The 57,671-nt window shown below is 72.0% G+C and carries 42 protein-coding genes and 1 pseudogene (1 of these 43 running past the window's edge); 15 read left to right on the forward strand and 28 right to left on the reverse strand.

What is annotated here, in order from left to right; all coding sequences use genetic code 11:
• From ispG to H0H10_RS33970, 4 genes are all read right to left on the reverse strand, one after another.
• Nucleotides 1-1,028: flavodoxin-dependent (E)-4-hydroxy-3-methylbut-2-enyl-diphosphate synthase (ispG, locus tag H0H10_RS33955; protein ID WP_188185032.1), on the reverse strand; the 1,028-nt coding region annotated here is incomplete at its 3' end.
• 215 nt (nt 1,029-1,243) lie between these two features.
• Complete coding sequence (locus tag H0H10_RS33960; RefSeq protein WP_507227376.1) at nt 1,244-2,548, reverse strand: site-2 protease family protein; 1,305 nt, start codon at nt 2,546-2,548, stop codon at nt 1,244-1,246.
• The gene (gene dxr / locus H0H10_RS33965) at nt 2,545-3,801 is read right to left on the reverse strand and encodes a 1-deoxy-D-xylulose-5-phosphate reductoisomerase (protein ID WP_188185033.1); all 1,257 of its coding nucleotides are present in this window, start codon (nt 3,799-3,801) and stop codon (nt 2,545-2,547) included. The genes H0H10_RS33960 and dxr overlap by 4 nt, the downstream gene beginning before the upstream one ends.
• 188 nt (nt 3,802-3,989) lie before the next feature.
• Nucleotides 3,990-5,939, reverse strand: coding sequence for an acyl-CoA dehydrogenase family protein (locus H0H10_RS33970; protein ID WP_188185034.1), 1,950 nt, complete (start codon nt 5,937-5,939; stop codon nt 3,990-3,992).
• A gap of 321 nt (nt 5,940-6,260) precedes the next feature.
• Between H0H10_RS33970 and H0H10_RS33975 the strand changes: the two genes are divergently transcribed.
• Together H0H10_RS33975 and H0H10_RS33980 are read left to right on the forward strand one after the other, a co-directional pair.
• A complete protein-coding gene (locus H0H10_RS33975) occupies nt 6,261-7,274 on the forward strand; it encodes a LacI family DNA-binding transcriptional regulator (RefSeq protein WP_188185035.1) in 1,014 nt (337 codons plus the stop codon).
• A gap of 207 nt (nt 7,275-7,481) precedes the next feature.
• Nucleotides 7,482-9,524 (forward strand): glycoside hydrolase family 31 protein, encoded by a 2,043-nt coding sequence (locus H0H10_RS33980; protein WP_188185036.1) that lies wholly within the window; start codon nt 7,482-7,484, stop codon nt 9,522-9,524.
• Between the two features lie 53 nt (nt 9,525-9,577).
• Here H0H10_RS33980 and H0H10_RS33985 read toward each other — a convergent pair whose 3' ends face one another.
• The 7 genes from H0H10_RS33985 to H0H10_RS34015 form a co-directional block, all read right to left on the reverse strand.
• On the reverse strand, nt 9,578-10,291 hold the full coding sequence (locus tag H0H10_RS33985; RefSeq protein WP_188185037.1) for a glycoside hydrolase family 12 protein: 714 nt from the start codon (nt 10,289-10,291) through the stop codon (nt 9,578-9,580).
• Between the two features lie 38 nt (nt 10,292-10,329).
• A complete protein-coding gene (locus H0H10_RS33990) occupies nt 10,330-12,534 on the reverse strand; it encodes a glycosyl hydrolase family 95 catalytic domain-containing protein (RefSeq protein WP_188185038.1) in 2,205 nt (734 codons plus the stop codon).
• Complete coding sequence (locus tag H0H10_RS33995; protein ID WP_188185039.1) at nt 12,531-14,498, reverse strand: beta-galactosidase; 1,968 nt, start codon at nt 14,496-14,498, stop codon at nt 12,531-12,533. The genes H0H10_RS33990 and H0H10_RS33995 overlap by 4 nt, the downstream gene beginning before the upstream one ends.
• A complete protein-coding gene (locus tag H0H10_RS34000) occupies nt 14,498-16,696 on the reverse strand; it encodes a sialidase family protein (RefSeq protein ID WP_188185040.1) in 2,199 nt (732 codons plus the stop codon). The genes H0H10_RS33995 and H0H10_RS34000 overlap by 1 nt, the downstream gene beginning before the upstream one ends.
• Before the next feature lie 136 nt (nt 16,697-16,832).
• A complete protein-coding gene (locus H0H10_RS34005) occupies nt 16,833-17,768 on the reverse strand; it encodes a carbohydrate ABC transporter permease (protein ID WP_188185041.1) in 936 nt (311 codons plus the stop codon).
• Nucleotides 17,765-18,799 carry an ABC transporter permease gene (locus H0H10_RS34010; RefSeq protein ID WP_188185042.1) on the reverse strand — a complete coding sequence of 345 codons (1,035 nt, stop codon included), beginning with the start codon at nt 18,797-18,799 and terminating at the stop codon, nt 17,765-17,767. The genes H0H10_RS34005 and H0H10_RS34010 overlap by 4 nt, the downstream gene beginning before the upstream one ends.
• A gap of 26 nt (nt 18,800-18,825) precedes the next feature.
• Complete coding sequence (locus H0H10_RS34015; RefSeq protein ID WP_188185043.1) at nt 18,826-20,511, reverse strand: extracellular solute-binding protein; 1,686 nt, start codon at nt 20,509-20,511, stop codon at nt 18,826-18,828.
• A gap of 365 nt (nt 20,512-20,876) precedes the next feature.
• Here H0H10_RS34015 and H0H10_RS34020 point away from each other — a divergent pair, with 365 nt between their 5' ends.
• Nucleotides 20,877-23,726: a glycoside hydrolase family 3 C-terminal domain-containing protein gene (locus H0H10_RS34020; protein ID WP_188185044.1), complete on the forward strand. Its 2,850-nt coding sequence runs from the start codon at nt 20,877-20,879 to the stop codon at nt 23,724-23,726.
• Between the two features lie 40 nt (nt 23,727-23,766).
• Here H0H10_RS34020 and H0H10_RS34025 read toward each other — a convergent pair whose 3' ends face one another.
• A complete protein-coding gene (locus H0H10_RS34025) occupies nt 23,767-24,156 on the reverse strand; it encodes a RidA family protein (protein WP_188185045.1) in 390 nt (129 codons plus the stop codon).
• 73 nt (nt 24,157-24,229) lie between these two features.
• Here H0H10_RS34025 and H0H10_RS34030 point away from each other — a divergent pair, with 73 nt between their 5' ends.
• On the forward strand, nt 24,230-25,141 hold the full coding sequence (locus H0H10_RS34030; RefSeq protein ID WP_188185046.1) for a LysR family transcriptional regulator: 912 nt from the start codon (nt 24,230-24,232) through the stop codon (nt 25,139-25,141).
• Between the two features lie 84 nt (nt 25,142-25,225).
• Here H0H10_RS34030 and H0H10_RS34035 read toward each other — a convergent pair whose 3' ends face one another.
• The 3 genes from H0H10_RS34035 to H0H10_RS34045 all read right to left on the reverse strand — a co-directional run bounded on the left by H0H10_RS34035 (nt 25,226) and on the right by H0H10_RS34045 (nt 31,228).
• Nucleotides 25,226-26,671 carry an aldehyde dehydrogenase family protein gene (locus H0H10_RS34035; protein WP_188185047.1) on the reverse strand — a complete coding sequence of 482 codons (1,446 nt, stop codon included), beginning with the start codon at nt 26,669-26,671 and terminating at the stop codon, nt 25,226-25,228.
• A 191-nt stretch (nt 26,672-26,862) separates the two neighbouring features.
• Nucleotides 26,863-28,530, reverse strand: coding sequence for a PucR family transcriptional regulator (locus H0H10_RS34040; protein WP_188185048.1), 1,668 nt, complete (start codon nt 28,528-28,530; stop codon nt 26,863-26,865).
• A gap of 241 nt (nt 28,531-28,771) precedes the next feature.
• Nucleotides 28,772-31,228, reverse strand: coding sequence for a type IV secretory system conjugative DNA transfer family protein (locus H0H10_RS34045; RefSeq protein WP_188185049.1), 2,457 nt, complete (start codon nt 31,226-31,228; stop codon nt 28,772-28,774).
• Nucleotides 31,229-31,466: 238 nt separating this feature from the next.
• On the opposite strand from H0H10_RS34045, the gene gabT reads away from it, so the two are divergent.
• Together gabT and H0H10_RS34055 are read left to right on the forward strand one after the other, a co-directional pair.
• Entirely contained in the window at nt 31,467-32,801 is a 1,335-nt protein-coding gene (gabT, locus tag H0H10_RS34050) for a 4-aminobutyrate--2-oxoglutarate transaminase (protein ID WP_188185050.1), read from the forward strand.
• Between the two features lie 392 nt (nt 32,802-33,193).
• On the forward strand, nt 33,194-33,832 hold the full coding sequence (locus H0H10_RS34055) for a phosphatase PAP2 family protein (RefSeq protein ID WP_188185051.1): 639 nt from the start codon (nt 33,194-33,196) through the stop codon (nt 33,830-33,832).
• On the opposite strand, the gene H0H10_RS34060 is transcribed toward H0H10_RS34055, so the two are convergent.
• From H0H10_RS34060 to H0H10_RS34095, 8 genes are all read right to left on the reverse strand, one after another.
• Nucleotides 33,771-35,579 carry a chitinase gene (locus H0H10_RS34060; RefSeq protein WP_188185052.1) on the reverse strand — a complete coding sequence of 603 codons (1,809 nt, stop codon included), beginning with the start codon at nt 35,577-35,579 and terminating at the stop codon, nt 33,771-33,773. The genes H0H10_RS34055 and H0H10_RS34060 overlap by 62 nt on opposite strands.
• 87 nt (nt 35,580-35,666) lie before the next feature.
• On the reverse strand, nt 35,667-36,122 hold the full coding sequence (locus tag H0H10_RS34065) for a hypothetical protein (RefSeq protein WP_188185053.1): 456 nt from the start codon (nt 36,120-36,122) through the stop codon (nt 35,667-35,669).
• A 129-nt stretch (nt 36,123-36,251) separates the two neighbouring features.
• Nucleotides 36,252-37,679, reverse strand: coding sequence for an NAD(P)/FAD-dependent oxidoreductase (locus H0H10_RS34070; protein WP_188185054.1), 1,428 nt, complete (start codon nt 37,677-37,679; stop codon nt 36,252-36,254).
• Between the two features lie 36 nt (nt 37,680-37,715).
• Nucleotides 37,716-38,516, reverse strand: coding sequence for an ABC transporter permease (locus H0H10_RS34075; RefSeq protein WP_188185055.1), 801 nt, complete (start codon nt 38,514-38,516; stop codon nt 37,716-37,718).
• A complete protein-coding gene (locus H0H10_RS34080) occupies nt 38,517-39,446 on the reverse strand; it encodes an ABC transporter permease (protein WP_188185056.1) in 930 nt (309 codons plus the stop codon).
• Nucleotides 39,446-40,603, reverse strand: coding sequence for an ABC transporter ATP-binding protein (locus tag H0H10_RS34085; RefSeq protein WP_188185057.1), 1,158 nt, complete (start codon nt 40,601-40,603; stop codon nt 39,446-39,448). Before H0H10_RS34085 ends, H0H10_RS34080 begins: the two co-directional genes overlap by 1 nt.
• A 5-nt stretch (nt 40,604-40,608) precedes the next feature.
• Nucleotides 40,609-41,856, reverse strand: coding sequence for a polyamine ABC transporter substrate-binding protein (locus H0H10_RS34090; RefSeq protein WP_188185058.1), 1,248 nt, complete (start codon nt 41,854-41,856; stop codon nt 40,609-40,611).
• A 55-nt stretch (nt 41,857-41,911) separates the two neighbouring features.
• Nucleotides 41,912-43,447 carry a gamma-aminobutyraldehyde dehydrogenase gene (locus H0H10_RS34095; RefSeq protein ID WP_188185059.1) on the reverse strand — a complete coding sequence of 512 codons (1,536 nt, stop codon included), beginning with the start codon at nt 43,445-43,447 and terminating at the stop codon, nt 41,912-41,914.
• A gap of 201 nt (nt 43,448-43,648) precedes the next feature.
• Here H0H10_RS34095 and ybiA point away from each other — a divergent pair, with 201 nt between their 5' ends.
• Complete coding sequence (gene ybiA, locus H0H10_RS34100; RefSeq protein WP_188185060.1) at nt 43,649-44,239, forward strand: riboflavin biosynthesis intermediates N-glycosidase; 591 nt, start codon at nt 43,649-43,651, stop codon at nt 44,237-44,239.
• 22 nt (nt 44,240-44,261) lie between these two features.
• On the opposite strand, the gene H0H10_RS40830 is transcribed toward ybiA, so the two are convergent.
• Nucleotides 44,262-45,218 (reverse strand): DUF4190 domain-containing protein, encoded by a 957-nt coding sequence (locus H0H10_RS40830; RefSeq protein ID WP_306420992.1) that lies wholly within the window; start codon nt 45,216-45,218, stop codon nt 44,262-44,264.
• A 14-nt stretch (nt 45,219-45,232) separates the two neighbouring features.
• Between H0H10_RS40830 and H0H10_RS34110 the strand changes: the two are divergent.
• Nucleotides 45,233-46,433: pseudogene (locus tag H0H10_RS34110) on the forward strand (adenosine deaminase).
• Between the two features lie 24 nt (nt 46,434-46,457).
• On the forward strand, nt 46,458-47,213 hold the full coding sequence (locus H0H10_RS34115) for a glycerophosphodiester phosphodiesterase (RefSeq protein WP_188185062.1): 756 nt from the start codon (nt 46,458-46,460) through the stop codon (nt 47,211-47,213).
• Nucleotides 47,214-47,325: 112 nt separating this feature from the next.
• Here the strand turns inward: H0H10_RS34115 and H0H10_RS34120 are convergent, their stop codons facing one another.
• Nucleotides 47,326-48,516, reverse strand: coding sequence for a polyamine ABC transporter substrate-binding protein (locus H0H10_RS34120; RefSeq protein ID WP_188185063.1), 1,191 nt, complete (start codon nt 48,514-48,516; stop codon nt 47,326-47,328).
• 160 nt (nt 48,517-48,676) lie between these two features.
• The gene (locus tag H0H10_RS34125; protein ID WP_188185064.1) at nt 48,677-50,116 is read right to left on the reverse strand and encodes a gamma-aminobutyraldehyde dehydrogenase; all 1,440 of its coding nucleotides are present in this window, start codon (nt 50,114-50,116) and stop codon (nt 48,677-48,679) included.
• A gap of 165 nt (nt 50,117-50,281) precedes the next feature.
• On the opposite strand from H0H10_RS34125, the gene H0H10_RS34130 reads away from it, so the two are divergent.
• From H0H10_RS34130 to H0H10_RS34155, 6 genes are all read left to right on the forward strand, one after another.
• Nucleotides 50,282-50,797 carry an Lrp/AsnC family transcriptional regulator gene (locus H0H10_RS34130; protein WP_188185065.1) on the forward strand — a complete coding sequence of 172 codons (516 nt, stop codon included), beginning with the start codon at nt 50,282-50,284 and terminating at the stop codon, nt 50,795-50,797.
• Nucleotides 50,798-50,799: 2 nt separating this feature from the next.
• Nucleotides 50,800-52,173, forward strand: a complete 1,374-nt coding sequence (locus H0H10_RS34135) for an aspartate aminotransferase family protein (RefSeq protein ID WP_188185066.1) — start codon at nt 50,800-50,802, stop codon at nt 52,171-52,173.
• A 224-nt stretch (nt 52,174-52,397) separates the two neighbouring features.
• The gene (locus H0H10_RS34140) at nt 52,398-53,147 is read left to right on the forward strand and encodes an ABC transporter ATP-binding protein (RefSeq protein WP_188185067.1); all 750 of its coding nucleotides are present in this window, start codon (nt 52,398-52,400) and stop codon (nt 53,145-53,147) included.
• Nucleotides 53,129-54,493, forward strand: a complete 1,365-nt coding sequence (locus H0H10_RS34145) for a hypothetical protein (RefSeq protein WP_188185068.1) — start codon at nt 53,129-53,131, stop codon at nt 54,491-54,493. Before H0H10_RS34140 ends, H0H10_RS34145 begins: the two co-directional genes overlap by 19 nt.
• 119 nt (nt 54,494-54,612) lie before the next feature.
• Nucleotides 54,613-55,020, forward strand: a complete 408-nt coding sequence (locus H0H10_RS34150) for a VOC family protein (RefSeq protein WP_188185069.1) — start codon at nt 54,613-54,615, stop codon at nt 55,018-55,020.
• A gap of 226 nt (nt 55,021-55,246) precedes the next feature.
• Complete coding sequence (locus H0H10_RS34155) at nt 55,247-55,972, forward strand: LAETG motif-containing sortase-dependent surface protein (RefSeq protein WP_188185070.1); 726 nt, start codon at nt 55,247-55,249, stop codon at nt 55,970-55,972.
• A gap of 70 nt (nt 55,973-56,042) precedes the next feature.
• On the opposite strand, the gene H0H10_RS34160 is transcribed toward H0H10_RS34155, so the two are convergent.
• Both H0H10_RS34160 and H0H10_RS34165 read right to left on the reverse strand, forming a co-directional pair.
• On the reverse strand, nt 56,043-56,840 hold the full coding sequence (locus tag H0H10_RS34160; protein ID WP_188185071.1) for a maleylpyruvate isomerase family mycothiol-dependent enzyme: 798 nt from the start codon (nt 56,838-56,840) through the stop codon (nt 56,043-56,045).
• A 25-nt stretch (nt 56,841-56,865) separates the two neighbouring features.
• On the reverse strand, nt 56,866-57,671 hold the 3' portion of the coding sequence (locus H0H10_RS34165) for an ABC transporter ATP-binding protein (RefSeq protein ID WP_188185072.1). The gene runs 214 nt beyond the window's last position; only the last 806 of its 1,020 coding nucleotides appear in the window; the start codon falls outside the window, past its right edge; the stop codon is at nt 56,866-56,868.

Consider the following 57,671-nt stretch of genomic DNA (forward strand, 5'->3'; position numbering starts at 1 on the left):
CCCTTGACGAAGATCTGGCCCTTGCCGTTGCCGGAGGCGACGCCGAGGTCGGCTTCGCGGGCCTCGCCGGGGCCGTTGACGACGCAGCCCATGACGGCGACGCGCAGCGGGACGTCCATGCCGGTCAGGCCGGCGGTGACCTCTTCGGCGAGCGTGTACACGTCGACCTGGGCGCGGCCGCAGGACGGGCAGGAGACGATCTCCAGGCCGCGCTGGCGCAGGTTCAGCGACTCCAGGATCTGGATGCCGACCTTGACCTCCTCGACCGGCGGGGCCGACAGGGAGACGCGGATGGTGTCGCCGATGCCCTGCGAGAGCAGCGCGCCGAAGGCGACCGCCGACTTGATGGTGCCCTGGAACGCCGGGCCGGCCTCGGTCACCCCGAGGTGCAGCGGGTAGTCGCACTGCTCGGCGAGCTGCCGGTACGCCTCGATCATCACGACCGGGTCGTTGTGCTTCACCGAGATCTTGATGTCCCGGAAGTCGTGCTCCTCGAAGAGGGACGCCTCCCACAGCGCGCTCTCCACCAGCGCCTCCGGGGTGGCCTTGCCGTACTTCTGCAGCAGCCGCCGGTCCAGCGAGCCCGCGTTCACCCCGATGCGGATCGGCGTGCCGTGGTCCTTCGCCGCCCTGGCGATCTCCTTGACCTGGTCGTCGAACTTCTTGATGTTGCCCGGGTTCACCCGGACCGCCGCGCAGCCCGCCTCGATCGCGGCGAAGACGTACTTCGGCTGGAAGTGGATGTCCGCGATCACCGGGATCTGCGACTTCTTCGCGATCACCGCGAGCGCGTCGGCGTCGTCCTGCGTCGGACACGCCACCCGCACGATCTGGCAGCCCGACGCCGTCAGCTCCGCGATCTGCTGCAGCGTCGCACCGATGTCGGACGTACGGGTCGTGGTCATCGACTGCACGGACACGGGGGCGTCTCCGCCCACCGCCACGGACCCGACCTGGATCTGCCGGCTCCGCCGGCGCTCGGCGAGCTTGGTCGGAACGGACGGCATGCCGAGAGAAATCGCAGTCATCTGCTGTGCAACCCCAAGTCGTGGATCAGGTCCGGCCCCGTCAGCAGCGGGCTCCGGCCTCCGAGATTACGGCACCCACATGAACGCCAGGTACAGGGCTGGGCGATATGCATCCTTTGGCGTCCGCCTGCTCCGGAAAGGCGTGAAGCCCGGCCCGGAGGGACATGCTCCCCGGATCGGGCTTCGCCTCAAGGCGGCGGCCGCGGGCGCTCCGGTCAGCTGATCCGTACCGGATTGACGACGTCCGCCACCAGGACGAGCAGCGTGAAGCAGACGAAGATGCCCGCCACCACGTAGGCCACCGGCATCAGCTTCGCCACGTCGAACGGGCCCGGGTCCGGGCGGCGCAGCACCCTCGCCACGTTCCGGCGCAGCGACTCCCACAGCGCGCCCGCGATGTGGCCGCCGTCGAGCGGCAGCAGCGGGAGCATGTTGAACAGGAAGAGGGAGAGGTTGAAGCCGGCGACCAGCATGACGAACATTGCCAGCTGCTGGGTGGGCGGGATGTCCAGGGTGGCGATCTCACCGCCGACGCGGGCGGCGCCGACCACGCCCATCGGGGAGTCCGCCTCGCGCGGTCCGTCGCCGAAGGCCGCGTCCCACAGGGCCGGGATCTTGCCGGGCAGGGCGGCGAGGGAGTCGACGGCGTCGCCGATCCGGTCGCCCATCCACGTCACGGACTGGCCGAAGTCCTGTTTCACGACGCCGGTGGCGGCGCTGAAGCCGAGGAAGCCGGCGGTGACGTACTCGCCCTCGACGATCTGCCCGTTCGCGTCCTTCTTGGCGACCTGGTTGGTGGCGATCTCGGCGTGGAGCGTGACCTCGCGGCCGTCCCGCTCGACGACGATCGGCACCTCCTCGCCGGGGTTGGCTCGGATCAGGTCGGACAGGCGGTCCCATTCGTCGGTCCGCACGCCGTCGAAGGAGACGATCTTGTCGCCCGCCTTCAGACCGGCCGCGGCGGCCGGGGACGCCGGGTCGTTCTTCGTGCACTCGTCGCGGTTCTCGCTCTGCGAGATGACGCACTGGGAGACGGAGCTCACGGTGGTCGTCTGCTGGGAGATGCCGAAGCCCATCAGGACGGTGAGGAACAGCACCACCGCCAGGACGAGGTTCATGAACGGGCCCGCGAACATCACGATGACCCGTTTCCAGGGCTTGCGCGTGTAGAACAGGCGCTTCTCGTCACCGGGCTGCAGTTCCTCGAAGGCCGCCGAGCGCGCGTCCTCGATCATGCCGCGCCAGGGCGAGGTGGAGCGGGCCTCCATCCGGCCGTCGGCGCCGGGCGGGAACATGCCGATCATGCGGATGTAGCCGCCGAACGGGATGGCCTTGATCCCGTACTCGGTCTCGCCCTTCTTCCGCGAGAAGATCGTCGGCCCGAAGCCGACCATGTACTGCGGCACGCGGATGCCGAAGAGCTTGGCCGTGGACAGGTGCCCCAGCTCGTGCCAGGCGATCGAGAACAGCAGGCCGATCGCGAAGACGACTATGCCGAGGATGAACATCAGGGTCGTCATGCACGGGCCTCCGCCGTCTGTGCCGCCAGTTGCCGGGCCCGCGTCCGGGCCCAGGTCTCCGCTTCGAGGACGTCCGCGACGGTGAGCGAGGTTCCCGTACGGGGGGTGCCGTGCTCCTCGACCACCCGCGTGACGGTCTCCATGATCCCGAGATACGGCAGCGCGCCGGCGCGGAACGCCTCGACGCACTCCTCGTTGGCGGCATTGAACACCGCCGGGGCCGTGCCCGCGAGCTCTCCGACGTGCCGGGCCAGGTTCACCGAGGGGAACGCCTCGTTGTCGAGCGGGAAGAACTCCCAGGTGGACGCCTTGCTCCAGTCGAACGTGGGCGCGGCGTCGGGGACCCGCTCGGGCCAGCCGAGACCGATGGCGATGGGTCCCCGCATGTCGGGGGGCGTCGCCTGCGCCAGGGTCGATCCGTCCGTGAACTCCACCATCGAGTGAACATACGACTGGGGGTGCACGACGACCTCGATGCGGTCGAAGGGAATGTCGTAGAGGAGGTGGGCCTCGATCACCTCCAGGCCCTTGTTGACGAGGGTCGCGGAGTTGATCGTGATCACCGGGCCCATGGCCCAGGTCGGGTGGGCGAGGGCGTCCTCGACGGTGACGCTCGCGAGCTGTTCCTTCGTGCGCCCGCGGAACGGGCCGCCGGAGGCGGTGACGACCAGCTTGCGCACGTCGGCGCGGGTGCCGGCGGCGAGGGCCTGGAAGAGGGCGGCGTGCTCGGAGTCGACCGGGATGATCTGCCCTGGCTTGGCGAGGGCCTTGACCAGCGGGCCGCCGACGATGAGCGACTCCTTGTTGGCGAGCGCGAGGGTGCGGCCCGCCTCCAGGGCGGCCAGGGTCGGGGCCAGTCCGATGGAGCCGGTGATGCCGTTGAGGACGGTGTGGCAGTCGGAGGCGGCGAGCTGCGTGGCCGCGTCCGGTCCGGCCAGGATCTCGGGGAGCGGCTTCCCCGTGCCGTAAAGGGCCCGCAGGGCCTCCCGCAGGGCCGGTACGACGTCCTCACGGGCCACCGCGACGGTCCGCACCCTCAGCCGGTGCGCCTGCTCGGCGAGGAGGGCGACCCGGCCGCCGTTGGCCGACAGGCCGGTGACCCGGAAGCGGTCCGGGTTGCGCAGCACGAGGTCGATGGCCTGGGTGCCGATCGACCCGGTGGAGCCGAGGATCACCACGTCCTTCGGGCCGTCTCCCGCCACGGGGTCGTAGACGAGGTGCGGATCGGCGAGGGGGGCAGGGCTGTCGCTCATCCCCCCATTGTGGCCGCACGGGGAGCCGGGGAGGACAGGGGCGTCGTTCTCACGGACGGTGAGTCGTCGCGGACGGTGAGTCGTCGGCGCCGCCGGTGTGAAGGGCGCCCGCGCCCCCCGGCGGGCGCGGGCCGGTCTGCCGGTCGCCGCGACCGCCGGGGTGCCGGGTCCCGGCCTGTGGCCGGTCGTCACCTGATCGGGCGGTGCACGTTCTCCCGCCGGGAGGGGCCGGGGGTCGCGTCCGCGATCCAGGGGCCGTCGCCGGAGGGGTCGACGACGCCCTGCTCCAGCCACTCGTACGTGCCCGCCAGGACGCCCTTGACGACCTTGCGGTCGAGGTCGTCGGTGTTGGTCCACAGGCGGCCGAGGAGTTCCTCGACGCGGATGCGGGCCTGGCGGCAGAAGGCGTCGGCGAGCTGGTATGCCTCGCGGCCGTGGTCGCCCCTGGCGCGCAGGTGCTCGGCGCGGACACAGGCGGCGCTCATCGCGAACAGCTCCGCGCCGATGTCGACGATCCGGCCCAGGAAGCCCTGCTTGGTCTCCATCCGGCCCTGCCAGCGGGACATGGCGTAGAAGGTGGAGCGGGCGAGCTTGCGGGCGGTGCGTTCGACGTAGCGCAGGTGCCCGGAGAGGTCCACGTGGCCCGTCGGGTGGAATTCGCCGTAGGAGCGGGGGAGCTGACCGGGGCCGGCGACGAGTTTCGGCAGCCACTTGGCGTAGAAGACGCCGGCCTGGGCGCCCGCCCTCGCCTTGTCGGAGAGGGACTTGTCGGGGTCGATCAGGTCGCCGGCGACCGAGAGGTGGGCGTCGACGGCCTCGCGCGCGATCAGCAGGTGCATGATCTCGGTGGAGCCCTCGAAGATCCGGTTGATGCGCAGGTCGCGCAGGATCTGCTCGGCGGGCACCGCGCGCTCGCCGCGGGCCGCCAGCGACGCCGCCGTCTCGAAGCCGCGGCCGCCGCGGATCTGGACCAGGTGGTCGGCCATCAGCCAGGCCATCTCGGAGCCGTAGAGCTTGGCGAGGGCGGCCTCGATGCGGATGTCGTTGCGGTCCTCGTCGGCCATCTGGGAGGACAGGTCGAGCACGGCCTCCAGGGCGAAGGTCGTCGCCGCGATGAACGCGATCTTCGAGCCGACGGCCTCGTGCAGGCCGACCGGCTTGCCCCACTGCTCACGCGCCGCCGACCACTCGCGGGCGATCTTCAGGCTCCACTTGCCGGCGCCCACGCACATGGCGGGCAGCGACAGCCGGCCGGTGTTGAGGGTGGTCAGGGCGATCTTGAGGCCGGCGCCCTCGGGGCCGATGCGGTTCGCGGCGGGGACGCGGACCCGGTGGAAGCGGGTGACGCCGTTCTCCAGTCCGCGCAGGCCCATGAAGGCGTTGCGGTTCTCGACCGTGATGCCCTCGGAGGCGGCCTCCACCACGAACGCCGTGATGCCGCCCTTGTGGCCCTCGGACTTCGGCACCCGTGCCATCACGACGAGCAGGTCGGCGACGACGCCGTTGGTGGTCCACAGCTTGACGCCGTCGAGGACGTAGTCGTCGCCGTCGGGGACGGCGGTGGTCGCCAGGCGGGCCGGGTCGGAGCCGACGTCCGGCTCGGTCAGCAGGAAGGCCGAGATGTCCGTGCGGGCGCAGCGCGGCAGGAACGTGTCCTTCTGCTCCTGGGTGCCGAACAGCTTGAGCGGCTGGGGCACGCCGATCGACTGGTGGGCGGAGAGCAGCGCGCCGATCGCGGGGCTGGCGGATCCGACCAGGGCGAGGGCCTTGTTGTAATAGACCTGGGTGAGGCCGAGGCCGCCGTACTTGGTGTCGATCTTCATGCCGAAGGCGCCCAGCTCCTTCAGCCCGGTGATGACCGCGTCGGGGATCCGCGCGTCGCGTTCGATGACGGTCCCGTCGATCTTCGTCTCGCAGAAGTCGCGCAGCTTGGCCAGGAACTCCTCGCCGCGCTGGACGTGCTCGTCGGCCGGGAGCGGATGCGGGTGGATGAGGTCGAGGCGGAAGCGGCCGAGGAACAGCTCCTTGGCGAAGCTGGGCTTGCGCCAGTCCTGTTCCCGGGCCGCCTCCGCCACCTGGCGGGCCTCACGTTCGGTGACGGTGGGTCGGGAGGAGGAGGGGGTGGGTGATGCGGACATGAGGCTCACCTCGCCGCGGCTAGGGATCGGGGGAACGCCCGGAAGATCGACAAGTACGAAGTTGCGGGCGTACGTTACTAGTCGGTGCTACTCGATCGTATGTACCCGATTCGGGGCGACCCCACCACCCTTCGTGCGGCCGTTCGGCCCATCGACGGGGCGGTGGGAGGGGGCGACTGCGCTCAGGCGATCAGAAAGCTGTCGAAGCGCTTCGACAGCCTATGGACACCCACTCGCGCTGGAGCTACTGTCGAACCACCCTCACCCACCTTTGTCCACCATGCGCATTGTCGAAGCGCTTCACAGAGCTTGGAGAGCTGGATGGTCACCCTCGCCGAGGTCGCCCAGCACGCCGGAGTCTCGGCGAGCACGGTGAGCTATGTCCTCAGCGGCAAGCGGTCCATCTCCACCACCACCCGCCGGCGGGTCGAGGAGAGCATCCGGAAGCTCGGCTACCACCCGAACGCGGGCGCCCGGGCCCTGGCCAGCAGCAGGTCGAACATCATCGCGCTGATGATCCCGCTGCGCACGGACATGTACGTGCCGGTGATGATGGAGATCGCCATCGCGGTCGCGACCACCGCACGCACCCACGGGTACGACGTCCTGCTGCTCACCGGGGAGGAGGGCCCCGACGCGGTGCGCCGCGTCACCGGCAGCGGGCTGGCCGACGCGATGATCGTGATGGACGTCGAGCTCGACGACGAGCGGCTGCCGCTGCTGCGGGAGACGGACCGGCCGTCCGTACTGATCGGACTGCCCGCCGACACCACCGGCCTGACCTGCGTCGACCTCGACTTCAAGGCCACCGGCGCGCTGTGCGTGGAGCACCTGGCGACGCTCGGGCACCGGGACATCGCGGTCATCGGCGAGGCACCGGCGGTCTACGAGCGGCACACCGGCTTCGCCGAGCGCACCCTCGACGGGCTGCGCACCCGGTCGCGGGAGCTGGGGCTGCGGCTGCTGCACCGCCCGTGCGAGGGCGGGTACGACGCCATGGCCGCGACCCTCGCCCGCATCCTCGACGAGCGTCCGGACACCACGGGGTTCGTCGTCCAGAACGAGGCGGCGGTCGAGCCGCTGCTCGCCCTGCTGCGCCAGCAGGGCCGGGCGGTGCCCGAGGACGTGTCGGTGGTCGCGGTCTGTCCCGAGCAGGTCGCCACCCAGGCGTCCGTGCGGCTGACGTCCGTCGCCGTGCCCGCGCAGGAGATGGGCCGGCACGCCGTCGAGCAGCTGGTCGCCAAGCTCGACGGCCGCGGGAGCGACGAGGTCGTGCTGCTCGCGCCCGAACTGACCGTCCGGGCCAGCTCGGGGCCGGCGCCCGTGCAGTCGTAGGCCCCTCGCAACCGCACCACCCGTCCCGTCCGCCTCCCGGCTGCCTCCCGGCCGTTCGCTGCCGCCCGCCCGCCGCCCGTCCTCCCGCTGCCCGACCGTTCGCTTCTCCGCCCGTTCACTCCTACGTCGCCCGTCGCCCCGGCGCACCGGAACCCGCTCGGCCGGCGCCAGGGCACCTCCATGTCCGGACCCCTCAGGAGCCGCCTCGTGAACACGCCTGCCGAAGCACCGCCCAAGGTCAGCCTCGCCCAGTCCTCCCCCACCGTCGGCACCTTCCGGGAGCGCAACGGCGCGCTGGAGTGGAGCGGCCGTCAGGAGACCGTCCGCGTCGAGCCGTGGGGACCGGACGCGGTCCGGGTCCGGGCCCGGCTCGGCGGTCCCGTCCTGGAGGACCTGCCGGGGGCCCTCCTCCCCTACGCCCCGCCCACCGAGAGCACCGTCAGGATCGAGGCCGACCGGGGCTCGCTGACCGTCGGCGCGCTGACCGTCGAGGTCGGCCCCGAGGGCCTGGTCCGCTTCGTGCGGACGGCGGACGGCGGGGAACTGCTGGCCGAGGAACGCGCCCACTTCTGGTGGCCCGGCCCGCGCCTGTACACGGCGGTCGGCAACGGGTACCACCGGCTGGAGCAGCGGTTCGCCGCCTACGACGACGAGAAGCTGTACGGCCTGGGCCAGCACCAGCACGGACGGCTGGACCAGAAGGGCCTGGTCGTGGACCTGGTCCAGCGCAACGCCGAGGTGAGCATCCCGGTCCTGACCTCCAGCCGCGGCTACACCCTGCTGTGGAACAACCCGGCGATCGGGCGCGTCGAGCTCGCGCTGGGCGGCACCCGCTGGGTCGCCGACTCGGCCCGCCAGATCGACTACTGGATCACCGCCGGCACCCCGGCCGACGCCCAGCGCCGCTACAGCGCGGTCACCGGCCGTACGCCGATGCTGCCCGCGTGGGCGGCGGGCTTCTGGCAGTGCAAGCTGCGCTACCGCACCCAGGACGAACTGCTCGCCGTGGCCCGGGAGTACAAGCGCCGGGGCCTGCCCATCGACGCCATCGTGTGCGACTTCTTCCACTGGACCCACCTGGGCGAGTGGAAGTTCGACCCGAAGGAGTGGCCGGACCCGGCGGCGATGGTGCGCGAGCTGGAGGAGATGGGCATCAAGCTGGTGGTGTCCGTGTGGCCGTCGGTGTCCCCGCTGTCCGAGAACCACCCGGTGATGGAGCAGCGCGGCTACTTCATCGGCACCCAGTACGGCCCGATGGCGCACGCCGACTGGCCGGACAAGGAGGTGGCGACGACGGTCCAGGTGGCCTTCTACGACGCCACCAACCCCGAGGCGCGCGAGTTCGTGTGGTCGCGGGTGAAGGAGAACTACCTCGACCCGTACGGCATCACGGCGTTCTGGCTGGACGCCTGCGAGCCGGAGCTGAAGCCCGGCTTCCCGGAGAACCTGCGCTACTGGGCGGGCCCGGGCCTGGAGGTCGGCAACATGTACCCGGCCGAGAACTCCCGCGCCTTCCACGAGGGCCTGAAGGCCGCCGGCGAGGACGAGGTGATCACCCTCAACCGCTCGGCGTGGGCGGGCAGTCAGCGCCACGGCGCCGCCCTGTGGTCCGGTGACATCGGCACCGACTTCCCGACCCTGCGCCGGCAGATCGCGGCCGGCCTCAACACCGCCCTGTCCGGCATCCCCTGGTGGAACACGGACATCGGCGGCTTCCACGGCGGCGACCCGGACGACCCGGCGTACCGGGAGGTCATGGTCCGCTGGTTCCAGTTCGGGGCCCTGTCCCCGCTGATGCGCCTGCACGGCTTCCGCGACCCGGGCATGCCGCTGGGCCCGGACATGACCGGCGGCCCGAACGAGGTGTGGTCGTACGGCGAGGAGGCCGGCGCGATCATGGAGCGGTACCTGCGGCTGCGCGAGCGGCTGAAGCCGTACGTGCTGGACGTCATGCGCGAGGCCCACGAGGAGGGGCTGCCGGTGATGCGGCCGCTGTTCCTGGAGTTCCCCGGGGACCGGGCGGCCTGGTCGGTGGACGACGCCTACCTCTTCGGGCGGGACCTGCTGGTCGCCCCGGTGCTGTCGGCGGGCGCCACGACGCGCACGGCGTACCTCCCGGCGGGTGCGCGCTGGACGGACGCGTGGACGGGTGAGGCGTACGAGGGCGGTGCGGCCGTCACGGTCGACGCGCCGCTGGACCGCATCCCGCTGTTCCTGCGGGACGGGGCGAGGCTGCCGGTCGCGGAGTGAGCGAGGGGGCCGGTCCCGGGCGGGACCGGCCCCCTGCCGTGCGGGGCGGCGGCTCAGCCGCCGCTGACCGTCAGGTTGTCGGTGCGGAAGTCCAGACCGCCCGACGACGAGGTGATCTCGAAGCCGAACTGCACGTCGCCGATGGTCTCGTTGCCGATCCAGCCCTTCGTGTCCTTGATCCACTTCAGGACCGGCAGGATGTTCACCGTGCCGGAGGTGGAGTCGGACGTGCGCAGGAACGAGTAGACCTCGTTGGCGCCGTTGTTCCCCTTGTAGACGTCCCAGGTGTGACCGCCGAGGGTGACCCGGCCCTGCGAGGTGCCGAGCGGGCCGACCGCGCCGTTGTGGTTGACCCAGAGCATGATCTCGTGGTCGTAGTCCGTGTCCCAGATGTCGTACGAGGTGTTGTACGCGCCGGACGACGGGACCGTGACGGCGTAGCTGCTGGTGAGCGAGGTGAGGGAGGTGATCGGCTTGTTGATCACCTTCTTGGCGTTCGGGTACGACTTGATGCCGCCGGTGTTCGGGTGGTCCGCCCAGACGCCCCAGTTCGTGCCGGAGTTGGCCCAGACGCACTGGCTGCCGGCGCCCGAGCCCCAGATGTTGTTGTAGAGCGTGTAGCCGTTCAGGGACGTGTTGCCCCACTGGTCGCAGGAGTTCCAGACGGCGGCCTGGGCCGGGGCGGAGGCGAGGCCGACGGTGGCGCCGAGCGCGAGGGCCGGGGCCAGCAGGGCCTTGGACAGCTTGCTCAGGGTTCGTGGTGCCATGGCTTTCCTTCCATGGGTGGGGGGAATTGCGGGGGGGACTACCGCGTCGTGAAGCCGATGACGCGGTCCTCCCCGGCGACGAGGTCGAGCCACTCGGCGCCGGAGGGGGTCCGGAGTTCCACGCGGTGGCTGCGGCTCGGGCGCACGACGGCCTTCGCGTCGGCGCCCGCCGTCCACGTGAGGTCGATCTCCGCCCCGAACCGGGTGCGGACGCCCCGGAGTTCGCCACGGGGGCAGGTGTCCGGGAGCGCGGGCAGCAGCACCAGCCGGCCGGGGGTGGACTGCACGAGCATCTCGATGAGCACCGCCGGGAGGGCGTGCGCGGCGTCGGCGTTGTAGACGTCGCGGCGGGGGTAGTGCGCGCTCATCAGGGAGGCGTGGAAGTAGTCGCCGTCGAGGACCCGGGCCAGGGCGTGGGCGACCCGGGTGCCGTCCCGGAGCCGGGCCGCGACCAGGGCGTGGTGGAGGTGGCCGTGCGCGGAGTCGTTCTCGGCGCCGCGCAGTTGAAGGGCACGGTGGGCGGCCGCGGCGAGGGCGGGGGTGTCGTAGGGGTTGATCTCGTCGAGCGGCCAGACGCCGTAGAGGTGGCTGAGGTGGCGGTGGTCGTAGGTGTCGTCGAGGCCCGGCCACGCCCATTCGGCGAGGGCGCCGTCGGCGTTGATCCGGTGGGGCGGGAGGCGGTCGGCGAGGGCGCGCCAGCGGTCGGCGTGGCCGGGGTGGTGGTCGGCGGCGGTCAGCAGGGCGTGGCGGGCGGCGGAGAGGTCCATGGCCGCGTCGACCGTCCCCCAGCTCGCGTTGGCGGGCCGGTTCTCGGGCGAGTAGGAGGGGACTATGGCCAGCCGGCCGTGCTCGTCGGTGCGGGTGAGGAAGTCCTCGTAGAACAGGGCGGCTTCGGCGAGGGCGGCGGCCGTGCGGGGGTCGCTCTCGCCGCGTGTCTCGTCGTGGTCGACGAGCGGCTTGAGCAGCCAGTCGGCGCCCGCGGTCCACAGGTGGAGGGGGTACTCGCGGCTGAAGTGGTACGTGTGCCCGCACTCGCCGTCGGTGTGCGAGGGCGCCACGATCCCGCGGGTGCCGAAGATCGCGCGGGCGTTGTCCCGCCAGTCCGGGAGCTGGCGGTGGACCAGGGCCGCGTGGGCCTCGGTGACCTCGGGTAGGGCGGCCGCCGCGGCCGAGGCGGTCTGGAGGTTGAGGTTGGCGTTGGTGGTGAACGCCCCGGACCAGGCGGTGTTCCAGTCGCCGGTCCACAGGCCGGTCAGCCGGGGCGGGAACAGGCCGCTGGCCGACAGCAGGTGGTAGCGGCCGGCGGCGAACAGCCGCTCCAGGAGGGCGGCGCTGCGGGGTCGTGCGAGCAGGGCCGAGCCCGGCAGCGCGCGTTCGGCGGGGTCGGCGGCGAGGTCGAGGGTGACGCGCCGGTAGGCGGTGCGGTGGAGGGCGAGGTGGCGGTCGATGAGGCCGTCGTACGACGTCCCGGCGGGCAGGCCGCGCAGTGCCCTGCCCTCGGCGGTCACGTCCAGTTCGCCGGTGTGACGGCGCACCCGGGTCAGGAGCAGCACTTCCGTGGCGCCCTCGACGTGTACGCCCGGCGGTACGAGTCTCGTGGTGCCGCCGGTGACGGCGACCAGGGTGACGCCCGTGTACCCGAGGTCGGTGCCCGGGTAGCGGACGCGCAGGCCGAGCAGGGCGCCCTCGGGGGTGAGGACGGTTCCGTGGCCGACGCCCAGCGCGGCCGGGGCGCCGGGGAGGCGGTGGTCCAGGGCGAGGTCGAGGGTGAGGCCGGGCGCGGTGACGCGCTGGACGATCACGTCGTCGGCGCGGGAGACGAAGACACGGCTGGTCCAGGTGCCGTGGACGGCCGTGGCCTCGCCGGTGGCGAAGTCGACGCAGCGGCGGTAGGGGTGGGGCGCCGCGTCGCCGGACGGCCGGGTCAGGCGCAGCTGGAAGGCGGGGTGGAAGGGCCGCACCCACTGCAGCGGGCGGCCGTCGGTGAAGCCCTCGGCGGCGGTGGTGTCGCCGGCGAGCAGGCGGTCCTGGAGCGCGCGGAGGCCGGCGGCGAGCCGGGGTGGTCTGCGGTGCTCGTCGTCGCCGTTCGGGCGGACGAGGGCGTGGTGGGTGACGACGACCCGGTCGGTCTCCGGGTCGCCGAACACGAGGGCGCCGTGGTGGCCGTTGCCGGTCAGGAAGGCGTCCTCCCAGCGGGCGGCCGGCTCCGGCTCCCAGGTTCCGTGCACGGGTGCGCCGGTCATGGGGCGAGCACCGCCACGCCGTGGCGGCCGAGGGTGACGCGGTCGGTGACGGTCGCTTCGGTGAGCAGGTCGCGGTGGGTGCCGGGGACGCCGACGGTGACCGGGTCGCGCCCGTGGTTGAGCAGGAACAGCAGGTCACCGCGGCGTACGGCCTCGACCCCGGCGGGAAGCCCGGCCAGCGCCGGGCGGACGCCCGCGTCGGCGCAGATCCGGGCGAGGAGGTCGCGCAGCGCGTCCGGCTCGGGGAGCGTCGAGACGTACCAGGCGCGCCCCTTGCGCAGGACGGCGGGCAGTCCGTCCAGTTCGCCGCCCTTGTACGGGACCGTCTCGTCGGCGGTGCCGTCGGGCTCGATCTCCTCCGACCACAGGGTGCCCCGGAAGCCGTCGCACACTGCCGTCTCGTCCGTCTCCAGCGGCCACCACTCGTGCAGTGTGCGGATGCCGAACAGCTGCCGCAGCCGGGCGTCGATGCCGCCGGGCCTGATCCGGTCGTCCTCGTCGGCGACGCCGGTCAGGAAGCCGCAGACGAGGGTGCCGCCGCGGCGGACGTGGGCGAGGAGGTTGTCGATCGCCGCGTCCGTGAGCGCGTAGAGCTGGGGCACGACGACCACCCGGTACGGGGTCAGGTCGTGCTCGGGGTGGGCGAAGTCGGTGGTGAGGTGGGCTTCCCACAGTGCCCGGTGCCAGGCGTGCAGGACGTCGGGGTAGTCGAAGCGGGTGGAGGGGCGGCCGTCCTGGTCGCCGGCCCACCAGGAGTGCCAGTCGTGCAGGACGGCGATGCCGGCGCCGACGTGGGTGCCCGCCGTGTGCGGGCCGATCTTCGCGAGGTCGGCGCCGAGCTGCCTGACCTCCTGGTGGGTCCGGCCCTGCTCACCGGCGTGGCCGACCATGGCCGAGTGGAACTTCTCCGCGCCCTGCCGGGACTGGCGCCACTGGAAGTAGCAGACGGCGTCCGCTCCGCGGGCCACGGCCTGGAGGGACCACAGGCGGTTGAGTCCGCGTGGCTTGGGGTGGTTCGCGCCGCGCCAGTTGACGGCGCCGGCCGCCTGTTCCATGAGCATCCACGGGCCGCGGGCCTGCGAGCGGGTCATGTCCTGGACGAGGGCGCCGTGCTGGGCGCCGAGCGGGTCGCGCGGGTCGGGGTAGAGGTCGACGGAGACGACGTCCTCCTCCTCGGCCCAGCGCCAGGCGTCCTGGCCGGACCACAGCGGCATGAAGTTGGTGGTGACCGGCAGGTCGGGGGTGTGGCGGCGGACGATGTCGCGCTCGGCGGTGTAGCACTCCAGGAGCATGTCGGAGGTGAAGCGCCGGAAGTCCAGGACCTGGGTGGGGTTCTTCAGGTAATGGGCGTGGCGGGGCGGCATGACCTCGTCCCAGTCGCCGTAGCCCTGGCTCCAGAAGGCGGTGCCCCAGGCGGTGTTGAGGGCGTCGAGGGTGCCGTACCGGTTCCCCAGCCAGCGTCGGAACCGGGCGGCGGCCTCGTCGCCGTAGTCGTAGGTGCAGTACTCGTTGTTGATGTGCCACATGGTGAGGGCGGGGTGGCCGGCGTAGCGGGCGGCCAGGTCCTCGGTGATGGCGGCGGCGTGGCGGCGGTAGGTGGCGCTGGAGTGCGAGAAGTGCTGCCGGCCGCCCCACCACTCGGTGCGGCCGTCCTGGTCGACGGGCAGCGTGTCGGGGTGCAGGTGCCCCAGCCACGGCGGCGGGGAGGCGGTGGGGGTGGCGAGGACGACGCCGATGCCGTGCTCGTGCACCAGGTCCATCAGCCGGTCCAGCCAGGCGAAGTCCCGCTGCCCCGGCCGGGGTTCGAGCTTCGCCCACGAGAACACGCCGACGGTGACGGAGTTGACGCCGGCGGCCCTCATCAGCCGGACGTCCTCGTGCCAGGTCTCCTCGGGCCACTGCTCGGGGTTGTAGTCGCCGCCGTAGAGGATGCGGCCGCGGGTGGCGTCGCCGAGCCGGGGCATCAGACGGGCTCCCCGTACTGGATGCCGCGCCCGTTGGTGGCTATGTAGACACGGCCGTGGACGCGCGGGTCGCCGGTGATGGTCTCGCCGATCCAGCCCCACTGGTGCCGGTCGTCGTTGATCCGCACCCAGCTCTCCGCCTCGTCGTCGGAGCGGTGGACGGCCGTGATGTCTTCCGTCGAGCCGACCATGTAGATCGCCGGGTAGCCGGCGCCGTCGGCGGCCTTGCCGAAGCCGAGGGTGTACGAGGCCCGGCAGCTGGTGATCTTCGTGAAGGTGGCCCCGCCGTCGGTGGACCGGTAGAGCCCGTTCCACTTCACGCTCAGCCACAGGTCACCCGAGCGTCCGGGGGCCGCGACCAGCTCGAACTGGCCGTCACCGGAGGGCAGTCCGGTCGCACGGACGGTGAAGGAACGGCCGCTGTCGGTGCTGGCGTACACACTTCCCGTATCGGTGTCGTATGCGTAGAGGCGCGTCGGGTCGGCCGGGTCGGCGACCGGCGTGGCGCCCTTCGGGAAGGAGGCGATCTCGGACCAGCTGGCGCCGTTGTCCGCGGAGCGGTAGGCGGGGTATTTCGTGCCGTCCCAGTGCACGAAGACCCACAGCAGCACACTGCCGTCGGCGTTGGTCGCGATCGGCCCCGGTGCGCTCTTGGCGATGTCGGGCTGGGCCTCGAAGGGCGCCCAGGTCCGCCCGCCGTCGTTGGAGTAGGCGCCGTTGCCGTGGTCGCCCCAGCCCGCGCGGACGACGTACGACGGCTTGGCCACGGCCTGCGCGAGTCCCGTCGCCGTCCCGAACAGGGGGTTCGTCGCCATGCCGCGCGACGGAGACGCCGTGAGCCGCTCGTGGTACATCACGCCGATGTCCCCGAGTCCGCTGATCAGGTGCGCCTCTCCGACCGGGGGCGAGATCAGCTGGCGCACGGACGTCTCCTCCAGGCCACGGATCTGCGGGGCCCAGTTCTTCAGGTCCCGGGTGCCGTAGAGGGTGGCGCCGGTGCCGTAGACGACGTGGCGGGAGTCGAACGGGTCGAGGGCGAGGGCCTGGATCCACCAGCCGAACTTCGGCTCGTCCTCGCCCCACTTGAGGTAGGGGGTCTCGGAGACGTCGAAGACGGCGGACTCCCTCAGGGACGTCCATCTGCGTCCGCCGTCGGTGGTCCGGTACAGGGTGTCGACGGCCGCCCAGCGGTTGTTGGTGGAGACGACGACGGTGCCGGGCCGGCGGGCGTCGGCCGCGACACCGCCGTAGCCGAAGGTGTCGTCTCCGCCGGGCCGCGCGGGGGTGACGTCCGTCCAGGTGCCGGTCGTGGTGGCCAGCTTGTGCACGCTGCCCGCCGACTGCCCGTTGGGTCCCGGTGCGTCGGCGTAGGTCACGTACAGCTCGCGGGTGCCGCGGTCGTACGCGGCGCGGACCGGCACCTTGGCGGAGGCGCCGGAGGGCTGCCCCGGCACGGCCTGCCAGGTGGTGCCGTCGGTCGTGCGGTAGAGGTTCGGGGCGGTGCCGCCGCCGGCGTCGCCCCACCCGGCGTACAGGGCACGCCCTGCCGCGACGAGCAGCGTGACGCCCTGGCCGGAGGCCGAGGGGGAGGGCGGGAAGCCGTCGGCCACCGCCCATGTGGCCCCCCTGTCCGTCGACTTGAGCAGACCGTCGTGCCGCGTGCCCAGCCACAGGGTGTCGCCGTCCCGCGGGTCGACGAGCAGCCGTTCTCCCGTGCCGCGCCCGTCCTCGTTGGCGCCGAGCTTCACGGTGAGGTCGGTGCGGCGGAAGGTCGCTCCGCGGTCCTCGGAGTACAGGACCGCGCCGTTGCCCGCCCAGGACTGGGCGTAGGTGCCGCAGGCCAGGTACAGCCGGTCCGGGTGGGCGGGGTCGACGGCCACGGCCTCGACGCCGAGGAGGTTCCAGTCGTCCCAGCCGAGGTGGTCCAGGAGCGGGGTCCAGCGGGCGGCGCGGTCGTCCCAGCGGTAGGCACCGCCGATGTCGGTGCGGGCGTAGGCGAGGCCGCGCACGGACGGGTGGAACAGGACGCCGGTGACGAAGCCGGTGCCGCCGATGACGACGTTGCGCCAGCGGTAGGGGGTTTCCCGGGCGTTCTCGCCGGCTCGCGCCCGCGCGGGGGCGAGCGGGGCGGCGGCCAGCGCGGCGCCGGCGGCCGCCCCGGCGAGAACGGCACGTCTGCTCAAGGGGGACGCGTTCATGACATACCTCTGCAAGGACGGGGGGAAGTGGAGGGACTCGGGGGCGGGGACCGTGCCGGCATGCGGCTGCACCGCGTGGGCGCGGCCGGCCGCGACGGCGCCGCGCCCGGACATCACGCGGCGCCCCGCGAGGGCGTCAGCCCTTCACCGCCCCCGTGAGCATGCCCTTCTTGAAGTGCCGCTGGACGAAGGGCGACAGCACGGCGACGGGCAGCAGGGCCATGACCATGACGGCCATCTGCACGGCGAGACCGGACAGTTCACCGGTCTTGATCGCCTGGCCGAGGCCGACCGGCGCCTCCTGCTTCTGCACGAGCTGGATCATGACGTTCTGCAGCGGCATCATGTCCTGGTCGTTCAGGTACAGGGAGGCGTTGAACCAGGCGCTCCAGTACCCGACGGCATAGAACAGCGTGATCACCGCGAGGACCGCGCGCGAGAGCGGCATGACGATCTGCCACAGGATGCGGAAGTCCCCGGCGCCGTCGATGCGGGCGCTGTCGATGAGTTCCTGGCTGATGCCCATGAAGAAGCCGCGCAGCACCAGGATGTTGAAGACGCTGATCGCGCTCGGCAGGATCAGGGCGAGATAGCTGTCCGTCAGGCCCAGCGACTGCACCAGCAGGTAGGTGGGGATGAGGCCGGCGCTGAAGAACATGGTGGCCAGCAGGATCATCAGGATCCAGCGGTGGCCGAGGGAGCCGGTCCGGGACAGCCCGTAGGCGCACAGCACCGACACCGCCATGGAGAACAGCGTGCCGACGAGGGTGATGACGACGCTGATGATCGCGGCGCGGGTGACCTGGCCGCCGCTGAGCAGCTCCTGGTAGGCGACGAAGGTGATGTCCTGGGGGACGATCACCAGTCCGCCGGCCTCGTCGATGGCCTTGCGCGAGGACAGGCTGGTGACGACGACGATCCACAGCGGGAACAGGATCCCGAGGCAGGCCAGCGTCAGGACGAGCCCCTTGCCGGCCAGTCCGGCCCGGCTGGGTCTCTCCTCCCACACCGGTCGGGGCGGGGCCGCCCAGCGGCCGGGTGCGCGCGTCGGCTTGTCGGTCACGGCGGTCACTTCTTGTACACCCCCTGCTCGCCCATGAGGTGGGCCACCTTGTTCGCGGCCAGGACCAGGCCGAGACTGACGACGCCCTTGACGAGGCCCGCGGCCGCCGCGTAGCCGAAGTCCTGGTTGCGCACGCCGTTCCACCACACGAAGGTGTCCAGCACCTCCGCGGCCCCCGGTCCGACGGCGTCGCGTTGGAGGAGGATCTGTTCGAAGCCGACGGTGAGGGCGTCACCGACCCGCAGCACCAGCAGCAGGGCGATCACGGGGCGCAGCGCGGGCAGGGTGACGTGCCACATGCGGCGCCAGCGGCCGGCGCCGTCCATCGCGGCGGCCTCGTACAGGTCGGGGCTGACCGAGGCCAGCGCGGCGAGGAAGACGATGATCCCCCAGCCCGCGTCCTTCCACACGCTCTGCGCGGTGATCAGGAACTTGAAGGTCTCCGGGTCGGTCATGATGTCGAGCCCGTCGTAGCCGTGCGCGCGCAGCAGCTGGGACAGGATTCCGGCGCCGCCGAAGAGCTGCTGGAAGACGGCGATGACCAGCACCCAGGAGAAGAAGTGCGGCAGGTAGAGGACGGCCTGGGCGACCGCCCGCACCCGGGGCCTGACCACGCTGTTGATGAGCAGCGCGAGCAGGATCGGGATCGGGAAGTACAGCACGAGCTGGAGGAAGAACAGCACCAGCGTGTTCCGCACCGCGTTCCAGAAGGCGGAGTCCTCCAGGATCCGCTGGAAGTTCTCCAGGCCCACCCAGGGGCTGTGCAGGATGGAGACGATCCCGTTCTCGCTGATGTAGGGGTCGTACTCCTGGAAGGCGACGACGTTGCCGAGGATCGGTACGTAGTTGAAGAGCAGGACCAGCAGGACGGCCGGCAGCGTCATCAGCAGCAGTACGCGGTCGCGCCGGAACCTCAGCCCGAGGCTCAGTTTCCCGGAGGGCGGTCTCTTCCCGGACCCGGTGGCGTCGCCGGGCGCCACCGGGGTCTTCCTCGTCTGTTCGGCCTCGGCCCTGCTCCGAGGCACCGTGCTGTGGGACACGGCCGTTCTCCTTGCCTCGGTGCCGGTCAGCTCGCCGCGGAGCCGTTCTCGTCGAGCAGCTTCTTGTACCAGTCGCGCAGCTTGTCGCCGCCCTTGCTCCGCCAGTCGGAGACGGCCTGCTGCATGTCGCCGATCTTCTTGCGGCCGCGGACGATGTCGTCCTCCAGCTGTTCGAAGTCGTTGGAGAGGTTGGTGTAGCGGGCGGGTTCGGTGATCTGCATGCCGTAGAACGCCGACTTCTTCGTGAAGGCGCCCATCCGCTGCTGCCACTCGACCTGGCCCCGGGCGACCTCGGGGTAGTCGGGGTGGGCGATGGTCGCGGCGGGGCTCGCGATCATCACGTAGGCGTTCATCACGTCGATGTTGCCCTGGTCGGTCTTGGTGGGGACCCCGTCCTTGACGGTGTAGTGGGTGCCCTCGACGCCGTAGTTGGTGGCCATGTACTCCTTGGTGCCGTACGGCGCGGCGGTGACGTTGGCGACGGCCAGCACGTCGCGGATCACGGACTCGGAGGCCTTCTTGTTGACGAAGGCGAAGATGCCCGCCGGGTTCTGCGCCCACAGCGTGGGGTCGCCGCCGTCGTGGCCGAAGATGTCCATTCCCCAGATCTTGAACCCGGGGTTCTGGGTGGCCTGTTCCGCGGTGCGGCTCCACCACTGCGACATGTCCTGGTTGTAGATGAGGAACTCACCGGCGGCGAACTTGGGCCCGGGGTCGGTGGCGTTGCTCTTGCCCAGGTTGGCGTCGGGGTGCACGACACCGGCGGCGAACAGTTTGCGCGTCCACTCCAGGGCCTCGAGGTACTCCTCGGTCTCGATGCGGCAGACCAGCTTGCCGTCGACCTGATTCCAGCCCAGCGACTTCTCGTTGCCGGAGAGCACGCCGAAGGCGTTGAACGCGGTCCACTTCATGTCCAGGCAGGCCCAGCGCTTGGCCTTGGCGTTGGTGGCCTCCTTGGCCAGCGCCATGAACTCGTCGCAGGACCGGGGGACTTCGTAGCCCTCCTTCTCGAAGACGTCCTGGCGGTAGAGGGGCACGATGCCGGTCACGTACGAGGACGGCATCGGCAGGCCGCGCAGTTTGCCGCCGAAGATGGAGCGCTGCCAGGCGTCGGTGGGGATCGCCGCGAGGTTGGGGTACTCCTTGACGGCGTCACCGGAGAGGTACGGGCCGAGGTCGGCGAACTTGCCGATGATGGCGCTGGGGATCTTGCCGGTCATGTTCCAGCCGGGGACGACCACGACGTCGGGCACCTCGCTGGAGGCGAGGACCGCGCCGAGCTTCTGGTCGTAGGTGTTGCCGTCCTGGTTCTGCCAGACCACGTCGACGCCGATGAGGTCGTTCATCGCCTTGTAGTAGGCGTTGTCCGCCTTCGGCGGGGAGCCCCAGAACGGCGACATGACGGTGACCCTGCCGCCCTTGCCGAGCTTCTCGGGCACCGAGGTCTTCAGCCCGGCGAGGTCCAGCTTGCCGGTGAAGCCGACCGCGGAGCCGTTCTTGCTGGGGATGTCGGGCGTGACGACGTTGCTGGCCACGTACGCCGGCAGCAGCTTCTTGGCGTCCTTGCCGGACGTGGTGCCGTCCCGCGAGCCCCCGTCGGATCCGCCGCAGGCGGTGAGCAGCGGCATCCCTCCCGCCACCGCTGCGGCGGCGACCGCCGAGGAGGCGAGGAAGTTTCTCCGGCTGGGACCGGAGGCGGCGTTCGGCGTCATTGCGTCAACCCTTCATGGCGCACCGGGACACCCGGCGGTGGCCGTCGGCTGCGGTGTCTTCAGTGGAACTGGCTGAGCTGAAGCGGTCGTCGGAGGAATGCGTGACTCCGGTTGGCAGTCCCCATAGTCGAAGCGCTTCGATGTTGCTGCGAGGTTAAGTGAACACCTGAAGGCGCACAAGACTCGCCTCCAGATTCCTCGGAGGTATTTCGGGCACCGCAGCCGCTTGATCGGCTCATGTGAGGCTTGGGATTTGCTGAGAGACCGAATGTGGGCCAGGGAAGCGTCTTGACACCCACCCCGAGGCGCACTGAGCATCGAAGCGCTTCGAAAGAGCCTGCCGCTCCATCGCAAAGGGACCCCACGTGACCGCACCCACGCCGCCGCCCACGCCGCCTTTCCGCGATCCGCATCTGCCGTTCGCGAAGCGCATCGACGATCTGATGTCGCGGCTCACGCTCGACGAGAAGACCGGCTTCCTGCACCAGTTCACGCCCGCCGTCGAACGACTCGGCATCGCCGCCTTCCGCACCGGTCAGGAGGCGCTGCACGGGGTGGCCTGGATGGGCCCGGCGACGGTGTTCCCGCAGGCCGTCGGCCTCGGTGCCACCTGGAACGACGACCTCGTGCGCCGGATCGGCGAGGCGGTGTCCAAGGAGGCCCGCGCGATGCGCGCCCGCGACGACCGCGTCGGCCTCAACGTCTGGTCCCCGACCGTGAACCTGCTGCGCCACCCGCTGTGGGGCCGCAACGAGGAGGGCTACTCCGAGGACCCGAGGCTCACCTCGGCCATCGCCACCGCCTACACCCGCGGCCTGCGCGGCGACCACCCGACGTACTGGCGCACCGCTCCGGTCCTCAAGCACTGGCTCGCCCACAACAACGAGACCGACCGGGACACCACCTCGTCGTCCGTGCGCCCGCGCGTCCTCAACGAGTACGACCTGCGCGCCTTCCGCGCGACGGTCGAGGCGGGCGCGGTGGCCGGGGTGATGCCGGCCTACAACCTCGTCAACGGCCGCCCCAACCACGTCTCCCCCTATCTCCGGGAGCACCTGCGCACCTGGACGGACGAGGACCTGCTGGTCTGCTCGGACGCCGGAGCGCCCTCCAACCTGGTCGACTCCGAGCACTACTTCGACACCCACGAGGAGGCGACCGCGGCGGCACTGCGGGCCGGCGTGGACAGCTTCACCGACCACGGCACCGACTCCTCGAAGATCACCGCACGCGTGCGCGGCGCCCTCGACCGGGGCCTGCTGACCGAGGCCGACCTCGACGCGGCGGTACGCCGGCAGCTCTCCGTCCGCTTCCGCCTCGGCGAGTTCGACCCGGAGCACGATCCGTACGCGGACACCGCCGACTTCGACACGCCGGAGCACCGCGCGCTGGCGCGGGAGGCGGCCGAGCAGGCGGTCGTCCTGCTCAGGAACGACGGCGTGCTGCCGCTGGCCCCCGGCGCCCGGGTCGCCGTCGTCGGCCTGCTCGCCGACGAGTGCAAGCTCGACTGGTACAGCGGCACGCTCATCCACCGCTCCACCCCGCTGGAGGGCCTGTACGAGCGGTTCGGCGCCGAGCAGGTGCGGTTCGCGGAGGGCGTGGACCGGGTCCTGCTGAAGACCGGCACCGGGACGTTTCTGCACGTGCCGCCGGCCGACGACGACGCCCCCGGCGAGGCACGCGGCGCCGAAGGCGCCCTCGACCCCGCCCTGCTCGCCGGCCGTACCGATCTCCCCCCGCTCACCACCGACACCGCCGGCACCGAACTCGCCCTCGTCGACTGGGGCGAGGACGTCCTCACCCTGCGCGCCCCCGACGGGCGCTACCTCTCGGTCGCGGAGGACGGCTACGTCCGCGCCTCGGCCGACCAGCCCGGAGGCTGGGTGGTGCAGGAGACGTTCCGCCTGGAACCCCACGGAAACGGTCACCTCCTCCGGCACCTGGGGACGGGTCGTCCCGTCCGTGTCGCCGCCGACGGCGTGAAGGTTGCCGCCTCGGACGACGAGGACCCGGAGGTCTTCGAACTGGTCGTCACCGAGCGCGGCGAGGACGCGGTGACGCGGGCCGCGGCCGGCGCCGACGTGGTCGTGGTGGTGGCGGGCAACGACCCGCACATCAACGGCCGGGAGACGCAGGACCGTACGACGCTGCGGCTGCCCGACCACCAGGGGCGGCTGCTGCGCGCCGCCCGCGCCGCCAACCCGCACACGGTGCTGGCGCTGGTCTCCGCGTATCCGTACGCGGTGGACACGGAAACGCTCCCGGCGGTGCTGTGGACCGCGCACGGCGGCCAGGCGGCCGGCACCGCGCTGGCCCGGGTCCTCGCCGGTGACGTCTCGCCCGCCGGGCGGCTGCCGCAGACCTGGTACGCCTCCGACGCCGACCTGCCCGGCCTGCTCGACTACGACGTGATCGGCGGCCGTCAGACCTATCTGTACTTCGAGGGCACGCCGCTGTTCCCGTTCGGGCACGGCCTGTCGTACGCGTCCTTCGCGTACGCGGACCTCGCCGCCCGGGTCGGGCAGGAGGCGGTGCGCGTCTCGTTCACCGTCACCAACACCGGCGATGTCACCGCCGACGAGGTCGCGCAGCTCTACGCCCGCGCCGAGGACCCGTCCGTGCCGCGCCCGCGCCGCGAACTGCTGGCACACCGCCGGCTGACCCTCGCGCCGGGCGAGAGGGCGGAGGTCGACTTCGAACTCCCCCTGTCCGACTTCGCGTTCTGGGACGTGGCGCACGGCCGGTGGCGGCTGGAGCCGGGACCGTACGCGCTGCTGGCCGGGGCGTCCAGCGAGGACGTCCGGCTGAGCACGACGATCACGCTCGACGGGGAGCCGGCCGCCCCGCGCCCGGTGGGCGAACACGGCCTGGACGCGGCCGCCTTCGACGAGCAGAGCGGCACCGAGATCGTCGACCGCGCGAAGACCGCGGGCGACGCGGTGACGCCGGCGGCGGGCCGGACCGGCGAACTGCTCTACCGCGGCTGCGACTTCGGCCCCGGCGTCACCTGGGTGAGCGTGGAGGTGGCGGGCGAGGGCACCGTGGAGGTCTCCGTCGACGGCGGTGCGACGGCGGTGCTGTCGACGCGGACGCCCACCCCGGGACCGTACGCCTACACGACCCTGACCGCCGGCTTCACCGCCGAGGGGGTGCGGGACGTCCGGGTGAGGCTGCGCGGAGCCCTGCGGCTCGCGCACATCGGCTTCTCCGGCTGACGATCCGCACGGCGGCCTGCTCCTGGGCGGCGGCCCGCTCCTAGGCGGCGGGCCGCCGTGCGTACGCCTCGATCTCGATCTTCATGCGGGGGTCGGCCAGGCCGCACACGAGCATCGTGGCGGCCGGCCGGACCTCGCCGAAGGCGCGGCGCAGGACCGGCCAGCACGGCTCGAAGTCGGCCCGGTCGGGCAGCAGGTAGCGCACCCGGACCACATCGGCGAAGGTGCAGTCCGCCTCGGCCAGCGCGGCCCCGATGTTGCGCAGGCACTGCTCGGCCTGCTCCACGACGTCGTCGGAGATGGTCATGGTGGCGTAGTCGAATCCGGTCGTCCCGGAGACGTGCACCCAGTCGCCGTCGATCACGGCGCGGGCGTAGCCGATCTGTTCCTCGAACGTGGAACCGCTGAGGACCGGGCGTCGCTCTGTCATGCGCCGAACGCTAAGCGACCGGGCGTTGATACGTCTAATACTGCTTAGGGCATGGGGTGATACCTCTAGGCGTATGGACCGCCCCGAACTTCCCCTTCCGCAGCTGCACGCCTTCGTCGTGCTCGCCGAGGAGCTGCACTTCGGCCGCGCCGCCACCCGTCTGGGCATCGCCCAGCCGCCACTGAGCCAGCAGATCCGCCGCCTGGAGGACAAGGTCGGCCACGCGCTGTTCAGCCGGGAACCAGGACGCGTCGCCCTCACACCCGCCGGACGGGAACTGCTCCCCGCGGCCCGGCACGCCCTGGCCGGCCTCGCGGAGGGCCTGGCCGCGGCCCGGGAGGCCGGCAGCGGCAGGACCGGCCGCCTGCGGATCGGCTTCGCCGCCTCCCTCGCCCTGACCGTCCTGCCCGGCCTGCTGCGGACCTTCCGGGAGCACCATCCGGCCGTTCGGCTGGACATCCGCGAGATGACCACCACACCGCAGCTGGCCGCCCTGCACGACAGGACCATCGACATCGGCCTGCTGCGCGAGCCGCCCGCCACCGAGACGGAACTCGGCTTCGAGACGGTCCTGTCCGAGCCCTTCGTGGCCGTCCTGCCGTCCGCGCACCCCCTCGCCGCACAACGGACCGTCCGCGTCGAGCAGTTGGCGGACTCCCCCTTCGTGCTCCTCCCCCGGGCCGTCGGCCCGGGACTGCACGACCGGATCACCGGCCTGTGCACCGCGGCGGGCTTCACGCCGCAGGTGGTCCAGCACGCCGTGGAATGGCAGACCGTCTGCGCCCTCGTGGAGACCGGACTGGGCGTGTCACTGGCCCCGGAGAGCACCCGCCGCATCCGGCTCGAAGGCGTCGCCTTCCGCGGGATCGAGCCCGGCACCGCGCGCACCCGGGTCGCCGTCGCCTGGCGCAAGAAGGACCCGAACCCCCTGGTCGCACGGCTCCTGTCGGCTCTCGGCCAGGATCCGCCGGACAGGCCCCGGTGACCTCGGACGCCGGAGCGCGTACACGGGCCGGCGGCCCGAACCCCCGCACAGTGGGTTCGGGCCGCCGGCCGTTTCGGGGGTGGGTCAGAGGGCGAGGCCCGTCAGGACCAGCACCCGCTCGTAGGTGTAGTCGTCCATCGCGAACTTCACGCCCTCGCGGCCCACACCGGACTGCTTGGCGCCGCCGTACGGCATCTGGTCGGCGCGGTAGGAGGGCACGTCGCCGATGACCACGCCGCCGACCTCCAGGGCCCGGTGGGCGCGGAAGGCGGTCTGGAGGTCGTGGGTGAAGACGCCGGCCTGGAGGCCGTACTTGGAGTCGTTCACGGCGGCGAACGCCTCGGCCTCGCCGTCCACCTTCTGCACGCTGAGGACGGGCCCGAAGACCTCCTCGCAGGCGAGGGTGACATCGGCCGGCAGGTCGGTCAGGACGGTCGGCGCGTACGAGGCGCCGTCCCGCTTGCCGCCGGTGAGCAGCGTGGCGCCGGCGTCGACGGCCTCCTGCACCCACGCCTCCACGCGCTTGGCGGCGTCCTCGCTGACCAGCGGGCCGACGTCGGTCGCGTCGTCGTTCGGGTCGCCGGTGACCTGGGCTTCGACGGCGGCGACGATGCGCGGCAGCAGCCGGTCGTACACGGCGGCGTCGGCGATCACGCGCTGCACGGAGATGCAGGACTGGCCGCCCTGGTAGTTGGAGAAGGTGGCGATGCGGTTCGCGGCCCAGTCCAGGTCCTCGTCGCTCGCCCAGTCGCCGAGGACGACGGCCGCGCCGTTGCCGCCCAGCTCCAGGGTGCAGTGCTTGCGCGGCACCGAGTCCATGATCGCGTAGCCGACCTTCTCGGAACCGGTGAAGGAGATGACCGGCAGCCGCTCGTCCTGGACGAGGGCCGGCATGCGGTCGTTGGTGACCGGCAGGATGCTCCAGGAGCCGGCGGGCAGCTCGGTCTCGGCGAGCAGGTCGCCGAGGATCAGGCCGGACAGCGGGGTCGCCGGGGCCGGCTTGAGGATGATCGGCGCGCCGGCCGCGATCGCCGGGGCGATCTTGTGGGCGCACAGGTTCAGCGGGAAGTTGAACGGCGCGATGCCGAGGACGACGCCCTTGGGGAAGCGGCGGGTCAGGGCGAGGCGCCCCTGGCCGCCGGCGTCGGTGTCCAGGCGCTGGGCCTCGCCGCCGTTGAAGCGGCGGGCCTCCTCGGCCGCGAAGCGGAAGACGGACACCGCGCGCCCGACCTCGCCGCGGGCCCACTTGATCGGCTTGCCGTTCTCGGCGGAGATCAGCCGGGCGATCTCCTCGGTGCGCTCGACCAGGCGCCGGCTGACGTGGTCCAGGGCGGCGGCGCGCACATGGGCGGGGGTGGCGGCGAACTCGTCCCGTACGGCGTACGCGGCGGCCACGGCCTCCTCGACCTGGGCCTCGGTCGGGACGCTGACGGAGCCGACGACCCGGCCGTCCCACGGGGAGGTGACGTCGAAGCTGTCCTCGCCGGTGACCTGGCGGCCGGCGAGCCAGAAGGCGTGGGTGGAAGTCATAGTCGAGTCCCGGCCCTTCCGCGTTGGGGGTGTGTACGTGGGTTGCGCTGTCCACGGTAGGGCGGGTGCGGGCGGGTGGCGTTTGTCCGGGGCGTAGTGGTGTGGGTCGGGGGTTCGACGGAATGGCGGGGTGCCGGCGGTATCGGGTGCGAGGGGTGGCCGCCCCCGCGAGCGCCGGACAGGCCGGCCGGCTACTCCGGAGACGTCGCCTTCAGAGCCAGCCACAGCTCCATCCGGACGTCCGGGTCGTCCAGGGAGCGGCCGAGGATCTCCTCCACCCGGCGCATCCGGTACCGCAGGGTGTGCCGGTGCACTCCGAGGTCGGCCGCCGCCGCGTCCCACTGGCCGTGCCGGGACAGCCAGGCGCGCAGGGAGGCCACCAGGTCGCCCCGCCCGGTCGCGTCGTGCTCGCGCAGCGCCCGCAGCAGCCCGTCGGCGAAGGCACGCACCGCGTCGTCGGCGAGCAGCGGCAGCATCGACCCGGCGGCCAGCTGCTCGTGCTCCACGCAGACGCGTCCGCGCCGCCGCGCCACCGACAGCGCCTGTTCGGCCTGCTTGTAGGCGGCCGACGCGGCTATCGGCCCGGACGGCGCCGACAGCCCGACGACCAGCCCGTCCTCGTCACCGCCCGGCACGGGCTCCGGTACGGCCGCGGGACGTGCCGTCTCCAGCGCCGTCGCGTACTCGGTGCACGCGGCGACGGCCGCGCCCCCGTCCGCGGCGAGCACGACCAGCCGCTCCCCCTCGGGCACGACCAGCACCGCCTCGCCCGCGCGGGCGGCCGCCGACTCCACGACCTCGGCGAGCGCCCCCAGCGGGTCGCCGCCCGCCTCGGCGGCGGCCAGCGCGGCGGCCGACGGCTTGACGGCGGGCGGGCGCGGCGGCTGCCCGGCGTGCACGCGCGCGGCGGACGCGGACGCCGACTCGGCGACGATCATCCGGAAGGGCGCGTCCAGCAGGTCGCCGTACAGGTCCCCGGCGACCGCGCGCGCGTGGTCCGGCTCCCCGGCCAGCAGCATGCGCAGCACGGCCGCGCCGAGGCGCTGCTCGGCCTCGTGCAGGGACCGGGAGCGTTCGGTGGTGAGGGTCAGCAGGGCGATGGCCGAGTGCACCGCGTACCGTTCGGCGGTGCCCAGTGCCGCCGCCGTGCCGACGGCGAGCGCCGAGCGGGCCCTGCGGGACGTGCCGAGGGAGTGCAGCTCCACCCGGTCCTCGTAGTCCGGGCCGCCCACCACCGAGGAGGCCGGCGCGGGCCGCTCGCGCAGCCGCTGCACATCGGCCGTGAGCCGGGCGGCCCTGCGGCCCGCCCACTCCGGAGCCGTGGCGACGACGGCGCCGGAGGCGTCGTAGAGCGCCGCCCATCCGTCGACCTGGGAGGCCAGCGCGGCCAGCAGCCCCTCCGGTCCGTGTGCCAGCGCCTGCCGGGTCAGTTCCCGCTGGGCCGCGAACCCGGCGGTGACCGCCCGGTACTGGTCGGCGGCGATCGCGGCGGAGACGGCCTTGCTGATGGCGAGGAAGGGCGTGCGGCGCGGCACCTCAAGCAGCGGCAGGCCCTCCTTGCGGGCGGCGTCGACGAGCGCCTCGGGGATGTCCTCGTAGTTGACGCCGACGGCGAACCCGAGCCCGACCACCCCGGCGTCGACCAGCCGCTTCACGTACCGGCGCATCGCCTCGGGGTCCTCCGCGTCCAGCTTGAGCGCGGTGATCAGGAGCAGTTCCCCGCCCTCCATGTACGGGACGGGGTCGGCGAGCTCGCTGACGTGCGCCCAGCGGACGGGCACGTCGAGGTGGTCCTCGCCCGCGCGCACGGTCAGTTTGAGCGCGGAGTGGTGGACGAGCGAGGCGAGCGTGGGGGGCATGGGGCCTTCAGGTCTGCGTCAGGAGGCGAGCGGAACAACGAGTCGGGCGGGGTCGGTGTGATCTCTGTGAACCTCTGGCGATCATTCGACGATCCTTTGGCCGCCGCGTATGAACGACCTGTGTCGATTCTGCCTCACCGTATGGTCGTCCGGCGCCCGTATCCCGTGCTCGGCGACTGATCGATCCCGCGGAACACCGGCAGCGGCGGCTCATCCCCGCGGACACGCCCGCGGCGGCGGCTCATCCCCGCAGATCCACCAGCAGCGGCGGCGCGTGCTCCCCCTTCACCGTGGTCAGCGACAGCACCGCGTGCCCCGGCGGCACCGCGTGCGCCAGCTCGGACGCCGACCACCGCTCCCGCTCGACCTGCTTGGTCGTCACGGCGTCCGTGGTGACCGCCTTGCCGGTCACCAGCCTGCGCAGGGCGTGGATGGCCCGGGTCATCGGCTGGTCGGCGAAGACGGTGTGCTTGGCCACCTCCTTGGTCTCCACCCACTCGGTGCCCCAGGCGGCGGCGAACCGGCTGCCGTCCCACGTCGTGACCCCGGCGAGCGCCATGCGGCAGCCGACGGCCCCGAGCAGCGGGCCGTGCAGCGCCTCCGGAACGTCCGTGATCGAGCGGAGCGCGAGGACGACTCCCGCGTTCTGCGAGCGCAGCCGCTGAATGCGGCGCACCGACTCGGTGGTGACCGTGCCGGTGGCGTCGTCGAGAACCAGGCAGGCGAAGTGAGAACGCCGTCCCTCCCCTGCCACGGTGTGGAACTGGGCCAGGACCAGCCGGGTGATCAGCCGGGACGCCTCCTCGTGGCCGCGCTCGGGCAGGTCGATCCGCACCCGCAGCGGATGGTGGGCCACGGCACGCAGGGAGAAGGGCCGGCTGCCGGTGCCACCGGCACCGAAGAACTCGGCGAAGGCCGGCCGGTCGAGGAGCGCCAGCCGGTCGGCGAGGGCCGGGCCGACATCGGCCGCGCTCCCGGCCTGACGCATACGGGCGTCGAGCTCACGGCGCATCACGGCGTGCTCGTCGGCCGACAGCGCCGCCCGCAAGGATGCCAGCGCCCCCGGCGCCCCTTGCAGCAGCTCTCGCAGCACCGGCAGCGTCGGAAAGTGGCCGTGCACCGCCCGATAGGGGCCGAGCACCTGGGCGACGGCGGTGGCGGCGCTCTGGCCGGCGACGGAGTCGAGGTCACCGGCCAGTGCCTCGGCGAGGAAGGCGGCGGCCTCGTCGGGGTCGTCGGACTCCGCGTACGGATCGAGGTCGTGGACCGAGGCGCGGTCGCCGATCCGGACCACGACGTCGTACGCCGAGTCCGGGCCGAGCGCGGATCCGGCGGAGCAGACGGTGACGACCGCGCACCCGCCCGTGAGTGCCTGCAACGCGAGGGCCTCGGTGACCGGCCCGGTGACGTGCCGGGTCTTGCCGGATCCGGGCGGTCCCACCAGGAGCAGCGAGGTGCCGAGGGTCAGCGGATCGACGGCCGCGCCGGCGTCGTGGTAGGCACGCGGGGTCCGCTCCCCCGGCACCCATCGCCCGATGCGTACCTGTCCGTGGAGCAGATCGTGCCGCGCGGTGCGACCGGGCAGGTCGCGAGCCCCGGAGGGGTGGGTCCAGGCGGTGGCGCCGTGGCGCAGCACGGTGTCGGTGAAGGCGGCCAGGCGCGCCTGGCGCCGGGCCTCGGTGAAGGCCCGCTCGACGCGGGCGCAGTCCACGTCGTTCATCCGCCCGGCGGCCACCTCGGCGGCCAGCAGGTCGGCCGCCTCGTTCTGCCCGGCGTGCCGCAGCTCGGGCCACTGCGACCTGGGCAGGTCCGCCCCCGGCGGGGCGGCGGGGTCCCTCGCCGACCGGCGGCGGGCGGCGAGTTCCCTGGTGTACGCCCACCAGCCGCCGACCCGGGCGAACGGCCACACGATGAGGAGGGTGACGAGGGCGTACAGCGCGTTGGTGAACAGCTGGGAGGTGAACAGGCCGTAACCGCCCGAGACGAGGACCACGAGGGAGAACACCGGGTCGACGACCGGCAGCGCGTCCCAGCCGACGCCGGGGAAGGCGTCCGGGAAGACGAGGCTGAGCGCGATGAGGGCGCCCGCGGCGGCGAGCAGCGCCCTGGCCGGCTGCGGGCGGTGCCCCAGGAAGTGCCGGGCGACGTCGGGCCAGCTGCCCAGCCGTCCGACGGCGTAGACGAGGGCGGCGAAGGCCACGCCGTCGTAGACGACCAGGGCCTCCTGGCCTTCGGGCTGCTTCGGCGAGACGGTGCCGCCCCACCACCAGTCGTCCGGGGTGAACAGCTTCAGCGGGGCCCACTGGTAGGGCACGCTGCCCTGCCGCCACAGCGACCACAGGACCAGACCCACGGCCAGCGGGATCAGCAGACCGACGACCGTGATCGAGGGCAGCCGGTCCGGCGTCTGCGTACCTTTGGGCGGACGGTGACCGAAGCGCCAGATGCCGGGTCCCGCAGCCGGGCGAGGCGTGTCGAGCCACTGGGCGACGGCGGACCCCTGGGGCTGGGGCGGCGTCTGCGGGCCGTACGCGGCCGACGGGCCGGGAGGACGCCCCGGCCGCGGCGGCACCGCGGGCGCGTCCGGCGGCAGCGCGGGCACGCCCGGCGATGCCGAGGGCACGTCCGGCGGCACCGCCGGACGCGGCACAGGATTCGCGTGCGTACCCCGCGCGTCCCGGTTCCCGTCGCTGTCCATCGCCCTTGCCCCCTGACCAGCCGCTCCGTCCACCATCAGCGAGTCAATCTAACGCTCTCCCAGGGGGAGTTCACCGCTTACGCGGCCGGGCCCGTGTCGGCATGTCCACAGGTCGCTATGTCCATCGCGGACAACCGGCGCCCCCGACAACGCCCACATGGAGCATGCCCACCCCCCTCTCCCGGTCCTAGCCTGCGAAAAAGAAGGCAAGCGTCCGAAAGACCCCCAGGAGTCCCCCATGACCGCACTTCCGCAGGAGCGCCGCGTCGTCACCGCCATCCCCGGCCCGAAGTCGCAGGAGCTGCAGGCCCGCCGGACCGCCGCGGTCGCGCAGGGCGTGGGCTCCACGCTGCCGGTCTTCGTCACGCGCGCCGGCGGCGGCATCATCGAGGACGTCGACGGCAACCGCATCATCGACTTCGGCTCCGGCATCGCGGTGACCTCCGTCGGCGCCTCCGCCGAGGCGGTCGTACGCAAGGCGTCCGCGCAGCTCGCCGACTTCACCCACACCTGTTTCATGGTGACGCCGTACGAGGGCTACGTCGCCGTCGCCGAGGCGCTGGCCGAGCTGACCCCGGGCGACCACGCCAAGAAGTCGGCGCTGTTCAACAGCGGTGCCGAGGCCGTCGAGAACGCCGTCAAGATCGCCCGCGCCTACACCAAGCGCCAGGCCGTCGTCGTCTTCGACCACGGCTACCACGGCCGGACCAACCTCACCATGGCCCTGACCGCGAAGAACATGCCGTACAAGCACGGCTTCGGTCCCTTCGCGCCCGAGGTCTACCGCGTCCCGGTCGCCTACGGCTACCGCTGGCCGACCGGTGCGGAGAACGCCGGCCCGGAGGCCGCCGCCCAGGCCATCGACCAGATCACCAAGCAGGTCGGCGCCGACAACGTGGCCGCGATCATCATCGAGCCGGTGCTCGGCGAAGGCGGCTTCATCGAGCCGGCCAAGGGCTTCCTGCCGGCGATCCGCCAGTTCGCCTCCGACAACGGCATCGTCTTCGTCGCCGACGAGATCCAGTCCGGCTTCTGCCGCACCGGCCAGTGGTTCGCCTGCGAGGACGAGGGCATCGTCCCGGACCTGATCACCACCGCCAAGGGCATCGCGGGCGGTCTGCCGCTCGCCGCCGTCACCGGCCGCGCCGAGATCATGGACGCCGCGCACGCCGGCGGCCTCGGCGGCACCTACGGCGGCAACCCGGTGGCCTGCGCGGGCGCGCTCGGCGCCATCGAGACCATGAAGGAGCTCGACCTCAACGCCAAGGCGAAGAACATCGAGGCCGTCATGAAGGCCCGGCTGGCCGCCATGGCCGAGAAGTTCGACATCATCGGCGACGTCCGGGGCCGCGGCGCCATGATCGCCATCGAGCTGGTCAAGGACCGCGCCACCAAGGAGCCGAACCCCGAGGCGACCGCCGCGCTGGCCAAGGCCTGCCACGCCGAGGGCCTGCTGGTCCTGACCTGTGGCACCTACGGCAACGTGCTGCGCTTCCTGCCGCCGCTCGTCATCGGCGAGGACCTGCTGAACGAGGGCCTCGACATCATCGAGCAGGCTTTCTCGCGCATCTGAGCGAGGTGTGCGCACGCCTGGCGGAGTGAGCGTCAGAGCATGTGAAGAAGGTGTGCGGGGTGGATGACAGGAGGCCGATGCCCCTGTCGTCCGCCCACCCCCTGCCGTAGGTTCTACGCAGATGAGAGAAACACCCCGCTCACAGGGGACTGTGAGCGGCCTCAGGCCGGGGCCTCCCCAGCTTCGACCTGGTCGTGCCTCGCGCACACAACCGGAGCCCGTGGGTTCCGGATCTCCTCACCGATCGGACGGTCGCTCGCCCCAAACCCCCCGGGGCGCGCGACGTTCCGGTCAGGACGGTCGGCTCGGCATCCGGGACGGCGGTTCACCGAAGGGCCGGCGCACTCCCCCCCTTGCGCCGGCCCTTCGGTGTTCCTGCCAAGCTGTGCGGCATGCTGCTGCTCGGGCTTCCCGTCCTCCTCTTCGCACTGATCACCTGGCAGGTCGTCGCCGACGGCCCGCTGGTGGGCGCGGACGAGCGGCTGAGCAGGGCGCTCGTCCATCCCGACGGGGCCTCCGAACTGCTCGCCGACCTCGGCAACGTCCAGGTCGCCGTGCCCGTCCTCGCGGTCGCGCTGGCCTGCGCCGCACGGCACGGCCGTGCCACAGGTACGGACCGCTGGTGGCTGCCGCCCGTCGCCGCGGCCGTGGCGATGCTTCTGGTGCCGGCGCTGGTCGCGCCCCTGAAGGAGTGGACCGACCGCCCCGGCACCCCGGCCGTGCCTCCGGCGGTCGGCTACTACCCCTCCGGCCACACCGCCACCGCGGTCGTGGCGTACGGCGCGGCGACGCTGCTCCTCCTTCCGCTGCTGGGCTCGGCGGTCCTCCGGCGTGCGCTGGTCCTGCTCTGCGCCGCCCTCGTGCTCGGTGTCTCCTTCGGCCTGGTGCGCCGGGGCTACCACTGGCCGCTGGACGTGGTGGCCAGCTGGTGCCTGGGGGCGGTGCTGCTGGTCTGCCTCTCGCTGGTGGTCAGCCGAAGTACGCGTCGAAGTTCCGCTGGAACTCCCAGCCGCCGTACCGGTCCCAGTTGATCGACCAGGTCATCAGGCCGCGCAGCGCGGGCCAGGTGCCGTGCGTGGCGTACGAACCGCAGTCGGTCTTCTTGGTCAGGCAGTTGAGGGTCTTGGTGACCTCGGCCGGGGAGACGTGGCCGTTGCCCGCGTTGGTGGAGGCCGGCATGCCGATCGCCACCTGGTCCGGGCGCAGCGGCGGGAAGACGTTGTTCGCGTCGCCCGCGACCGGGAAGCCGGTGAGCAGCATGTCGGTCATGGCGATGTGGAAGTCGGCGCCGCCCATGGAGTGGTACTGGTTGTCCAGGCCCATGATCGGGCCGGAGTTGTAGTCCTGGACGTGGAGCAGGGTCAGGTCGTCGCGCAGGGCGTGGATGACCGGCAGGTAGGCCCCGGCGCGCGGGTCCTGGCCGCCCCACTTGCCCGTGCCGTAGTACTGGTAGCCGAGCTGGACGAAGAAGGTCTCCGGGGCCATCGTCAGCACGAAGTCGTCGCCGTACTTGGCCTTGAGGGTCTTCAGGGCCGAGATCAGGTTGACGATCACCGGGGTCTTCGGGTTCTTGAAGTCCGTGTCGTCGGCGTTCAGGGAGAGCGAGTGGCCCTCGAAGTCGATGTCCAGGCCGTCGAGGCCGTACTCGTCGATGATCTTCGAGACGGAGGAGACGAAGGTGTCCCGGGCCGCGGCCGTGGTGAGCTGCACCTGGCCGTTCTGGCCGCCGATGGAGATCAGCACCTTCTTGCCGGCCGCCTGCTTGGCCTTGATCGCCGCCTTGAACTCGGCGTCGCTCTCCACGTTCGGGCACTCCGAGACGGGACAGCGCTCGAACCGGATGTCGCCGGAGGTGACCGAGGTCGGCTCGCCGAAGGCCAGGTCGATGACGTCCCAGCTGTCGGGGACGTCGGCCATGCGGGTGTAGCCGGAGCCGTTGGCGAAGCTCGCGTGGAGGTAGCCGACCAGGGCGTGGGCCGGCAGGCCGGGGTCGCCGCCCGGGCCCTCGGCGGTGGTGGCCGTGACGGTGGCCGACCGCGCGGACTCCCCGGCGTCGTTGACCGCCGTGACCTGGAAGGCGTACGCCGTCGACGGGGTCAGGCCGGTGACGGTGGTGGAGGTGCCGGTGACCGTCCGGATCCTGGTGCCGTCGCGGTAGACGGCGTAGCCGGTCGCGCCCGGCACCGGTGACCAGGACAGGGCGACGCTGGAGGAGGTGACGGTGCCGGTCCTCAGCCCCTCGGGGGCCGCCGGCGGCTGTCCCGTCTCCCCGCCCGGGCCGGTCAGCGAGATGTCGTCGGCGTGGTAGGCGCCGGTGCCGTACCAGCCGTGGGTGTAGACCGTCACCTTGGTGGTGTTCGGGCCGGTGCGGAAGGTGGTGGTGAGCTGCTGCCAGTCGGGGGCGGACTGGGCCCAGGTGGAGACGTCGGTGGTGCCGGTGCCGCTCGCACCGAGGTACACGTAGGTGCCGCGGACGTGGCCGGACAGCGTGTACTGGGAGTCCGGTCGCACCGTCACCGTCTGCGCGCAGCGGGCGTTGTCGGCGCCGGCCGGCGTCGCCTTCAGGGCCGCGGTGCCGCTGCGGACGGGTGAGGTCACGGTCGTACCCGCCATGCAGGTCCAGCCGTCGAGGCCGGACTCGAAGCCGCCGTTCCTGACGAGGTCCGCGTCGGCCGCACGGGCGGCCGACGAGAGCGCGGTCATTCCGGGTACGGCGAGGGCCGTGGCGGTGAGCAGCGCGAGCAGAGGGCGACGGACGAGCGGTCTGGAGCGTTCCACAAGTGCCTCCGGACATGGGGGAGATGGGGAGGGTGGAGCGCGCCCAACTTGGTCCAGACCAATTCGGTTGTCAAGCCCTCGCGCGGCTCACGGCCCGTCCTCCCCCGCCGCGCGCCCCGCCGCCGCCTCGTGCATCGCCAGTTCGAGCAGCGCCGGATCGGTGAGGGTGCCGGACCCGTCCGGCGGGACCAGCCAGCGGACCGCGCCGGACGGCGGCCGCCCGGGGTGCGGCACCACGATCCAGGTGCCGGGCCCGGCCGCGCGGACCCCGGTGCCCACCCAGCGGGCCGCGGTGCCCGGCGGCACGAAGAAACCCGTGCACGCCTCGCCGAAGTCGGCGAGCACCGGCCCGGGCCGGTCCAGGACGCGGGACAGGACGTCGAGGGTGGGGCGGCCGAGCGCGTGCGGCACGATGAGCACGTCCCACGCCTTGCCGGCGGGCAGCAGGGTGAACCCCAGGGGGTTGCGCTCCCACTCCCGCAGACAGGGACCCGGATCCGGTGCGACCGATGCCAGCCACTCGACCGCCGTCTTCCCGGACATGAGGAGACCTCCCTTGTCGCTCGTGGACGCGGGCTGCGTCACGAGGGAGAGGGAGGTCTCCCGGCCGTCATTACGCGGGTCGCGGCGCCCCGTTGAGGTGACTCGGGTCACACCGCGTCGTCGCGGGGGTCAGCTGTCGAAGCCGAGGCCCAGCCTGTCCATCGCCCGCAGCCACAGGTTGCGCCGGCCGTCGTGCTCGTCCGCGCGGGCCAGCGACCACTTGGTGAGGGCGATGCCGGTCCAGGCGAAGGGCTCGGGCGGGAACGGCAGCGGCTTCTTGCGGACCATCTCCAGTTCGGTGCGCTCGGTGCGCTCCCCTGCCAGCAGGTCCAGCATCACCTCGGCGCCGAACCGGGTCGCGCCCACGCCCAGGCCGGTGTACCCGGCGGCGTAGGCGACGCGGCCCCGGTGGGCGGTGCCGAAGAACGCCGAGAAGCGGGAGCAGGTGTCGATCGCGCCACCCCACGCGTGCGTGAAGCGGACGCCCTCCAGCTGGGGGAAGCAGGTGAAGAAGTGCCGCGCGAGCTTGGCGTAGGTCTCCGGGCGGTCGTCGTACTCGGCGCGGACCCGGCCGCCGTAGGGGTAGATGGCGTCGTAGCCGCCCCACAGGATGCGGTTGTCGGCGGAGAGCCGGAAGTAGTGGAACTGGTTGGCCGAGTCGCCGAGTCCCTGGCGGTTCTTCCAGCCGATGGAGGCCAGTTGCCCGGCGGTGAGCGGTTCGGTCATCAGGGCGTAGTCGTACACCGGGACGGTGTAGGAGCGGACGCGCCGGACCAGGTTCGGGAAGATGTTCGTGCCGAGCGCGACCGTGCGGGCGCGGATCCCGCCGTAGGGGGTGCGTACGGCCATGCCGGCGCCGTACGGCCGCAGGGTCAGCGCGGGGGTGTGCTCGTAGAGGCGGACTCCCAGGCCGAGACAGACGCGCTTGAGGCCCCAGGCGAGCCTGGCCGGGTTCACCATGGCCACGCCCCTGCGGTCGTGCAGACCCGCCCGGAAGGTCGGGGAGTCGACCTGCTCCCGCACCGCCTCCGCGTCCAGGTACTCGATGCCGTCGGCGAGGCCCCGGCGGCGGATCTCCTCGTACCAGTCCTTCAGTTCCCGGGCCTGGTAGGGCTCGGTGGCGACGTCGATCTCGCCGGTGCGTTCGAAGTCGCAGTCGAGGGAGTGGCGGGCGACCGCCGCCTCGATCGCGTCGAGGTTGCGGACGCCCAGTTCCTCCAGCTTGTGGATCTCCTCCGGCCAGCGGGTGAGCCCGTTGGACAGGCCGTGGGTGAGGGAGGCGGCGCAGAACCCGCCGTTGCGGCCGGAGGCGGCCCAGCCCACCTCGCGGCCCTCCACGAGCACCACGTCCCGCTGCGGGTCGCGCTCCTTGGCGATCAGCGCGGTCCACAGCCCGCTGTAGCCGCCGCCCACGACCAGCAGGTCGCAGGTCTCCGCGCCGGTGAGGGCGGGCTCGGGGCGGGGCCGTGCGGGGTCGTCCAGCCAGTACGGGACCGGCTGGGCCTCGGAGAGGGATTTCGTCCAGTCGTTGCTGCGGCTCATGGCTCTCGGGGCCATGATTTCAACTCCCTACGAATGCGATACGCAGTGCCATTACGCCTTGCGGCGATTTCGGCGGTTGCCGATGACCATGGAGGCCAGGACGAACAGTACGGCGACGACGAACATGGCCGTACCGATGACGTTGATCTGAACGGGCGTTCCGCGCTGGGCCGAACCCCAGACGAACATCGGGAAGGTGACGGTCGAGCCCGCGTTGAAATTGGTGATGATGAAATCGTCGAAGGAGAGCGCGAAGGCGAGCAGCGCCCCGGCGGCGATCCCGGGGGCCGCGATGGGCAGCGTGACCCGGACGAACGTCTGGAAGGGACCGGCGTACAGGTCCTGTGCCGCCTGCTCCAGCCTCGGGTCCATCGACATCACGCGCGCCTTGACGGCGGTCACGACGAAGCTGAGGCAGAACATGATGTGGGCGATGAGGACCGTCCAGAAGCCCAGCTCGGCGCCCATGTTGAGGAACAGGGTGAGCAGCGAGGCGGCCATGACCACCTCGGGCATCGCCATCGGCAGGAAGATCAGCGAGTTGACGGCGCCGCGGGCGCGGAAGCGGTAGCGCACCAGCGCGAAGGCGATCGCCGTGCCGAGGGCCGTGGCGCCCAGCGTCGCCCAGAAGGCGATCTGGAGGCTGAGCGAGAGCGAGCCGCACATGTCGGCGACACCGCACGGGTCCTTCCAGGCGTCCGTCGAGAACTGCTGCCATTCGTAGTTGAAACGCCCGTTGGGTTTGTTGAACGAGAACACCGTGACGATGACGTTCGGCAGCAGCAGATAAGCGAGCGTCAGCAGTCCGGCGATCACGACCAGATTGCGCTTGAGCCAGTTGACGAAGGTCATTTAAACCAGATCCTCCGTGCCGGACTTGCGGATGTAGACCGTGACCATGGCGAGGATCGCGGCCATGAGGATGAAGGAGAGCGCCGCGGCCGTCGGATAGTCCAGCACGCGCAGGAACTGGGACTGGATCACGTTGCCGATCATGCCGGTGTCGGCCGAGCCCAGCAGGGAGGCGTTGACGTAGTCGCCGGTGGCCGGGATGAAGGTGAGCAGCGTGCCGGAGACCACGCCGGGCATCGACAGCGGGAAGGTCACCTTGCGGAAGGTCGTGAAGGGCCTCGCGTACAGGTCCCCCGCCGCCTCGTGGAGCCGTCCGTCGATGCGCTCCAGGGAGGTGTACAGCGGCAGGATCATGAAGGGGAGGAAGTTGTACGTCAGACCGCAGACCACGGCCAGCGGGGTGGCCAGCACCCGGTCGCCGGCGGTCCAGCCGAGCCAACTGGTGACGTCCAGGACGTGCAGCGTGTTGAGGGCGCCGACGACCGGGCCGCCGTCCGCGAGGATCGTCTTCCAGGCCAGGGTGCGGATCAGGAAGCTGGTGAAGAACGGCGCGATCACCAGGATCATGATCAGGTTGCGCCAGCGGCCGGCCCGGAACGCGATCAGGTAGGCCAGCGGGTAGCCGAGCAGCAGGCACAGGACGGTGGCGGAGGCGGCGTAGGCGACCGAGCGCAGGAACTGCGGCCAGTACTCGGACAGGGCGTCCCAGTAGGTCGCGAAGTGCCAGGTGACCTTGTAGCCCTCCTCCAGGGAGCCCGTCTGCACGGACGTGGAGGCCTGGTAGATCATCGGCAGCGCGAAGAAGACGACCAGCCACAGGATGCCGGGCAGCAACAGCCAGTACGGCGTCAGGCGGCCGCGTCTGCGCGGGGGCTTCTTCTCCGGTGCGGCCGGGGCGAGGGGCGGTGGCGCCTCGGTGAGCGTCGACATCAGGCCGCCTCCTCCTCGGCCACGCCCGCGTCGATGTCCTGGGCCGCGTCCAGGCCGAAGGTGTGCGCCGGGTTCCAGTGCAGGACGACGTCGGCGCCGGGCACCAGCCGGGGGTCGCGGTCGATGTTCTGGACGTAGACCTCGAACCCGGGGCAGGCCGCGCAGTCGACGACGTACTGCGTGGAGACGCCGATGAAGCTCGTGTTGGCGATCTTGCCGGTGATGCGGTTGCGTCCCTCGGGGACGGTCCCGGCCTCGTCCGCGTGCGTCAGGCCGATCTTCTCCGGGCGCACGCCGACCAGCACCTTGCCGCCGGTCGTCGTCGCGGCGGAACACCGCTCGGCCGGCAGGACCAGCTTGTCGCCGGCCGCCTTCACCACGATGTCGTCGCCGCTCGTGGAGTCGACCTCGGCCTCGATGAGGTTGGAGGTGCCCAGGAAGTTGGCGACGAAGGTGGTCCGCGGGTTCTCGTACAGGTCGGCGGGCGCGCCCAGTTGTTCGACGCGGCCCCCGTTCATCACGGCGACCGTGTCGGCCATCGTCATGGCCTCCTCCTGGTCGTGCGTGACGTGCACGAAGGTGATGCCGACCTCCGTCTGGATGCGCTTGAGCTCCAGCTGCATCTGGCGGCGCAGCTTCAGGTCCAGCGCGCCGAGCGGTTCGTCCAGGAGCAGCACCTTGGGGTGGTTGATCAGCGCGCGGGCGACCGCGACGCGCTGTTGCTGGCCGCCGGAGAGCTGGTGCGGCTTCTTGCGGGCCTGCTCGCCGAGCTGGACGAGGTCGAGCATCTCCTCGACCTGCTTCTTCACGCTCTTGATGCCGCGCCGGCGCAGGCCGAAGGCGACGTTCTCGAAGATGTCCAGGTGCGGGAAGAGGGCGTAGGACTGGAAGACGGTGTTCACCGGCCGTTTGTACGGCGGGAGCGCCGTGACGTCCTGGTCGCCGAGGTGGACCGTGCCCGTGCTGGGCTCCTCCAGCCCGGCGATCATGCGCAGGGTCGTGGTCTTGCCGCAGCCGGAGGCGCCGAGCAGGGCGAAGAAGGAACCCTGGGGCACGGTGAGGTCGAGCGGGTGCACGGCGGTGAAGGAGCCGTAGGTCTTGCTGATGCCGGAGAGGCGGACGTCGCCGCCGCGGTCCGTCGCGTCTGTCGTCTTCATCGTCGTCACGCCCCAGTGAGCTTCGCGAACTTCTCTTCGTAGGCCGTCTCTTCCTTCGAGCTCAGGGAGCGGAAGGCATGGGACTGGGCCTGCATGGCCTTGTCGGGAATGATCAGCGGGTTGTTCGCCGCGTCCTCGTCGATCTTCGCAAGCTCCGCCCGTACGCCCTCGACGGGACAGACGTAGTTGATGTAGGCGGCGAGTTCGGCGGCCGGGCCGGGCTCGTAGTAGTAGTCGATGAGCCGCTCGGCGTTCTCCTTGTGCCGGGCCTTGTTGGGGATCAGCATGCTGTCGCTCGACGTGATGTAGCCGCTGTCCGGGATGAGGAAGTCGACGTCCGGGCTGTCCGCCTTGAGCTGGACCACGTCACCGGCCCAGGCCAGACAGGCCGCGAAGTCGCCCTTGGTGAGGTCGGAGGTGTAGTCGTTCCCGGTGAAGCGGCGTATCTGGCCGCTGTCGACGGCCTTCTGCAGCCGGGCGATCGCCGCGTCGTAGTCGTCGTCGGAGAAGCGGCCCGGGTCCTTGCCCATGTCGAGCAGCGTCATGCCGATGCTGTCGCGCATCTCGGTGAGGAAGCCGACACGCCCCTTGAGCTTCGGGTTGTCGAGCAGGTCGGAGACCGACGTCACCTCGATGCCGTCCAGGGCCTTCTTGTTGTAGGCGATGACGGTCGAGATGCCCTGCCAGGGGTACGAGTAGGCGCGGCCGGGGTCCCAGTCGGGGCTGCGGAACTGCTGCGACAGGTTGGCGAAGGCGTGCGGCAGGTTGGACGGGTCCAGCTTCTGGACCCAGCCCAGACGGATCAGGCGGGCGGCCAGCCAGTCGGTGAGCACGACGATGTCGCGGCCGGTGTCCTGGCCGGCGGCGAGCTGCGGCTGGATCTTGCCGAAGAACTCGTTGTTGTCGTTGATGTCCTCGGTGTACTTGACCTTGATCCCGGTCCGCTTGGTGAACGCCTCCAGCGTCGGATGCCGCTTGCCGCTGTCGTCGACGTCCATGTACTCGGTCCAGTTGGAGAAGTTGACCTCCTTCTCCTTCGCCGAGTGGTCCTCGGCGGACGTGCCGCCCTCGGTCTTGCCCGCCGCGGGGATGCCGCAGGCGCTCAGCGCCCCGAGTCCGCCGACCGCGAGCGCGCCCCCGGCGGAGGCGCGCAGCAGCGAGCGCCGGGTGAGGGCGGCCCTGCCGTTCCTGAAGCTGCGCCGCATGGCGGCCACTTGGGCCGGGGACAGGCGGTCGGGCTCGTACTGCTCCATGCGCGTGGTTGCCCTTTCGGGTGGGTCGGCCGTGGTCGGCGGCCTGTGGTGATGACTATCGGTCCCCGAAGACCGTGCGGTGCCAGTTCTTGCGCACCACCGCGGTGTTGTCGAACATGACGTGCTTGACCTGCGTGTACTCCTCGAACGAGTACGCGGACATGTCCTTGCCGAAGCCGGACGCCTTGTAACCGCCGTGCGGCATCTCGCTGATGATCGGGATGTGGTCGTTGACCCACACGCAGCCCGCCTTGATCTCGCGGGTGGCGCGGTTCGCGCGGTAGACGTCCCGGCTCCAGGCGGAGGCGGCGAGCCCGTACGGCGTGTCGTTGGCCAGCCGGATGCCCTCGTCGTCACCGTCGAAGGGCAGGACGACCAGGACGGGTCCGAAGATCTCGGACTGGACGACCTCGCTGTCCTGGGCGGCGTCGGCGATGAGCGTGGGCCGGTAGTACGCGCCGTTCTTCAGGTCGCCCTGCGGGGCCTCACCGCCGGTCACCACGCGCGCGTAGGAGCGTGCCCGGTCGACGAAGCCGGCGACGCGGTCCCGCTGGACGTGGCTGACCAGCGGGCCGAGGTCGGTGTCCGGCGCGAAGGGGTCGCCGACGCGGACGGTGTCCATGAGGGCGGCGGTCCTCTCGACGAACGCCTCGTACAGGGGCCGCTGCACGTACGCGCGCGTGGCGGCGGTGCAGTCCTGGCCGGTGTTGATGAGCGCGCCCGCCACCGCGCCGTTGACGGCGGCGTCCAGGTCGGCGTCGTCGAAGACGACGAAGGGCGCCTTGCCGCCGAGTTCCAGGTGGAGGCGCTTGACGGTGGCGGTGGCGACCTCGGCGACGCGCTTGCCGACGGCGGTGGAGCCGGTGAAGGAGGTCATGGCGACGTCGGGGTGTCCGACGAGGTGCTCGCCGGCCTCCCGTCCGGTGCCGGTGACGATGTTGATCACGCCGTCGGGGATGCCGGCCTCGGTGGCGGCCTGCGCGAACATCAGGGAGGTGAGGGGGGTGATCTCGGCGGGCTTGAGGACGATGGTGTTGCCCGCGGCGATCGCCGGGAGGATCTTCCACGCGGCCATCTGGAGGGGGTAGTTCCAGGGCGCGATGGAACCGACGACGCCGATCGGCTCGCGGCGGACGTACGACGTGTGGTCGCCGGAGTACTCGCCGGCCGACTGCCCCTGCAGATGCCGGGCGGCACCGGCGAAGAAGGCCGTGTTGTCGACCGTGCCCGGCACGTCGAACTCGCGGGTCAGCTTCAGCGGTTTGCCGCACTGCAGGGACTCGGCGCGGGCGAAGTCCTCGGCGCGGTCGGCGAGTACGGCGGCGAACCGGTGCAGGGCGTCGGACCGCTCGCCGGGGGTGGCGCCGGCCCAGCCGGGGAAGGCCTCCCGGGCGGCGGCGACGGCCGCGTCGACGTCGGCGGTGCCGGCCAGTTCGTAGGTGAGGACCGCTTCCGCGGTCGCCGGGTCGACGACGGTGTGCGTGCGTCCGGACGTGCCCTTGGTCAGACGGCCGGCGATGTACTGAGCCCCGTCCGCGAAGCGGTCCTGGGCCGGGAATCGGTCCGGGCTGGCATGGGCAGGGTGGTACATGTCGCTCTCCTCGGTGCCCCGGCGAAGGGGGCCGGCGTGGCTCGGGCTCGATGTGAGTGCCGATCCTGACAGAGCAGTCGACCCCCAACAAGTGATTCCGTTGTTGCCTTTTGGTTACGCGACGGAATCTGTCGACCAGGTGTCGAGTCACCACGGAAAAGGGCGGACGGAGTGTCAGTGGCGCGTGCCAGACTCGCGTGCATGGAGGAGATCACGGGGGCGGCGGTGGAGATCATCGACAGCAGGGAGGCCCTGCTCAGGCGGGTCCGGGCGGGGGACGGGCCGAGGATCAAGTACCTCTGCTTCTGGGGGCACCGGCCGCGGCCGGACGGCCGGATCGGGGCGAGCTGCCTGAGCCAGTGGTGGCCTTCGCCGTTCACGGTGGACGGGGTGGAGTACGCGACCGCCGAGCACTGGATGATGGCGGCCAAGGCGCGGCTCTTCGACGACCCGGAGGCGGAGCGGCGGGTGCTGACCGCGGAGCATCCCGCCCAGGCCAAGAAGGCGGGGCGGCTCGTGCGGGGCTTCGACGAAGCGGTGTGGGAGCGGGAGCGGTTCCGGATCGTGGTCGAGGGCAGCGTCCACAAGTTCGCCTCGGACCCCGCCCTGCGCGGTTTTCTGCTGGGCACGGGCGAGCGGGTGCTGGTGGAGGCGAGCCCGGTGGACCGGGTGTGGGGCATCGGGCTGGCCGCCGACGACGAGCGGGCGGTGGACCCGGAGCGGTGGCGCGGGCCGAACCTGCTGGGGTTCGCGCTGATGGAGGCGCGCAGACGGCTGCGGACCGCGCGCTGAGGGGCCCGTCCGCCCGCGTGGCCTACCCGGTGACGATCACCAGCACGCCGAAGCCGACGCCGAGGACGATGCCGGCGGCTCCGCAGATGATGCCGGCCAGCGCCTGGCCCGGGTTGGTGGCCTCGCCCCGGCGGGCCTTGCCGCGGCCGACCGCGCCGAAGACCACACCCAGAATGCCCAGGATGATCGCGAGCGGCCACAGGCAGAAGACGACGGCCGCGAGGATGCCGAGCACGAGTCCGGCCGTGCCCGGCCCGTTGCTCGGCATCGGCCCCATGCCGGGCCAGCCGTAGTAGCCCTGCGGGCCCCCGTAGCCGGCCTGGCCCGGGTGGCCGTAGCCGCCGGGGTAGCCGTAGGGGACCTGGCCGGGGCCGTCCGGGGCGATGGGCGGCGGCGGGACGGCCGCCTGGTCCCGGGCGTGGGGAGCGGCTGCGGCGGGCGGCGCGAACGGGCCGGCGGGGCCGGCTGCGGAGGCGTCGGCGCCCGGCGCGGCGAAGGGGTTCTCGGGAGCACCCGCGGAGGCCGTCGGGCCCGGCGCGGCGAAGGGGTTGGCCGGACCGCTCGCCGGGGACGGGCCGGCCGGCGGGGCGAACGGGCCGGCGGCCGGCATCGCGTCGGCCTGCGGTGCGGGGCTCGTCCACGGCCGCGACGGCGCAGTGGGCACCGGTGCCGGCGCCGAGGGCTCCGTGCCGCCCATGGCCGGCATCGCGGTGACCGTCTGCTGGTCGTGGACGGACGGGGCGGACCAGGGAGCCGGCCCGCCCGACGCCAATGTGCTCCCGGGGCCTGCGGGCTCGGACGCGGCGTCGCTCGCGGGCGGGCCTGCGAGCCGGTCCGCCGGGCCCGGCTTGCCGAGGTCCACCCGGGAGGCCGCGTCCTCGGCGGCGGTGCCTGGTGAGACCGGCCGGGCCCCGGCGTCGTTCCCCGGTGCTTCCGGCGTGTGCGCATCGGCGGGCGGCGACTGCGCGTCGTCGGACATGCCTGGGGTCCCCTCTGTCGAACGTCCCGTCATGCTACGGCCCGTCCCCCTCCGGCCGCGGCCCGGCCTACGATGATCCCGAGTCACCGATCAGCCGATCACCGCGTCCCGCCCGGCCGTCACGGCCCGGGACGCCGTTCCGGGGAGGAACCCTTGACCGAGCACCTCGTCGAGCCCGACGTCCCGCGCGACCTGAACGCCTTCATCGCCGGACTGCCCAAGGCCGAACTGCACGTCCACCACGTCGGCTCCGCCTCCCCGCGCATCGTGTCGGAACTGGCCGCCCGCCACCCGGACTCCAGGGTCCCCACCGACCCCGAGGCCCTGGTCGACTACTTCACGTTCACGGACTTCGCCCACTTCGTCGAGGTGTACCTGTCCGTCGTCGAGCTCATCCGCACCCCGGAGGACGTGCGGCTGCTGACGTACGAGGTGGCCCGGGACATGGCCCGGCAGCAGGTGCGCTACGCCGAGCTGACCATCACCCCGTACTCCTCCACCCGGCGCGGCATCGACGAGCGTGCGTTCATGGACGCGATCGAGGACGCCCGGAAGGCGGCCGAGGCCGACTTCGGGACCGTACTGCGGTGGTGCTTCGACATCCCCGGCGAGGCCGGCCTGGAGTCCGCGGAGGAGACGGCACGGCTGGCCACCGACGACCGGCTGCGGCCCGAGGGCCTGGTCTCCTTCGGGCTCGGCGGGCCCGAGATCGGCGTGGCGCGGCCGCAGTTCAAGCCGTACTTCGACCGCGCGATCGCCGCGGGCCTGCACTCGGTGCCGCACGCCGGCGAGACCACGGGTCCGCAGACGGTGTGGGACGCGCTGACCCACCTGCGCGCCGAGCGCATCGGCCACGGCACCAGCTCCGCGCAGGACCCGAAGCTGCTGGCGCACCTGGCCGAGCGGCGGATCCCGCTGGAGGTGTGCCCGACCTCCAACATCGCCACGCGCGCGGTCCGCACGCTCGACGAGCACCCGATCAAGGAGTTCACGCGCGCCGGGGTCCTGGTGACCATCAACTCCGACGACCCGCCGATGTTCGGCACCGACCTCAACAACGAGTACGCCGTCGCCGCCCGGCTCCTCGGCCTCGACGAGCGGGGACTCGCCGACCTGGCGAAGAACGCGGTCGAGGCGTCCTTCCTGGACGAGCCCGGCAAGGCGGCGATACGGGACGAGATCGACAGGTACACCGCGACCTGGCTCGCCTCCTGACGCGCCGGCGGAACGACCACCACCATGACTCTCCCCACGAACCATGTGACGGCCGTGGCCCACCGCGGCGACCCCTACCTCTTCCGTGAGAACACGATCGACTCGCTGCGCTCCGCACTGCGCCGCGGCGCGGACGCCGTCGAGATCGACGTACGGCTGACCCGGGACGGGGTGCCCGTGCTGCTCCACGACGCGACGCTGAAGCGGCTGTGGGAGCAGGACCGGCCGCTGCTGTCGCTGTCCGCCGAGGAGGTGCGCGGGCTGACGGCGGGCCGGGTGCCGACGCTGGCCGAGGCGCTGGCCGCGACGGACGGAAGCCGGGTGATGCTGGACCTGCCCGGCACACCGGACGTGCGGGCCGCCCGCCGGGTCGTGGACGTCGTGCGCGAGTGCGGGGCGCAGGACCGGGTGTTCTACTGCGCGGGCGCCCCGGCCATGCTCTCCGTGCGTGCCGCCGACCCGGCCGCCGAGATCGCGCTGACCTGGACGACGCTGGCGCCGCCCCGGCCCGCGCTGCTGGCGGCGGTCCGGCCGCGCTGGCTGAACTACCGGTTCGGGCTGGTGGACCGGGCCCTGGCCGACCGTGTCCACCGCGACGGCCACCTGCTGTCCGTCTGGACGCCCGACACCCGGCGCACGATGCGCCGTCTGCTGGCCGCGGGCGTCGACTCGATCACGACGAACCGCATCGACACGCTGTGCGCCCTGCGCGGGGCGGCCCGGCACGGGGCGGGTGCCCCGGGGCGCGGCAACGAGGCGACGAAGGCGCAGGTCCGCTGACGCGCGCAGGGGCGGGCCCGTTCCCGCCCCTGCGCGCTCCCCCCGCCGCAGAAGGGTGACCGCACCCCCGGCCTCTTCATCACCCGATGAATCGATCAAGCCGGTCAGTCCGCTACAGCCCCACGATGGCGTTCCACCGCTTCGCGAACTCCGCCCGCTCCCCCGCCCCGATGTCCCGTGCGATGGCGAGCCGCCGGCGCATCGCCGCGTCCGGGAAGACCAGCGGGTCCTCGGCCAGGGCGGCGGTCTCCTCGTCCTTGGCGGAGGCGAGCACGTCCTGCGCGGCCGGGACCGGGCAGACGTAGTTCACCCAGGCGGCCAGTTCCGCGGCGACCTCGGGCTCGTAGTAGTGGTCGATCAGCTTCTCGGCGTTGGCCTTGTGGCGGGCCAGGTTCGGGATCATCAGCGACTCCGCCCACAACTCGGCACCCTCCTCGGGGACGACGAACTCGATGTCCGGGTCGTCGGCCTGGAGCTGGATGACGTCACCGGAGTACGCCTGGCACGCCAGGACGTCCCCACTGGAGAGGTCCTTGATGTAGTCGTTGCCGGTGAAGCGGCGGATCTGCCCCTTGCCCACCTGCTCCTCCACCCGGTCGCACACCCGGTGGAAGTCGTCCGCCGTCCACGCGGTGATGTCCACTCCGTCGCCCAGCATGAGCAGCGCGAACGCCTCGTCCAGCCCGGAGAGCAGGGTCACCCGGCCCCTGAGATCACTGGCCCACAGGTCCGAGACGTGCCGGATCTCCCGGCCCAGCCGGCGCCGGTTGTACGCGATGCCGGTGATGCCCGACTGCCACGGCACGGTGAACCTCCGCCCCGGGTCGAAGGCGGGCGAACGCAGCAGCGGGTCGAGGTACTTGGTGACGTTGGGCTGGCGGGAGCGGTCCATCTCCTGCACCCAGCCGAGCCGGACGAACCGCCCGCACATCCAGTCGCTGATGACGATCAGGTCGCGGTCCGTGGGCTGGTGGTTCATCAGGGCCGGGCTGATCTTGCCGAAGAACTCGTCGTTGTCGTTGATCTCCTCGACATAGGCGACGGAGACGCCGGTCCGCTTCTCGAAGTCCTCCAGCGTGGGCCGCCGGCCGGGGTGCTCGTCGTCGGTGTCGATGTACAGCGGCCAGTTCGCCCAGGTCAGACGCTTGTCGGTGGCCGACAGGTCGGCGGCGGCGCGCTTGGCGGGCGGCACGTACGCGGCGGGGACCCCGCAGCCGGCGAGACCGCCGAGTGCCGCTCCGGCGCCGAGCGTGCGCAGCAGGGTCCGACGGGAGAGCGGGGGCGTCCTGGGTGTGAGCGGCATGCGGGCAGCATGCAGCCCCCGCGCCCGGCCGGACAATTGACGCCGCGTCGAGCGCACCGGCCGGGACGCGACACGTTGTCGATCACACCGGAGGCCCGCCGGACGACGGCGCGCGGCCCCGGACGGGAGTTCCCGTCCGGGGCCGCGGGGCACCGGCTCGTCAGACGTCCAGGGACGTCATGACGTGCTTGATCCGCGTGTAGTCGTCGAAGCCGTAGGCCGACAGGTCCTTGCCGTAGCCGGACTTCTTGAAGCCGCCGTGCGGCATCTCGGCGACCAGCGGGATGTGGGTGTTGATCCACACGCAGCCGAAGTCGAGCTTCTTGGACATCCGCATGGCGCGGCCGTGGTCCTTGGTCCACACCGAGGAGGCCAGCGCGTACTCGACGCCGTTGGCCCACTCGACCGCCTGCTCCTCGTCGCGGAAGGACTGGACGGTGATGACCGGGCCGAAGACCTCCCTCTGGATGATCTCGTCGTCCTGCTTCAGGCCCGAGACGACGGTCGGGGCGTAGAAGTAGCCCTTGTCGCCGACCTGGTGGCCGCCGGCCTCCACCTTGGCGTGGGCGGGCAGCCGCTCGATGAACCCGGCGACCTGCTTGAGCTGGTTGGGGTTGTTGAGCGGGCCGTACAGCACGTCCTCGTCGTCCGGCTGGCCGGTCTTGATCTCGGACGCGGCCTTGGCGAGGGCGCTGACGAACTCGTCGTGGATCGACTCGTGGACCAGCACGCGGGTGGCGGCGGTGCAGTCCTGGCCGGCGTTGAAGTAGCCCGCCTCCGAGATGCCCTCGACGGCCTTGGGGATGTCGGTGTCCTCGAAGACCACGACCGGGGCCTTGCCGCCCAGCTCCAGGTGGACCCGCTTGAGGTCCTTCGACGCCGACTCGGCGACCGACATGCCGGCCCGCACGGAACCGGTGATGGAGGCCATCGCCGGGGTGGGGTGCTCGACCATCAGGCGGCCGGTCTCACGGTCGCCGCAGATGACGTTGAAGACGCCCTTGGGCAGGACCGAGCCGATGATCTCGGCGATCAGGACCGTGGAGGCGGGGGTGGTGTCCGAGGGCTTCAGGACGACCGTGTTGCCCGCCGCGAGCGCGGGGGCGAACTTCCACACGGCCATCATCATCGGGTAGTTCCACGGCGCGACCTGCGCGCAGACGCCGATCGGCTCGCGGCGGATCATGGAGGTCAGGCCCTCCATGTACTCACCGGCGCTCCGCCCCTCCAGCATCCGCGCCGCGCCCGCGAAGAAGCGGATCTGGTCGACCATCGGCGGGATCTCCTCGGTGCGGGTCAGCCCGATCGGCTTGCCCGTGTTCTCCACCTCGGCCGCGATCAGTTCCTCGGCCCGCTCCTCGAACGCGTCCGCGATCTTCAGGAGGGCCTTCTGCCGCTCGGCCGGGGTGGTGTCGCGCCAGACCGGGAAGGCCGCCGCGGCGGCCGCCATGACGGCGTCCACGTCCGCCTGCCCGGACAGGGGAGCGGTCGCGTACGCCTCGCCCGTGGCGGGGTTGACCACTTCGGTGGTCCGTCCGTCGGCGGCGTCCCGGAACTCACCGTCGATGTAGTTGCGCAGACGACGCAGCTCGGTGCTCACTGCCGGCCCTCCAAGTTCGGGTGTCCAATCACTGAGACACCCACCCTAGACGGAGAGCCGACGTTTTCAACACCCCTGGTCGCCCCTGGATTGCGAAATCCGAAGCCTTGAGCGTCACAGACAACGAAATTCATCGCTCCCGCCTTGCAAAACTATCGATACGTCGTGCACAGTGGAGCTGTGGCCAGTCGAAGCGCAGACCAGAGGGACTCCCGCGAGTCCAGGAACGGCGGTCCCCAGTTGGACGCCGTCTCCCTCGCCATCATCGAACAGCTCCAGGAGGACGGCCGCCGGCCGTACGCCGCCATCGGCAAGGCCGTGGGCCTGTCGGAGGCGGCCGTGCGCCAGCGCGTCCAGAAGCTGCTCGACCAGGGCGTGATGCAGATCGTCGCCGTCACGGACCCGCTCACCGTGGGCTTCCGCCGCCAGGCGATGGTCGGTGTCAACGTCGAGGGCGACGTGGAGTCCGTCGCCGACGCGCTGACGGCCATGTCCGAATGCGAGTACGTGGTGATGACCGCAGGCTCCTTCGACCTGATGGTGGAGGTCGTCTGCGAGGACGACGACCACCTCCTGGACGTCATCAACAAACGCATCCGGGCCGTCCCCGGAGTGCGCTCCACCGAGAGCTTCGTCTACCTCAAGCTCAAGAAGCAGACCTATATGTGGGGAACCCGATAATCGTGAGCACCGACAGCCCCAAGGACCTCAGCAGGACCGCGTACGACCACTTGTGGATGCACTTCACCCGCATGTCGTCGTACGAGAACGCCCCCGTCCCCACCATCGTCCGCGGTGAGGGCACCCACATCTACGACGACAAGGGCAAGCGCTACCTCGACGGCCTCGCCGGTCTGTTCGTGGTCCAGGCCGGACACGGCCGCACGGAGCTGGCCGAGACCGCCTCGAAGCAGGCGCAGGAGCTCGCCTTCTTCCCGGTGTGGTCCTACGCCCACCCGAAGGCCGTCGAGCTGGCCGAGCGCCTCGCGAACGAGGCCCCCGGCGACCTCAACAAGGTCTTCTTCACCACCGGCGGCGGCGAGGCGGTCGAGACCGCCTGGAAGCTCGCCAAGCAGTACTTCAAGCTGACCGGCAAGCCGACCAAGTACAAGGTCATCTCGCGTGCGGTCGCCTACCACGGCACCCCGCAGGGCGCCCTGTCCATCACCGGCCTGCCGGGTCTGAAGGCCCCCTTCGAGCCGCTGGTGCCGGGCGCGCACAAGGTCCCGAACACCAACATCTACCGCGCCCCGATCCACGGCGACGACCCCGAGGCGTTCGGCCGCTGGGCCGCCGACCAGATCGAGCAGCAGATCCTGTTCGAGGGCCCGGAGACGGTCGCGGCCGTGTTCCTGGAGCCCGTGCAGAACGCCGGCGGCTGCTTCCCGCCCCCGCCCGGCTACTTCCAGCGGGTGCGCGAGATCTGCGACCAGTACGACGTGCTGCTCGTCTCGGACGAGGTCATCTGCGCCTTCGGCCGCCTGGGCACGACGTTCGCCTGTGACAAGTTCGGCTACGTCCCGGACATGATCACCTGCGCCAAGGGCATGACCTCGGGCTACTCCCCGATCGGCGCCTGCATCGTCTCCGACCGCCTGGCCGAGCCGTTCTACAAGGGCGACAACACCTTCCTGCACGGCTACACCTTCGGCGGCCACCCGGTCTCCGCCGCGGTCGGCATCGCCAACCTCGACCTGTTCGAGCGCGAGGGCCTGAACCAGCACGTGCTCGACAACGAGGGCGCCTTCCGCGCCACCCTGGAGAAGCTGCACGACCTGCCGATCGTCGGCGACGTCCGCGGCAACGGCTTCTTCTACGGCATCGAGCTCGTCAAGGACAAGGCCACCAAGGAGTCCTTCAACGAGGAGGAGACCGAGCGCGTCCTGTACGGCTTCCTCTCCAAGAAGCTCTTCGAGAACGGCCTGTACTGCCGCGCCGACGACCGTGGCGACCCGGTCATCCAGCTCGCCCCGCCGCTGATCTCCAACCAGGAGACCTTCGACGAGATCGAGCAGATCCTGCGCGCGACCCTGACGGAGGCATGGACCAAGCTCTGATCCCGCTCCGGGTCAGCTTTGCCGATCATCTTCAGGGATGACCGGCCACGGCCCCGGTGTCGTCCTTTCGAGTGAGAAACGGCGGCCCGGGGCCGCGTGCTGTCCGGCCTCCCGGGGCGGACTGCCTAGCGTGCCGAGTGACCGATCGGCCCTGCCTTCGTTCCCCCACACGGGGGATTTCACGAACCGCGCACGGCATTCTGATCTGAACCGAGGTGTACGCCATGGTCGCCCCGCCGGACAACGACGTGCTCTGGGCACGTGCCCTGCACTTCAAGCACCGGGACGGAACGCCCGCGCTGAGCGGTGTCTCGCTCGAGGTCCGCGAGGGCGAGATCCTCGCCGTGAGCGGCCCGCGCGGCAGCGGCAAGACGACCCTGCTGCGGTGCCTGTCCGGCCTGGTCCCGGTGCAGAGCGGCGAGGTCTGGTTCAACAGCGTGCCGATGCACACCATGGGTACGCTCACCCGGGAGCGGCTGCGGCGCGAGCGCTTCGGCTGGATCGACCCCGCCCCGGTGCTCGTCCCCGAGCTGAACGTCTGGGAGAACACCGCGCTGCCGCTGATGCTGCGCGGCACCGGCCGGCGCCAGGCCAAGACCGCGGCCCTGGAGTGGCTGGAACGCCTCGACGTCGGCACCCGGGCCCGCCGGCGCCCGCACCAGCTCCAGCAGGCCGAACGGCAGCGCGTCTGCATCGCCCGGGCGCTCGCCGCCGCCCCCTCGGTCCTGTTCGCCGACGAGCCGACGGCCCCCCTGCACCGCAGCGACCGCGCCCATGTGCTGCGCACGCTCACCACGGCGGCCCGCTCGCACGGCATCACGGTCGTCCTCGCCACGCACGACCCCGACACCGAGGCCCTCGCGGACCGCACGGTGGCCCTGCTCGACGGGCGGCGGGTGAAGACCGTACACCTCCCCCCGGTCTCCGGGACCGCCACGACGGAAGGCCGGGCGGCGTGCTCGCTCTCCGTCTGACCCGCGGCGCCCACCTCGCCGTCCACCTGCGCCGTCTGCTGGTCGCGGCGGCGTCGGCGGGCACGGGCTTCCTGCTGCTGTGCGCGCTCGGCCACGCCGTCAGCCACCCGGACGCGCCCGGCGCATCCGCCCTGCGCCTGCTCTGGTGCGCGGCCCCCGTCGCGGCCACGGTGTACCTGGCCGTCGCCGTGGCGCGCACCGACCCGGGCACCCGGCCCCGCTCCGGACTGTCGGCGATCGGGCTCGGGCCCTGGCGGCTGCTGGCCGTCTCCGCGGCGACCACGGCCCTGTCCGGCGCGCTCGGCTCGATGGCGGCCCTGCTCTACTTCCTCCATCTGCGCGGCGACCCGACGGGCATGCCCTTCGACGGCGCCGCCGCGGACGCCCTCGCCGCCGGCCGGCCCCTCCCCCTCCCGGCCGCCCTGACCCTGCTGACGCTGGTGCCGGTGACCGCGTCCGCGGCGGTGGCCCTGATGCTGCGCCCGAAGGAGGCCCGGCCCGCGAGGGACCGGGCCGCACGCGGCTACGGCCGCTTCGGGGCGTACGGGCCGGGCGCGGCCCGGGAGACGTTCGGAGCCTACGGCCGCTTCGGCGCACGCCTGAACCGGACGCGGCCCGCGAACGCCCGGGCCACCGAAGCGTCCGCGTCCCCGGACGGCGACGCCGCCGAGCCGGTGCCGGCCGGCGAGACCCGTCCCCCGGCGGTGCCGGAGGGCGACCCGCAGGCACCGGACGCCCTCACCGACCTCCCGCCCACCCGCGCCCGGGGCATCGGCTCCCTGCCCTGGGGCGTCGCCGTACTGGCCGTGGGGCTCGCCGTGGAGACCTACGCCGGCCGTGCCGCCACCGGCGCCCAGGAGCCCGCCTCCGGCGTCCTCGTCGGCTGGGCGCTGGCCACCGTCGGCCTGGCGCTGGCAGGCCCGGGCCTCACCCACCTGTGCGGGCGGCTCCTGCAGGCGGTCCGGCCCGGCGCCCTGCGTCTGCTGGCCGGCCGGGTCCTGATGGAGGAGGCGAGCCGCATCGGCCGTCCCCTGGGCGTCGTCTGCGCCGTGGCCTCGACGGCGTACGCGGCGTCGGCCCTGTACGACACGGACGGAGCGTCGTTCGGGCCGCTGCGCACCCTCGGCGTCCTCCTCGTGGCCGGCTGCGCGGTGGCCACGCTGCTCACCGCGGCCGTCGAGGCCAAGCACGCCCGGGCCGGCACGACGGACGCGCTGCTGCGGCTCGGGGCGCCCCCGGCGACGCTGCGCGGCGCGGCCGTCCTGCGCGCCGGCGCGCTGCTGGCCCTGTTCGGCCCGCTCACCCTGGTCGTCGCCGAACTGGTGACGGTCCCGCTGACCCGCTGATCGCCGGCCCGACGCCCCCCGGCGAGAACGCGCAGAAAATCTTTTCGGAACGGCGATGAGTTCCGGGCCGCTCCCACGTCTAACCCTGCGAACGCGACCACAGCGACGGAAGAGGCCCCATGTACCAGCAGATGATCTTCGTGAACCTGGCCACGAACGACCTCGACGCCTCGAAGAAGTTCTTCACCGAGCTCGGTTACGAGATCAACCCCCAGTTCAGCGACGAGACCGCCGCCTCGGTCGTCATCAGCGACACCATCATCGCGATGCTCCTCACCCGGGAGAAGTACGCCGAGTTCACCAAGAAGGAGATCGTGGACTCGACCAAGGCCAGCGAGGTGCTGATCGCGCTGAGTGCCGAGAGCCGCGAGAAGGTCGACGAGCTGGTCGACAAGGCGATCGCGGCGGGCGGTTCGCCCAGCGGCGAGACCCAGGACCACGGCTTCATGTACGGCCGCGCCTTCGACGACCTCGACGGCCACACCTGGGAGGTGGCGTGGATGGACCCGGCGGTCGTCCAGGGCTGAGGCGTTCCGCGGCGGCCCGGGGAGGCCCCGGGGGCGCATCCGGGATGCTTCGGGGGCGTTGAAACGTCTCTGCGGTTAATGAGAGGGCAAAGCCAACGCCCTTGGAACGCCCGCGCGTTGACACTGCTCATGCACCGCTTATAGACCAGTGAGACTCCTGGGCGTGCTGGTGCCTCACCAGCACCCCGTCAACCCCCCGCATATGCGCTTCCCGTAAAGGACCAACGTGGCAGTCCTGTCCATAATCAGCCGCACGGCATCACGCCGCGGCGTACGTGCCCTCGGCGTCGCCTCCGCCTCGCTCGCGCTGGCAGTCGGCGCCGCCGGCAACGCCCTCGCCTGCGACATCAGCGAGTTCTCCGCCGCCGCGAAGTGCGAGGGCGACAAGGGCGTCATCACCGTCACCGACGTGGACCCCGCCGGCATCCCCGCCACCGTCACCGTCTACCTGCAGAACAACGGCGCCGACGCCAAGAAGGTCGGCGAGCAGGTGGTCAAGGGCTCGCGCGAAGGCACCACCATCACCTTCGCCGAGGACTGGCAGCCGAACGCCGAGTACCGCATCCACGTGAAGGCCGCGGACTACGTCGACGAGGACATCAAGCCGAACCTCGTCACCCCGGCGACCGCCTGCGGGACGCAGGACACGGCGAGCCCGACGCCCACGCCGACGCCGTCGGAGACCTCCTCGGCGCCGTCCGGGGAGACCGGAACGCCGGTGCCGTCCCCGTCGACGCCGTCGGCGCCGGCAGGCTCGGCGAGCGAGAGCACCGCCCCGGCGGGCGGGGCCGGCAACGCCCCGTCGGCCGCGGCCGGCGAGTCCAACCTCGCCGAGACCGGTGCGAACTCCAACACCGGTCTGATCGTCGGCATCGCGGCGGCCCTGGTCGTCGTCGGTGGCGCGGCGGTCTTCCTCGGCCTGCGCCGTCGCGGGGCGAACGGCAGCCGCTGACGCCCGCACAGCCGTGACAGCGGTGGCCCGTCCCCGGCCGGGGGCGGGCCACCGCCACGTCAGCGGGGCCTCACCCGAACGTCGCCCGCTCCAGCCAGAAGTCCAGCAGTTCCCGCTCGCCGAGCACCTCCAGCTCCGGGGCGTCCAGCGGCAGCCGGCGGTAGAAGGCCAGCAGGACGGAGGTGAGCGGCCCCCGCAGCGCGACCGTCGCCTTCTCGTGGCCGCGGCGCCAGGTCACGCCCTCCTCGGGGAGTTCGATCAGCCACTCGCCGTCGAGGCCGGGGGCGGTGTCGGTGGCGTGCAGATGGATGCTGTGGCCGGGGCGGCGCAGTTCCCTGGCCGGCCCGTCCGGCATCACCTGCTGCACGAACCGTACGATCTCCAGCCACTCCTCGATCGCGTCGGCCGCCACGTCGGCCGCGACCCGGTAGGGCAGCCCGGCGGCGAGCGCGGCGTCGGCGCGGTGCACGGTGATCTCGTGCGTCATCCGGCGGGCCCAGAAGCCCGCGTCGTGCTTCCCGGCCCATGCCCACACCTTCGTGTCCGGCCCGGCCTCCCGCAGCGCGTCCACGACCGCCGCGCCCGACTCCGCCAGCCACGCGTCCAGCGCGGCCGCGTCGCCCCGGGCCTCGGGTCCGGCGTGTCCCGGTGCCTGCTCGCCGGGGACGTTCTCCTGGGCCCGGGTGCGCACCAGCAGGTCCACCCAGCGCAGGGCGCGCCCCATGTGCCGCACCAGGTCCTCCAGGGACCAATCCGGGCAGGTCGGCACCGTGGCGTTGAGGTCCGCGCCGGAGGTGACCACGGCCCTGAACTCCCGGACCTGGTGGGCGATCTCGTCGCAGTAGCGGTCGTGTGCGAGTGAGGTCATGGGCCGCATCCTACGAGCGGGCCGATCAGCCGAGCACGACGATTTCCGCCACGTCGAACTCCACCCCGACCGTGTCCCCGGCCTCCGGCGCCGCCCGCAGCGCACACGCCGCCTCCAGACGCGGCGCGCCCTCGGGCTGCAGGTGCACGGCGACATGGGTGCCCCGGAAGGTGCGGGCGGTGACCGTGCAGCGCAGGCCGGCGTCGGCGGGAACCAGCCGTACTCCGGCGGGCCGGACGAGCAGGGTACGGGGGCCCTGCGGGGCGTCCTCGGGGACCGGGACCTTGCCCCAGGGGGTGTCCGCGGCCTGTCCGGTGACGGTCGCGTCGATCACGTTGTCGAAGCCGAGGAAGCGGGCCACGAACGCGTCGGCGGGCCGCTGCCACACCTGCAGCGGCGTCCCCGACTGGGCGATCCGCCCGTCCCGCATCACCACGACCCGGTCGGCCAGCGCGAACGCCTCGCCCTGGTCGTGCGTCACGGCGAGCACGGTGGTGCCCAACCGGCCGAACAGCTCCCGCAGTTCCACCACCAGCCGTTCCCGCAGCGAGCGGTCGAGCTGGCCGAGCGGCTCGTCCAGCATCAGCAGCCGGGGCCGGGGCGCGAGGGCGCGGGCCAGCGCCACCCGCTGCTGCTCACCCCCGGACAGCGCGGCGACGGACCGGCGGGCGGCTCCGGGCAGCCCGACCAGCTCCAGCAACTCCCCCACCCGCTGCCGCTGTTCGGCCCGGGACGCGCCCCGCATCCGCGGCCCGAAGGCGATGTTCCCGGCCACGTCCCGCTGCGGGAAGAGCTGGTGGTCCTGGAACATCAGCCCCACCTCGCGCTTGT

The organism is Streptomyces griseicoloratus, from assembly GCF_014534645.1.
Taxonomy (GTDB): domain Bacteria; phylum Actinomycetota; class Actinomycetes; order Streptomycetales; family Streptomycetaceae; genus Streptomyces; species Streptomyces griseicoloratus.

What these genes read in the sequence shown, in the direction of transcription:
- H0H10_RS33960 (WP_507227376.1), bottom strand. Translation starts at nt 2,548, where the DNA reads ATGACGACCCTGATGTTCATCCTCGGCATAGTCGTCTTCGCGATCGGC.
- dxr (WP_188185033.1), bottom strand. Translation starts at nt 3,801, where the DNA reads ATGAGCGACAGCCCTGCCCCCCTCGCCGATCCGCACCTCGTCTACGAC.
- H0H10_RS33970 (WP_188185034.1), bottom strand. Translation starts at nt 5,939, where the DNA reads ATGTCCGCATCACCCACCCCCTCCTCCTCCCGACCCACCGTCACCGAA.
- H0H10_RS33975 (WP_188185035.1), top strand. Translation starts at nt 6,261, where the DNA reads ATGGTCACCCTCGCCGAGGTCGCCCAGCACGCCGGAGTCTCGGCGAGC.
- H0H10_RS33985 (WP_188185037.1), bottom strand. Translation starts at nt 10,291, where the DNA reads ATGGCACCACGAACCCTGAGCAAGCTGTCCAAGGCCCTGCTGGCCCCG.
- H0H10_RS33990 (WP_188185038.1), bottom strand. Translation starts at nt 12,534, where the DNA reads ATGACCGGCGCACCCGTGCACGGAACCTGGGAGCCGGAGCCGGCCGCC.
- H0H10_RS33995 (WP_188185039.1), bottom strand. Translation starts at nt 14,498, where the DNA reads ATGCCCCGGCTCGGCGACGCCACCCGCGGCCGCATCCTCTACGGCGGC.
- H0H10_RS34000 (WP_188185040.1), bottom strand. Translation starts at nt 16,696, where the DNA reads ATGAACGCGTCCCCCTTGAGCAGACGTGCCGTTCTCGCCGGGGCGGCC.
- H0H10_RS34015 (WP_188185043.1), bottom strand. Translation starts at nt 20,511, where the DNA reads ATGACGCCGAACGCCGCCTCCGGTCCCAGCCGGAGAAACTTCCTCGCC.
- H0H10_RS34025 (WP_188185045.1), bottom strand. Translation starts at nt 24,156, where the DNA reads ATGACAGAGCGACGCCCGGTCCTCAGCGGTTCCACGTTCGAGGAACAG.
- H0H10_RS34030 (WP_188185046.1), top strand. Translation starts at nt 24,230, where the DNA reads ATGGACCGCCCCGAACTTCCCCTTCCGCAGCTGCACGCCTTCGTCGTG.
- H0H10_RS34035 (WP_188185047.1), bottom strand. Translation starts at nt 26,671, where the DNA reads ATGACTTCCACCCACGCCTTCTGGCTCGCCGGCCGCCAGGTCACCGGC.
- H0H10_RS34040 (WP_188185048.1), bottom strand. Translation starts at nt 28,530, where the DNA reads ATGCCCCCCACGCTCGCCTCGCTCGTCCACCACTCCGCGCTCAAACTG.
- H0H10_RS34045 (WP_188185049.1), bottom strand. Translation starts at nt 31,228, where the DNA reads ATGGACAGCGACGGGAACCGGGACGCGCGGGGTACGCACGCGAATCCT.
- gabT (WP_188185050.1), top strand. Translation starts at nt 31,467, where the DNA reads ATGACCGCACTTCCGCAGGAGCGCCGCGTCGTCACCGCCATCCCCGGC.
- H0H10_RS34055 (WP_188185051.1), top strand. Translation starts at nt 33,194, where the DNA reads ATGCTGCTGCTCGGGCTTCCCGTCCTCCTCTTCGCACTGATCACCTGG.
- H0H10_RS34065 (WP_188185053.1), bottom strand. Translation starts at nt 36,122, where the DNA reads ATGTCCGGGAAGACGGCGGTCGAGTGGCTGGCATCGGTCGCACCGGAT.
- H0H10_RS34070 (WP_188185054.1), bottom strand. Translation starts at nt 37,679, where the DNA reads ATGGCCCCGAGAGCCATGAGCCGCAGCAACGACTGGACGAAATCCCTC.
- H0H10_RS34075 (WP_188185055.1), bottom strand. Translation starts at nt 38,516, where the DNA reads ATGACCTTCGTCAACTGGCTCAAGCGCAATCTGGTCGTGATCGCCGGA.
- H0H10_RS34080 (WP_188185056.1), bottom strand. Translation starts at nt 39,446, where the DNA reads ATGTCGACGCTCACCGAGGCGCCACCGCCCCTCGCCCCGGCCGCACCG.
- H0H10_RS34085 (WP_188185057.1), bottom strand. Translation starts at nt 40,603, where the DNA reads ATGAAGACGACAGACGCGACGGACCGCGGCGGCGACGTCCGCCTCTCC.
- H0H10_RS34090 (WP_188185058.1), bottom strand. Translation starts at nt 41,856, where the DNA reads ATGGAGCAGTACGAGCCCGACCGCCTGTCCCCGGCCCAAGTGGCCGCC.
- H0H10_RS34095 (WP_188185059.1), bottom strand. Translation starts at nt 43,447, where the DNA reads ATGTACCACCCTGCCCATGCCAGCCCGGACCGATTCCCGGCCCAGGAC.
- ybiA (WP_188185060.1), top strand. Translation starts at nt 43,649, where the DNA reads ATGGAGGAGATCACGGGGGCGGCGGTGGAGATCATCGACAGCAGGGAG.
- H0H10_RS40830 (WP_306420992.1), bottom strand. Translation starts at nt 45,218, where the DNA reads ATGTCCGACGACGCGCAGTCGCCGCCCGCCGATGCGCACACGCCGGAA.
- H0H10_RS34115 (WP_188185062.1), top strand. Translation starts at nt 46,458, where the DNA reads ATGACTCTCCCCACGAACCATGTGACGGCCGTGGCCCACCGCGGCGAC.
- H0H10_RS34120 (WP_188185063.1), bottom strand. Translation starts at nt 48,516, where the DNA reads ATGCCGCTCACACCCAGGACGCCCCCGCTCTCCCGTCGGACCCTGCTG.
- H0H10_RS34140 (WP_188185067.1), top strand. Translation starts at nt 52,398, where the DNA reads ATGGTCGCCCCGCCGGACAACGACGTGCTCTGGGCACGTGCCCTGCAC.
- H0H10_RS34150 (WP_188185069.1), top strand. Translation starts at nt 54,613, where the DNA reads ATGTACCAGCAGATGATCTTCGTGAACCTGGCCACGAACGACCTCGAC.
- H0H10_RS34160 (WP_188185071.1), bottom strand. Translation starts at nt 56,840, where the DNA reads ATGACCTCACTCGCACACGACCGCTACTGCGACGAGATCGCCCACCAG.